The organism is Comamonas nitrativorans (genome assembly GCF_042654765.1).
GTDB lineage: Bacteria > Pseudomonadota > Gammaproteobacteria > Burkholderiales > Burkholderiaceae_C > Comamonas > Comamonas nitrativorans.
Genome location: NZ_JBHSEW010000010.1, coordinates 115,344 through 167,540, shown reverse-complemented (window position 1 = coordinate 167,540; position 52,197 = coordinate 115,344). Strand labels below are relative to the sequence as shown.

Sequence of the window (52,197 nt, the reverse complement as noted above, 5' to 3'; positions counted from 1 at the left end):
TGCCGCCGGTGCTGGTGTTGTCCAGGCGTTCCACGCCGGTGTCCACCAGGCCGTAGAGGGTGACGTTCTGGGCCTGGGCCGAGGCGATGGACCCGGCACACAGGAGCAAAGTGGTGGTCAGGCTTGTGGCGATGCGTTGCATGAAAAGTCTCCTAAGGTTTCAGTTTCAGAGTTGGGATGGGGTATAGAAAAAATCGACAGTGGATGCTGAGAACCTGTTCACGATCTCCACGCGGGTGCGCCGTTGCGGCCTCGGGCGGTCTGCGGCGTTGCAAATCCTCGCCATAGCGCCGCTATGGCTGCGGTTTGCGCCTAGCAGCCCATCCCGATCCGCATCCCGCACCCCTTCGCGCTGAGAGCGTGAACAGGTTCTTACATCTTGCACAGCGGCGATGCAGGGGGCACGAGGCTGGCGGGGTAGCTTTGCTCGATCACCGGGCGCAGCACGCCGTCGGCGGTCTTGACGCGGGCGATGTAGTTGGGAATCAGCAATTGGTTGTCCGCCGCCCGCACCGTGGCCTTGCCGTACAGCGTCTCCACCTCGGCACCGCGCAGGGCCTTGGTCACGTCCAGCGGCCTGGTGCTGCCGGCCAGCTTCACGCCCTGCAGCAGCACCATGGCGCCGTTGTAGGCCTGGCCTTCGGTGTCGGAGGGCAGGCGGTTGTGCTTGGCCTTGAAGGCGGCGGCGAAGGCCTGGCTCTGCGGCGTGTCGATGTCCGGCGTGTAGCCGACGTTGCCGGGCACGTTGGTCAGCGCCGTGCCTGTCGCATTCACGATGAAGTTGGACAGCAGCGCGTGACCGATCAGCGGGGTTTGCGGGATCAGGCCGAAGTCGGCGGCCTGTTTGGTGAAGGCGATGGCGCCCGACACGTCGGCCACCCAGACGGCGTCGGCGTTGGCGTTCTTGAGCTGCTGGATGTAGGGCGCGTAGTCCTTGGTGCCCAGCGGCACGAACAGCTTGGTGCCGACCTTCTTGCCCTGTGCGCCGACGGCGGCCTCGAAGGACTTGGCCGAGTCCTGGCCCCACACGTAGTCCGCGGCGAGGATGGCGAAGTTGTTGCCGGGCAGGGTCTTGGCCCACTCGTTGATCATCGCCAGGTCCATGGCGTCGGAGTGGTTGGTGCGCACGAAGCGTGGGTTGCAGGCGTCCTGCGTCAGGCGGTCGGCCTTGCTCATGGTGCCGATGAAGGCGGCGTCCCAGCGGGCCAGGTTCTGGCTGATGGCCAGCGAGATGGACGAGGTGATGGGCCCGATGATGAGGTTGTGGCCCTCGCGCGAGAGCTTCTCGGCCACGCGGCGGCCCGCGTCGGGCGTGCTTTCGTCGTCGCCCTCGGCCAGCACGATCTTGCGGCCGTCGATGCCGCCCTTGGCGTTGGCTTCCTCGACGGCAAACTTGATGCCGTTGGCCACGTCCGCGCCCATGGTGGCGAAGGCGCCGGACTTGGACGTGACCAGGGCGATCTTCACCGGCTCCTTGTCCTGCGCCAGCGCCGCCAGGGGCAGCGCGGCGGCCAGCGCAACGCCGGTCAGCAAAGTGGTGGTTTTTTTCATGGATGTCTCCTTGTGGTTGGGGGGAAAAAGTGTCAGACTGCGACGTGTTCGGCCAGCGCCTGCATGCCTTCGGGCGAAGCATCGACGGGGCCGTCGGCCACCACCGCGCCCTTGGCCATGGCCAGGTAGCGGTGCGCCACGCGGGCCACCAGGCTCAGGTTCTGCTCGATGAGCAGCAGGGCGGTGCCCTGGTCCGCCACGCGGTTGAAGATGTCGGCGAGCTGGTCGACGATCACCGGCGCCAGCCCTTCGGTCGGTTCGTCGAGCAGCACCAGGCCGGGGTTGGACATGAGCGCGCGGCCCACGGCCAGCATCTGCTGCTGCCCGCCCGACAGCGCCGTGCCGGGGGTGTGCGCCCGCTCTTGCAGGATGGGGAACAGCTTGTAGATTTCGGGCGCCGTCCATGGCCCCTTGCGGCCGGTGGCGCCGCCCAGCAGCAGGTTCTCCTCCACCGTCAGGTTGGCCACGATGCGCCGCCCCTGCGGCACCACCACCACGCCGCGCTGCGCAGCGATGTAGGGGCGCGGGCGGGCGATGGCCTCGCCGCCGATGCGCACCGTGCCGCCGCGCAGTTGCGCCAGGCCCAGGATGGTGTTGACCACCGTGGTCTTGCCCACGCCGTTGCGCCCGATCAGCGCCACGCGCTCGCCCGCGTCCACGTGCAGGCTCAGGCGGTGCAGGATGTGGGCCGCGCCGTAGAAGGCTTCCACCTCGTTCAATGTCAGCAAGGCGCTCATGCGGCACTCCCCAGGTAGGCTTCGCGCACGCGGGCATCGGAGCGCACGCTGGCCGGGTCGCCGCTGGCGATCACCCGGCCCAGTTCAAAGACGGTGATGGCGTCCGAGATGCCGAACACCACGTCCATGTCGTGTTCGACCAGCAGCACCGACACCTCCCAGCGCGAGGTCAGCGCCTGCAGGTGCCGCGCCAGGTCGTGTGACTCCTTGACCGACAGGCCGGCCATCGGCTCGTCCAGCATCAGCAGCTTGGGGCGGCCCACCAGGGCCAGCGCCAGGTCCAGGCGGCGCTGCTCGCCGTAGCCCAGGTCCTCGGCCACCATGCAGCTCAGGCGGGCCAGGTCGAGTTCTTCCAGCACGGCGTCGGCATCGGCGCCGCTGTCGGCCATGCCCATCTGGTGCGAGGCCAGCTCCACCTGGCGGCGCACGGTCATGCCGCTGAAGATGCTGGTGCGCTGAAAGCTGCGCGACAGGCCGCGCTGGCGGCGCTCGACCGCGCCCAGGGCGCTCACGTCCTCGCCGTCCAGCAGCACGCGCCCGCGCGTCAGGCGCCGCCGTCCGGTAATGGCGTCGATCACGGTGGATTTGCCCGCGCCGTTGGGGCCGATCAGGCCGCGAATCTGGCCCTTTTTGAGCGTCAGCTCCACGCCGTCCAGCGCCTTCACGCCGCCGTAGTGGATGGCCACGTCCTCGGCCTGAAGCACATATGCAGTGGTCATGGCTGGCTGCCTTTCTTTGTCTGGGGGCCGTAGCGCAGGCGGCGGCGCAGCATGCGCATGGCGCCGACGATGCCGTCGGGCGAGAACACGATGACGGCGATCAATGCCGCACCGAAAATGGCCATCGAGTGCGTGGCCCATTCGCCCAGCAGGTCTTTGAACAGGAAATAGACGATGGCGCCCACGATGGGGCCGATGGGGTGCCTGAAGCCCCCCACCACGACCATCAGCAAGGTGATGGCCGAGACGCTCCAGTGCAGGCTTTCGGGCGAGACGAAGCCTGTGTTCAGCGCCGACAGCAGCCCGGCAAGCCCCGTGACTACCGCCGACAGCGCGTACACCAGGGCACGCGGCACCGTGGTGCGGATGCCGATGAAGCGGGCCCGCTCCTCGTTGTCGCGGATGGCCTCGGTCACGGCGCCGAAGCGCGTGCCCAGCAGCCACAGCAGCACGCAGGTCACGGCCACCATCAGCGCCCAGGCCAGCATGAACAGCGTGGCCGGTTGCAGCAGCACGGACTGCGGCACGCCGAACAGCGTGTCCGGCCAGGCGATGCCCATGCCGTCTGCGCCGCCGGTCATGCCGCGTGCCCGCGAGGCCAGCAGGTAGGCCATCTGGCCGATGGCCAGCGTCAGCATGCCGAAGGCGATGCCCGGCACGCGCACGATGACCAGCCCGATCAGGAAGGCGCCGATGGCAATGGCCGCCAGCACGGCCAGCAGCGCCAGCTCGGCCGGCATCCAGCGCAGCTCCAGCAGCACGCCCATGCCATAGCCGGCGGCGCCGAAGAACAGGGCGTGGCCGAAGCTGACCAGCCCGTTCTGCTTGAGCAGCAGGCCCACGCCCAGCGCGAAGATGGCGTAGATCACCGCCTGGGTGAACATGCCCAGCAGGCTGGCCGAGGTGGTCAGCCACACGATGGCAGCGCCGCCTGCCAGCGCCAGCAGCGCCCCCAGGGCCATGCGGGAAAGACTCAAAGGCATCTTGTCTCTCCTCGCGTCAGGTGCGGCTGCCGGCCAGGCCCGAGGGCTTCCAGACCAGCACGGCGATCATGAACAGAAAGGGCAGCAGCACCGACATCTGCGGCAGGTACACCGCGCCGATGGCCTGCATCATCCCCAGCAGCAGCGCGGCGATGAACGCGCCCGCCAGCGACCCCAGCCCGCCGATGACCACGACGACGAAGGAGTCGATCAGCACGTCCGAACTCATGTGCGGCGACAGCGACAGGAACGGCGCCGCCACCACGCCCGCCAGCCCGGCCAGGGCCGCGCCCAGGCCGACCACGGCGGCGCTCAGGGTGTCGGTGTTTACGCCCTGCATGGAGGTGGTCACCGGGTCGGTGCTGGCTGCCCGCACGAACAGGCCGATGCGCGAGTAGCGCAGCCACAGCGTCAGCCCCAGCGCCACGGCAGCGCCGACCACGATGACGCCGATGCGGTAGGCCGGCAGGCTTTCGCCGAACAGGCTGACGGAAAAATTCAGCAGCTCGGGCGTGAACAGCGAGTGGTTGCCCTTGCCCCAGACGAAGGCCACCAGGTCTTCCAGGATGAGCAGCAGGCCGAAGGTGACCAGCATCACGTTGAGCGGCTCGCGATCCTGCAGCAGGCGAAAGCCGTAGCGGTCGAGCAGCACGCCGACCACCGCCATGACCAGCGGGGCCACGACCAGCGCCACCCAGAAGTTGCTGTGCGTGGCCACCGTGAAGGCGATGTACGCCCCCAGCATGTAGAGCGCTCCGTGGGCGAAGTTCACCACCCGCCGCAGGCCGTAGATCAGTGCCAGGCCCGAACTCATGATGATGAGCAGGGCGCCGTACACCAACCCGTTGAACAGATTGATCGTCAACATTGCGTTGTGTCTCCTTGCGCCGCCCGGGGGCGTGCGCTGTGGTGTTTTTTTGTAGTGGGGATGCCGTCGGGTGTCAGCGGTGGGTGAAGCCGGGCGGGCGCTTTTCCAGGAAGGCGTGCATGCCTTCGTGCGCGTCGACGCTGGCAAAGCGGGCATACAGCGCCTGGCGCTCGAAGGCGATGCCTTCGGTCAGGGACCCCTCCCAGGCGCGATTGACCGACGCCTTGACGGCCATCAGCGCAGGCAGCGAGTAGTCCGCGATCTGCGCGGCCAGCGCCTGCGTGCGTTCCAGCAATTCGGCATCGGGCACCACGCGCGACACCAGGCCGTAGCGGTCGGCCTCCTGCGCGTCCAGCATCCGGGCCGACAGGCACATGTCCATCGCCTTGGCCTTGCCGATGGCCCGGGGCAGGCGCTGCGTGCCGCCGGCGCCGGGCAGCATGGCCAGCTTGATCTCGGGCAGGGCAAAGCGGGCCGATTCGGCGGCGACGACGATGTCGCAGGCCAGCGCCAGCTCGCAGCCGCCGCCCATGGCGTAGCCTGCCACGGCGGCCAGCACGGGCTTGCGCACCTGGCGGATGGTTTCCCAGTTGCGCGTGATGAAGTCGCGCTGCACCACGTCCATGTACGACCAGTCGGCCATGGCGTCGATGTCGGCCCCGGCGGCAAAGGCTTTCGCGCTGCCGGTGATGGCGATGGCGCCGATGGCATCGTCGGCATCGAAGGCCTTGAGGGCCGCGCCCAGCGCGTCCATCACGGCGTCGTTGAGTGCGTTGAGCTGGCGCGGGCGGTGCAGGGTGATCCAGCCCACCCGGCCTTGCACCCGGGTCTGCACGGGGGTGTCGTTGTCGCTGTGCATGGCCGTCACTCCGGGGTGTTGCGGATCAGCTCGCGGATGGCTTCGCGCAGCTTGAACTTCTGAATCTTGCCCGACGGGGTGGCGGGCATGGCCTCCTGCACGATCAGGCGTTCGGGCACGTACTGGATGGCGACCTTGTGTTCCTTCATGAAGCGCTGGATCTCCGGCAGGTCGATGCTCTGGCCCGCCTTGGGCACCACCACGGCGCAGGCGCGTTCGCCCAGGCGCTCGTCGGGGAAGGAGACGACGGCGGCCAGCGCCACGGCGGGGTGCTTGTAGAGCAGCGATTCGATCTCGACGACGGGGATGTTTTCGCCGCCCCGGATGATCACGTCCTTGCTGCGCCCGGTGATGCGCAGGTAGCCGCGCTCGTCGATGCGGGCCAGGTCGCCGGTGTCGAACCAGTCGTCGGCATCCGTGCCGTTGAGCTGCGGGCGCTTCAGGTAGCCGCCGAAGTTGGAGCAGGAGCGCAGCAGCAGCCGGCCCGCTTCGCCCGCCGGCAGGGGCTGGTCGCTGGCGTCCACGACCTTGATCTCCACGCCGGGCAGGGGGTGGCCATCGGTGTTCACGGCGCGTTCGTCGTCGTCGCTCAGTTCGGTGGTGGTGACGGCACCGTTTTCCGTCATGCCCCAGGCCGAGACGATCTTGGCGCCCAGCGCGGCACGCGCCTGTTCCACCAGCGGGCCGGGAATCGGGGCGCCCGCGCACAGGAAGGTGCGCAGCGTCGGCACGCCGGGGCCGCCGGCCTGGCGCTGCTCGTCCACGGTGCGGGCCAGATCGGTCAGGAAGGGGGTCGAGGCCATGGTGAAGGTGACCTGCTCCTGCTGGATCAGCGCGGTGGCCTGCTTCGGTTCCCACACGTCCTGCAGCACCGCGCTGGCCTTGAGCATGATGGGCATCATGAGGCCATACATAAAGCCGGTCTGGTGCGCCATGGGCGAGGCCATCAGCACCACGGCCTCGGCATCCAAGTGCATCCGCTCGGCGTAGGGCACGATGTTGGACATCAGCGTGTTGGCAGTCTGCATCACCCCCTTGGGTTCGCCGGTGGTGCCCGATGTGTAGATGAGCTGCGTCACGTCGTCCGGGCCGGGGCGGCTGCGCGTGAGGATGTCCTGCGCGTCGGCCTCCTTTTCCCACTCGGGGCCGGACAGCAGCGCCTCGAAGCTACTGGCGCCCTGGCCGCCGACGGCGATGACGTGCTGCAGCGTGGGCAGACTGGGTTGCAGGCCGGTGAGCATCTGCTCGAAGTCGAAGCCGCGAAAGTGCTTGGGCACGATCATGACCTTGGCCTCGCCGTGCTGGAGCATGAACGACAGCTCGCGCTCGCGGAAGATGTGCATCAGCGGATTCATCACCGCGCCGATGCGCGAGCACGCCAGGTACACCAGCGTGAACTGCCACCAGTTGGGCAACTGGCACGCGACCACGTCGTCCTTGCCCACGCCCAGGCGCGACAGGCCCACGGCGATGCGGTCGGCCATCTGCGCCAGCGTGCGGTAGGTGAAGCGGCGCACGTCGCCCGTTTCCACCTGCACGGCCGTCAGTGCCAGCTTGTCGGGGCAGGCGGCCACGCAGGCATCCAGGTAGTCGTTGATGGTGCGCTCATGCCACAGGCCCTGTTCAAGCATGCGGGTGCGGCGGGGCGGCAGTAGTACGGTGTCGAATTGCATGGGTGGTGTCTCCGCGGTGTGTTATAAAAATTGAGAGCTGTTTCCGCTTTAAAACAAACGATTTCAATATGATTCGTCATTGAAATCGTTGTTTTACAAGCGGTAGAAGCTATGGCTTTATGCCGGTACGAACTGGCGCCCCGCCCGCGTGCGGGCGATGATGGTTTTCATGATCTGGGCCGTGCCGTCGCCGATCTGGAAGCCCAGCACGTCGCGCAGGCGCTGCTCCATCGGGCCACGGTCATAGCCGCCGTGGCCGAAGCACAGCAGGCACTGGTGGACCACGTCGTAGGCCAGCTTCGGCCCCCACCACTTGGCCATGCCGGCTTCGGCGCTGTGCGGCAGCCCCTGGTCTTTCAGCCACAGCCCTTGCAGGCACAGCAGGCGTGCACCCTCGACCTCGGTATCGAAACTGGACAGCGGGTGCGTCACGCCCTGGAAGGCCGACAGCGGCTGGCCGAAGGCCTCGCGCTGGGTGATGTAGGCCCAGGTTTCCTCCAGCGCCACCCGCGCCACGGCCAGGCATTGCAGGCCGATGAGCGAGCGCGAGAAGTCAAAGCCGTGCATCACCTGTACGAAGCCCTTGTTCTCGTCGCCCAGGCGGTGGCTGACGGGGATGCGCACGTTCTCGAAAAAGATCGAGCCGCGCCCGATCGCCCGCTGGCCGTGGCAGTCGAAGCGGCTGGTGGTCACGCCCGGCGTGTCCATCGGCACCAGCAGGGCGGTGACGCCGTGGGCGCCGGATTCGGGCGTGCCGGTGCGGCCAAAGACCACGCTGATGTCGGCCTGGTCGGCAGCAGAGATCGAGGTCTTTTCGCCGTTGACGATGTATTCGTCGCCCACGCGCTCGATCTTCAGGCGCAGGTTGGCGGCGTCCGAGCCGCCGCGCGGCTCGGTCAGCGCAATGGCGCAGATGCTCTCGCCGGCGACGATTTTTTCCAGCCACGGCGTGACCACTTCGGGCTGGCCGTAGCGCGACAGAATCTGGCTGTTCAGCGAGGCCAGCAGGTTCACGTAGGAAAAGCCCAGGTCGGCACGGGCGATTTCCTCGTGGATCACGCCGGCGGCCAGGCAGCCCATGCCCAGGCCGCCGAACTGCTCGGGCAGCTCGGGGGCGATAAAGCCCAGCTTGCCCATTTCGCGCATCAGCCCCCGGTCGAAAACGCGGCTCTGGTCGCGCTCCAGAAAGCCCGGCGCCACGCGCTCCTGGGCAAAGCGGCGGGCCGTGTCGGCCAGCGCCTGCAGGTCTTCGGTGATGTAAGGATTGGCTTGCATGGGGCGGCTCCTTACTGGGCGAACTTGCGGAAGTCAGGACTCAGGCGCAGGCAGGCGGCCCCGCCGATGCCGCCACCGCCGCCGGTGACGATCACTGTTTTGTCTTCAAAGCGTTTCATTGCATGTCCTATGGTTTGCCAGGTTGGGAAGCTTGGCCGATGATGCGGGGTAGCAACAGCCAAATAAGTAAATATGTTTACAGAAATTCTAGGGAAGGTGGCTTCCGGGCGCAAGCGCGAAAATCAGGAGAAATATCATGGATAACCCTGGTAATTCCGATGAAGTTGCCAAGATGGAATTGGCCAATAGATTGTTCTTCAGGCTTTATCAATGTGCAAATATGTTGCACAAAACCGGCACCAGGGCAGTGGAGGAAGAAGGGCTGACGACGCAGCAGTGGGCCGTGCTTGGTGCGCTGTCGCGGGCGCGGGCCGAGGGCGGCATGAGCATTGGCGACCTGGCGAAGTACCTGATGGTCAGCCGCCAGAACCTGTCCGGCCTGATCGGCCGGATGGAGCGTGACGGCCATGTCGCCGTCGTGCCGGATGCACGCGACCGCCGCTCGCGGCTGGTGACCATGACGCCCTCGGGCCAGCACGTCTGGCACGAGCTGGCCCGTCCGAAAATCCTGGCCTACTACCAGGAAATCCTGGGCGACTTCTCGATCAACGACGTCACGCACACGCTGCACTACCTGCTGAAAATCCTGGGCAACATGCAGCGCATCGACGATGACTGGATCAACGCCAGCCAGGAGGACGAGGGGGACGAGGCAGCGCAGCCATAGATTGCAATAAAAAACGGCGCCATCCCTGGCAGGGAAAGCGCCGAAAGCTATCTTTGGGATAGCGGCTTGGAGTATTACATGCCTGCGTGATTGGGCCCGCCGCCGACGATGACGACGTCGTACTCCATGGCTTCGCGCGGCCCGCAGGTGTGGAGGAGGTCTGCGTCGGTCATGTCACACCCGCTCCAGAATCAATGCAATACCCTGGCCCACGCCGATGCACATGGTGCATAGCGCATACCGTCCGCCCGTGGCGTGCAGGCGGTTCACCGCCGTGGTGGCCAGGCGTGCGCCGCTGGCGCCCAGCGGGTGGCCCAGGGCGATGGCGCCGCCCCAGGCGTTGACGCGCTCGTCGTCGTCCGCCAGGCCCAGCTGGCGCAGCACGGCCAGGCCCTGGGCGGCAAAGGCTTCGTTCAGTTCGATCACATCCAGTTGCGCCAGCGTCAGGCCGGTTTGCGCCAGCACCTTCTGCGTGGCGGGCACCGGGCCGATGCCCATGATGCGCGGGGCCACGCCGGCCACGGCCATGCCGACGACGCGGGCACGCGGCGTCAGGCCGTATTGCCGGGCGCTGGCTTCGTCGGCCAGCAGCAGGGCGCAGGCGCCGTCGTTCACACCGCTGGCGTTGCCAGCGGTGACGGTGCCGTCCGGGCGCACCACGCCCTTGAGTTTGGCCAGCGCTTCCAGGCTGGTTTCGCGCGGATGTTCGTCCTGGGTGACGGTGAGCGGCTCGCCTTTGCGCTGGGGAATCTGCACCGGCACGATCTCGCGGGCCAGATGGCCTGCCTGCTGCGCGGCCACGGCCTTGCACTGGCTGGCCAGGGCCATGCGGTCCTGCGCGGCGCGTTCGATGCCGAAGTCCTGCGCCACGTTTTCCGCTGTTTCGGGCATGGAGTCCACGCCGTATTGCGCCTTCATCAGCGTGTTGATGAAGCGCCAGCCGATGGTGGTGTCGTACACCGCATTGGCACGGCCAAAGGCGGCTTCCATCTTGGGCATGACGAAGGGGGCGCGGCTCATGCTCTCCACGCCGCCGGCAATCATCAGCCGCGCCTCGCCCGCCTTGATGGCGCGGGCGGCGCTGCCCACGGCATCCAGCCCCGAGCCGCACAGGCGGTTCAGGGTGGCGCCGGGCACCTCTAGCGGCAAGCCGGCCAGCAGACCGGCCATGTGGGCCACGTTGCGGTTGTCTTCCCCGGCCTGGTTGGCGCAGCCGTACAGCACGTCGGTCACGGCAGCCCAGTCCACGTTGGGGTTGCGCTGCATCAGCGCCCGGATGGGCAGGGCGGCCAGATCGTCGGTGCGGACGCTGGACAGGGCGCCGCCGTAGCGGCCAAAGGGGGTGCGGATGGCGTCGCAGATGAACGCCTGGGGCGCAGTGGTCGTGGTCATGGTGAAGATTTCCGGGAGTTCAGGGTTGCAACAGGATGGACAGGTCGCCCGCAACAAAGCCGTGGCCGCAGATGTGGGCCAGGGCATCGAGTTCGTGGCGCAGGGTGGCGGGGTCTTGCTGGCGTGCCCAGAACACCGGGCCGCCTTCCCAGCGCGGGAAGCCGTAGCCGTGCGCCAGCACCACGTCGATGTCGCCCGCCCGCAGGGCCACGCCCTGGGCCAGCAGCAATGCCGCTTCGTTGGCCATGGCCAGCAGGGCGCGGCGCTGGATGGTTTCCGGCGGCAGTGCCTGGCGGGTGATGCCGCGCCGCGCCGAGGCATCGGCAATCAGGGCGCGGACGGTGTCGTCGCTGGCCGGGTTTTGGCGACCATCGGCGTAGGTGTAATAGCCCGCGCCGCTCTTGCGGCCCAGGCGGCCCTGCTCGCACAGCCGGTCGAGGATGTCCACGTAGCGCTCGCGCGGGTCGCGCGTGGCGGCCTGCGCCTTGCGCATCCGCCAGGCAATGTCCAGGCCGGAAAGGTCGGCCACGGCAAACGGCCCCATCGCCATGCCGAAGTCCTGCAGGGCGCGGTCCACGTCCTCGGGCCAGGCGCCGTCTTCCAGCATGAACTCGCACTGGCGGCGGTAGGCGTTGTAGATGCGGTTGCCGATAAAGCCGAAGGCATTGCGGCACAGCACGGGCAGCTTGCCCAGGCGGCGGCCCAGTTGCAGGCCGGTGGCCAGCACGTCGGTGGCGCTGTCGGCGCCTTGCACCACTTCCAGCAGCTTCATCACCTGCGCGGGGCTGAAGAAATGCAGGCCCAGCACGTCCTGCGGGCGGGCGGTGGTGCGGGCGATGGCATCCACGTCCAGGTACGAGGTATTGGTGGCCAGCACCGCGCCGGGGCGGGCGTGCCGGTCGATGTGCGCAAACACTTCCTGCTTGACGGCCAGGTCTTCAAACACCGCCTCGATCACCACGTCGGCCTGCGCAATGTCCGGCCAGTCACAGGTGCCGGTCAGCCGCTGCTGTGCGGCCGCAGCCTGTGCGGCGGAGAGCTTGCCGGCTTCCACCCGGCCCTGGTAGTGGCTGGCGATGCGTTGCCGCCCGGCATCGAGTGCGGCGGCGTTGTGTTCCAGCAGCACCACGTTCAACCCGGCGCCCAGCGCTGCGATGGCAATGCCGGTGCCCATGGTGCCTGCGCCGATCACGGCCAGGGTATGCAGCGGGTGGGGCGTGACCTGGCCCGATTGCGCCCACTGCGCGGGCGGGCGGGTGGCCTCGCGCTCGGCAAAGAACAGGTGGCGCAGCGCCAGCGCCTGGGGCGAGAGGCGCAGCGTCTCGAAAGCCGCCCGTTCTCGGGCCTGGGCTTCGTCAAAGGGCAGGCGTGCGCTGTCGTGCAGGGCCGAGAGCGCGGCCACCACGGCGGGCTGGTGCTTGCCCGCACGCAGCGCGGCATCTTCGGCGGCGGCGATCAGCGCGGCATCTTCGGCAGGCACGGCTTCGTCGCGGATGCGTTGCTTGCGCCCTTGCAGGCTGAGTGCGTGGGCCACGGCCTGGGCGCACAGGTCGGCCTCTTTTTCGACCACGGCATCCACCAGACGCAGCTTGAGCGCCTGGGCGGCAGGGAAGCGTTCGCCCCGGCAAACCAGAGGGATGGCTTGCAGCAGTCCGGTGCGCCGGGGCAGGCGCTGGGTGCCGCCTGCGCCGGGGATGATGCCCAGCGTCACTTCCGGCAGGCCCAGCAGGGTGCCTGCCTGGGCGATGCGGGCATCGCAGCCCAGCGCCAGTTCCAGCCCGCCGCCCAGTGCCGCGCCGTGCAGTGCGGCCACCACGGGCTTGCGGCATTGCTCGATGGCGGCGATGACGGCGGGCAGTAGCGGCGGCTGGGGTGGCTGGCCAAATTCGCGCAGGTCGGAACCGGCGACAAAGGTGCTGCCCGCGCCGATCAGCACGGCGGCCTGGAGCTGCGGGTCGGCCTCCAGCGTTTGCAGCGCGGCCATCAGGCCCTGGCGTACCGCTGCCGAGGCGGCGTTCACCGGCGGGTTGCGTATCTCGATGACCAGCACGCCGTCGGTGCTGCGGGTGTGGACGGCGGTGTGTTCGTGGGCGGTGTTCATGGCAAACGAGTCCCCTGGTATTTTTATTGGATAGCTGCTACCGCTGATAAAAAAACGATTTCAGATATAAAAGTATCTGAATTTGTTGATTTACCAGCGGTAGAAGCTTCTTTAATAATAGCGACCTAGAACGCCGCAATGCCCGTCTGCGCCCGGCCCAGAATCAGCGCATGGATGTCGTGCGTGCCCTCGTAGGTGTTCACCACTTCCAGGTTCACCAGATGGCGGGCCACGCCGAACTCGTCGCTGATGCCGTTGCCGCCCAGCATGTCGCGGGCCATGCGGGCAATGTCCAGCGCCTTGCCGCAGTTGTTGCGCTTGATGAGGGAAGTGATCTCCACCACGTTCTGCCCCTCGTCCTTCATGCGGCCCACGCGCAGGGCCGCTTGCAGGCCCAGGGTGATTTCGGTCTGCATGTCGGCCAGTTTTTTCTGGATGAGCTGGTTGGCCGCCAGCGGCTTGCCGAACTGCTGGCGGTCCAGCGTGTACTGGCGGGCCGTGTGCCAGCAGGCTTCGGCCGCACCCATGGCCCCCCAGGCGATGCCGAAGCGGGCGCTGTTCAAACAGGTGAACGGGCCTTTCAAGCCACGCACCTCGGGGAAGGCGTTTTCTTCAGGCACGAACACCTCGTCCATGACGATCTCGCCGGTGATGCTGGCCCGCAGGCCCACCTTGCCGTGGATGGCCGGGGCAGATAAACCTTTCATGCCCTTGTCCAGAATAAAACCGCGAATCGGGCCGACGTTGCCGCCCTCGCTCACCTCCTTGGCCCAGACCACGAACACATCGGCTACTGGACTGTTGGTAATCCACATCTTGCTGCCGGTGAGCTTGTAACCGCCGTCCACCTTGTAGGCCCGCGTCGCCATGCTGCCGGGGTCGGAACCGTGGTCGGGTTCCGTCAGGCCGAAGCAGCCGATGAACGCGCCGCTGGCCAGCTTGGGCAGGTATTTCTGCTTCTGCGCCTCGGTGCCGAAGGTATTGATCGGCACCATCACCAGGGACGACTGCACCGAAGCCATCGAGCGGTAGCCGGAATCGACCCACTCGATCTCACGGGCCACCAGGCCGTAGCTGACGTAGCTCAGGCCCGCACCGCCGTACTCGGTGGGGATGGTCGGCCCCAGCAGGCCCAGCTCGCCCATCTCGCGGAAGATGGAGGTGTCGGTTTTCTCGTGGCGGAACATGTCCTGCACGCGCGGTGCCAGCTTGTCCTGGCAGTAGCTGCGGGCGGCATCGCGGATGAGGCGCTCGTCCTCGGTGAGCTGTTGGTCGAGTTGGAAGGGGTCGTTCCAGTGAAAGTTACTCATGGGGAGGCTCCAGAAAATTTAGTCCTGCCGCAGCAGTTCGCGGCCGATGATGAGTTGCTGCACCTGTGTCGTGCCTTCGTACAGGCGCAGCAGGCGGGCATCGCGGTAAAAGCGCTCCACCGGGTATTCGTTGATGTAGCCTGCGCCGCCGTGAATCTGCACGCCCCGGTCGGCCACGCGGCCCACCATTTCGGTGGCAAACAGCTTGGCGCAGGAGACGCGCATGGAAACGTCCGGGTCGGACAGGTGGGTCGGCTTGCCGTCGAAGCGCTGGGCCACCTCGCGCACCAGCGCCCAGCCGGCCAGCAGCTCGGCCTGGCTGTCGGCCAGCATGGCCTGGATGAGTTGAAACTCGCCAATCGCCTTGCCGAACTGCTTGCGCTCGCGGGCATAGCGGCGCGATTCGTCCAGGATGCGCGAGGCCAGGCCGCAGGACGTGGCCGAGATATTGAGCCGCCCGCGGTCCAGCACCTTCATCGCGGTCTTGAAGCCCTGGCCGGGCACGCCGCCGATGATGTTGGCGGCGGGTACGCGCACGTTCTCCAGAATCACGTCGCAGGTCTTGGTGCCGCGCTGACCCATCTTCTTGTCGTTCTTGCCCAGCTGGATGCCGGGGGTGTGGGCATCCACGATGAACGAGGAAACACCGCCCGCGCCCGGCCCGCCGGTGCGGGCCATGAGCGTGAAGGCACCGGCACGCGGCGCGTTGGTGATGAAGCGCTTGGTGCCGTTGAGGACGTAGTGGTCGCCATCCAGCTCGGCGCGGGTTTTCAGCGATGCGGCGTCGGTGCCGGCATCCGGCTCGGTCAGGGCAAACGACATGACCAGCTCGCCGCTGGCCACGCGGGGCAGGTACTGGGCCTTTTGCTCCGGCGTGCCGTCCATCAGGATGCCTTGCGAGCCGATGCCGATGTTGGTGCCGAACACCGAGCGGAAGGCCGGTGCCGTGCGCCCCAGCTCGTAGTTCACCAGCACCTCCTGGCTCACCGACAGACCGATGCCGCCGTATTCCTCGGGCACGGTCAGGCCGAACAGGCCCAGCTCCTTCATCTCGTCGATGAGGGCGGGAGGAACCTCGTCGTGTTCCTCCAGGTAGTTTTCTGCCGGCACCAGACGCTCGCGCACGAAGCGCTGCACCGTCGCCAGCAGGATGTCAAAGGATTCGGTGTCGAGTGCCATGCAGACGGCTCCTTACTTGGCGAACTTGCGGAACTCAGGAGCACGCTTTTCCTTGAGGGCGTTGACCCCCTCGCGCGACTCGTCGGTGTCGTAATACAGCTTCAGGGCATACATCCCCAGCCCCGCAATCCCGGCCTGGTGGGCCGTATCCATGTTGAAGCTGCGCTTGGCAATGGCCAGGGCCGTAGGGCTGCGCTGGCAAATCGTCTGCGCCCACTCCTGCACCGTCTCGTCCAGCTTGTCGTGGGGCACGCAGATATTGGCCAGGCCCATCTCCACGGCCTCCTGGCCCGAATAGCGCTTGTTCAGGTACCAGATTTCGCGGGCCTTCTTCTCGCCCACCACGCGGGCCAGGAAGGCCGTGCCGTAGCCCGGATCGACCGACCCCATCTTGGGGCCGACTTGGCCCATGATGGCCTTCTCCGAAACAATCGTCAGATCGCAAATCGTGCACAGCACATTGCCCCCGCCGATGGCAAAGCCCTGCACCCGGGCAATCACCGGCTTGGGCACATCGCGGATGGCCGTATGCAGCTCCTCCATCGGCAAACCGATCGTGCCCCGGCCATCGTAATTGCCATCGTGGGCCGACTGATCGCCGCCCGTGCAGAACGCCTTATCGCCGGCACCGGCCAACACGATGCAGCCCACATTGCGGTCATAGCCCGCCTTGTTCAGCGCCCTGATGATCTCGTCGCAGGTCGTACCGCGAAACGCATTCATCTTCTCGGGACGGTTGATCGTGATCCAGGCCACACCGTCTTTGACTTCGTACAGGATGTCTTCGAAATTCATGGTCATTACTCCTTGGTTTGCGCTTTGTTTGCGCTTGGTTTTTTCTTTGCTCTTGCCCGGCTTAGCCGTGCATCGTCAAACCGCCCGAGACACTGAGCACCTGCCCGGTCACAAAGCTGGCGTCATCGCTGGCAAAGAACGCAATGGCCGACGCCAGGTCGTCGCCTTGGCCCAGACGGCCCAGCGGAATCGCACTGCGAAACGCCTCGATCAGCTTGGCCGGATCGCGTGCCCCCTCGGCCACCCCGGCGAGCAAGGCCGTATCGGTGGGGCCAGGGCAGACCGCATTGACCGTGATCGCATGGCGGGCATGTTCCCGCGCCAGCGTCTTGGACAGCGCCAGCAGCCCGCCCTTGCAGGCCGAATACACCGCCTCGCCCGACGAACCGCCCCGGGCCGCATCGGAAGCCACATTCACCACCCGGCCATAGCCACGCTCCACCATCCCCGGCAGCACCGCATGCAGCATGTGCAGCGCCCCTGTCAGGTTGATGGCAATCAGCTTCTCCCACTCGGCAGGGGACGTCTTCAAGAACGGCTTGAACACATCCCAGCCCGCGTTGTTCACCAAGGCAGCCACCGGCCCCAGTTGCTCTTGCACGGCCGCCACGGCCGCATCTACCTGGGTGCGGTCGGTGATGTCGCAGGCAAAAGCGGCAGCCTGCCCGCCGGCGGCGCACACGGCGGCAGCCGTCTTTTGTGCTGCGGCCAGATCGCGGTCCAGCACCGCCACCTTGGCGCCCTCGGCGCCCAGGCGCAGGCAGGCGGCCCCACCGATACCGCCGCCGCCGCCGGTGACGATCACTGTTTTTTCTTCAAAGCGTTTCATTGCATGTCCTATGGTTTGCGAGGTTGGGAAGCTTGGCCGATGATGCGGGGTAGCAATAGCCAAATAAGTAAATATGTTTACAGAAATTCTAAAGGCTGGCAACAAGGCAACGCAAGCCTGAAAACGTAAAAATAGTCATGGTTAACCATGAAAAAAGCGCGACCCGAACCCTTTTTTGACTGGGTCGGTGGATGGTATTTATGGAAATATATTGATTTAAATTGGCAAATTCTGACCGCTGCTTGGCGGTGTGCAGAAGGGGCCGTGGGCAGAACGCAGGCGCAAAAAAACCCGCCAGCGGCGGGGTGGGGCAGGGGCGTGGGCAGGGGCTACAGCAGGCGTGCGATCAGCGCACCCTCCAGCGGGCCGGTCAGCGGCACGCGCACGCGTACCGGGTTGCCGGGGGCGACCTGCACGGGTTCGCCGTCCAGGTTGAACATCTGCTCTAGTTTGACGGTGCGGTTGCCGCTGGGGTGGATGACCTCGATGGTGTCGCCCACGGCAAAGCGGTTCATGGTTTCGATCTCGGCCATGCCGTCCTGGTAGCCGCGCACCTGGCCGACGAAGTGGCTGCGTTGCAGCACGCTGGTGCCGGTTTCGTAGTTCTGGTAGTCGTTGGCCGGGCGGCGTTCCAGCAGGCCGCCGGTGTAGCCCCGGTTGGCCAGTCCTTCCAGCTCGGTGATCAGGTGCGGGTTGAAGGGGCGGCCCGCCACGGCGTCGTCGATGGCGCGGCGGTAGACCTGGGCGGTGCGGGCGACGTAGTACAGGCTTTTGGTGCGTCCCTCGATCTTGAGGGAATCGACGCCGATCTTCACCAGCCGCTCGACATGCTCGACGGCCCGCAAGTCCTTGCTGTTCATGATGTAGGTGCCATGCTCGTCTTCCATGATGGGCATCAGCTCGCCGGGACGGCCTTTTTCTTCCAGCAGGTAGATTTGCTCGGCCAGCGGGTGGCGCTGCATCTGCGTGCCGGAGAACTGGCTGTCGGCATCCTCGCGCGACTTGGTGAAGCTGAAGCCCTGCTCCATCGGCGTGGCCAGGGCTTCGCCGGTGTTGGGATCGACGGCGGCGTCGTGCGTCTTGTATTCCCAGCGGCAGGCGTTGGTGCAGGTGCCCTGGTTGGGGTCGCGGTGGTTGAAATAGCCCGACAGCAGGCAGCGGCCCGAGTAGGCGATGCACAGGGCGCCGTGGACGAACACTTCGATCTCCATGTCCGGGCATTCCTGGCGGATTTTCTCGATCTCGTCCAGCGACAGCTCGCGCGACAGGATGATGCGCGAGACGCCCATCTTCTGCCAGAACTTCACCGTGGCCCAGTTGGTGGTGTTGGCCTGCACGGACAGGTGGATTTCCTGCTCGGGCCACTTTTCCTTGACCATCATGATCAGGCCCGGGTCGGCCATGATGAGGGCGTCGGGGCCGCAGTCGATCACCGGTGCGATGTCGCGCAGGTAGGTGCGCACCTTGTCGTTGTGCGCGATCAGGTTGCTGGTGACGAAGAATTTCTTGCCACGTGCGTGCGCTTCGCCGATGCCCTGGGCGATCTGCTCCAGGCGGAAGTCGTTGTTGCGGGCACGCAGCGAGTAGCGCGGCTGGCCGGCGTAGATGGCATCGGCGCCAAAATCGTAGGCGGCACGCATCTTGTCGAGCGAGCCGGCGGGCAGGAGCAGTTCAGGGGCTTTCATCGTGGGCGCGATTGTCGTGCAAAGTGGTTTTCCTGCTGGCGGCGGCTGTTTTGCCTGCGAAGCAATGGCAGCAGCAAGGTAACATCCGCGCTTTGCCCAGAACCGAGGGGGGATAGACGCCGTGCAATGCACCCACTGCCAAGCCAGCTTGAAAGAAGGCACCAAGTTTTGCCCGCATTGCGGCCAGATGACCCCTGCCGTGCCTGCCGCCGCCGCAGGGCTGCCGTGCCCGCAGTGCCAGACGCAGCTCAAGCCCGGTGCGAAGTTCTGCAACCACTGCGGCGCCACCGTGGCTGCCGTGGCGGCGGCCGGTGCCGCTCCCGCAGCGCAGGCGCCTACGCCGGATACGCCGGATACACCGAATACTACGGATTCAGTAGCTTCTTCTGCTTCTGTAGAGCAGGATTCAGATACAAAACCACCGCTACTGCCCTTGTTCCCTGCGGAACAAGCTACAAAAATGGGAAACAACCTGGTTTTGTGGATTGGCCTGGCGATTGCGCTTTTCGGCGCCATCACCATTGCGGTGTACTTCGTCATGGGCAACAGCGGCCCGGCCCCGCAGAAGATCGGCCCGATGGAGCTGCCGACCCCGCCGGTCGTGGAGCAAGCCCCGCCGCCTGCCGCCGAGAGCCTGCCCGAAGCCCAGCAGCCGCAGATGGTGCCCAGCGTGCCCCTGCCGGGCGAAGCGGCCGAGGCAGCAGCCGATGCGGCCGCAGCGCCAGCCGCCGTTGAAGCCGCCCCGGCCAAGCCCGCCCCGCAGCCCAAGCCGGTGACGCGCCCCGTGCCCAAGCCTGCGCCGGAGCCGCAGCCCCAGCCCCAGCCGCAAGCGCCCGCAGCCCCCGCGCCGGTGCTGGAGGAAGTGGCGGTCAAAACCTGCGCCCAGGCCGGTTTGCTGATGCGCCCGGTCTGCGCCTTGGAAGGGCCGCGCACGTTCTGGAAGTGCGCCCCCAACGGCAAGCATTGGGACAACACCATCCCCGGCTGCCGCCGCAGCGAGGAAAACTGAGCGGACGGGTTGGGGTCTGACGTAAAAAAGAAGGGCAGCGTCACAAGCTGCCCTTCTTTTTTTGACGTTGCGCCGCCGTGCTATCCCGCCAGCAACTGGCGCAGCACGAACGGCAGGATGCCGCCGTGGCGGTAGTAGGCCACCTCGATCGGGGTGTCGATGCGCAGCTTCACCGCGAGCTGCTGCTGCGAGCCGTCGGTGCGGTGGATGACCACCTGGGCCAGGCTTTGCGGGGCCAGGTCGGCGGGCGGGATGACATCCACGCGCTCATCGCCTTGCAGGCCGAGTTTTTCCCAGCTGTCGCCGGGCAGGAACTGCAGGGGCAGCACGCCCATGCCGACGAGGTTGGAGCGGTGGATGCGCTCGAAGCTCTTGGCAATCACGGCCTGGATGCCCAGCAGTTGCGTGCCCTTGGCCGCCCAGTCGCGGCTGGAGCCGGTGCCGTACTCCTCCCCGGCAAAAATCACCGTGGGCGTACCGGCAGCCTGGTAGAGCATGGCAGCATCGTAGATGGGCATTTTTTCGCTCTTGCTGCCGCCCTGGCCATCGCCGCTGTGGTACAGCGTCACCCCGCCTTCCTCGCGGGAGCCGTCGGCCAGCGGCGGGATCATCAGGTTCTTGATGCGCACGTTGGCAAAGGTGCCGCGCATCATCACCTCGTGGTTGCCCCGGCGCGAGCCGTAGCTGTTGAAGTCGGCCTTGGCCACGCCGTGCGCCTTCAGCCACTGTCCGGCGGGCGAGCTTTCCTTGATCGCCCCGGCGGGGGAGATGTGGTCGGTGGTGATCGAGTCGCCGAACAGCGCCATGATGCGGGCGTTGCCGATCGGCTGCGCGGGCGAGGCGGTGTCGGGCGTGAGGCTGAAATCCTCGAAGAACGGCGGCTGCGCGATGTAGGTGCTGGTCGGCCAGTCGTAGGTGTCGCCGGTGACGCCTTCGATGGCTTCCCACAGGGCGCCGGGTTCGGTCTTCACCTTGGCGTAGTTGGCGCGGAAGGCTTCGCCCTGCATGGCGCTGGCGACCAGGGCCTGCACTTCCTGGTTGCTGGGCCAGATGTCGCGCAGGTACACCGGCTGCCCGTTCTTGCCGGTGCCCAGCGGGGCGTTTTGCAGGTCGATGCGCACCGTGCCGGCAATCGCGTAGGCCACGACCAGCGGCGGACTCATGAGGAAGTTGGCCTTGATGTTGGGGTGGATCCGCGCCTCGAAATTGCGGTTGCCCGACAGCACCGAGGCGCACACCAGGTTGTTGCGGGTGATCACGTCGTTCAGCTCGGGCGTCAGGTCGCCCGCATTGCCGATACAGGTGGTGCAGCCGTAACCGGCCAGGGCAAAGCCGAGCTTTTCCAGCGCAGGCAGCAGGCCGGTATCGGTCAGATACTTTGTGACGACGCGCGAGCCGGGGGCCAGCGAGGTCTTGATGTGCGGCTGCACCGTCAAGCCCGCTGCCACCGCCTTTTGCGCCAGCAACCCGGCGGCCAGCAGCACGCTGGGGTTGCTGGTGTTGGTGCAACTGGTGATGGCGGCAATCAGCACGTCGCCATCGCCAATGCCCTGGCTGGTGGCTTGCGAGCCGTCGATTTCGCAGACCGACGGCTTGTGTTCTTCGCTATGGGCGCTGCTGAGCGTCGGGCGGTTGCCGTCCATCTCGACCACCGAGCGGGGGGCGCCCGGTGCGGTGCTGGCATTGTTGTCCGCCGGGCCGCCAGCGCCGCATTCGATGGCAAAGCGCTGGCCCAGGCGCTCGGCGGGCAGGTTGAAGCCGTTGTCGGCCATTGGGGCGGAAAAGAGCTGGTCGAACTTGCTGGCCACATGCTCCAGTGCAATGCGGTCCTGCGGGCGCTTGGGGCCGGCCACGCTGGGGCTGACGGTGGACAAATCCAGCGAGACGACGCGCGAGTAGTCCAGCTCCCCCGCCCGGGGCACGCCGAACAGCCCCTGGGCGCGGAAGTAGGCTTCGAAGTCGGCAATCGCCTGCTCGCTGCGGCCCGTGCCCCGGAAGTAGTCCAGGGTTTTGTCATCGACCGGAAAGAAACCCATGGTCGCCCCGTATTCCGGCGACATGTTGCCGATGGTGGCGCGGTCGGGGACGGACAGGCTGGCCGTGCCCTCGCCAAAAAACTCGACGAACTGGCCGACGACTTTTTCCTGGCGCAGGCGCTCGGTAATCGTCAGCACCAGGTCGGTGGCCGTCACGCCTTCGCGCAGCTGGCCGGTCAGCTCGAAGCCGACCACGTCGGGGGTGAGGAAATACACCGGCTGGCCCAGCATGGCCGCTTCGGCCTCGATGCCGCCCACGCCCCAGCCGACCACGCCGATGCCGTTGATCATGGTGGTGTGGCTGTCGGTGCCGACCAGGGAGTCGGGGTAGCAGATGCCGCCCGGGGTCTGGTGGATGCCCGGGGCCAGGTATTCCAGGTTCACCTGGTGGACGATGCCGAAGCCCGGCGGCACCACGCCAAAGGTGTCGAAGGCCTGCATCCCCCATTTCATGAACTGGTAGCGCTCGTGGTTGCGCTGGAACTCCAGCGCCATGTTCTGCCCCAGCGCCTGGGGCGTGCCGTAGTAGTCCACCATGATGGAGTGATCGACGACCAGATCGACCGGCACCAGCGGCTCCACCGCCTGGGGTGATTTGCCCAGTTGCTGCGCTGCGGCACGCATGGCGGCCAAGTCGACCAGCAGGGGCACGCCGGTGAAGTCCTGCAGCACCACGCGGGCCACGACGAAGGGGATTTCCTCGGTGCGCTCGGCCCGGGGCCGCCAGTTGGCCAGTTGGGCAACGTGTTCGGGCAGAACCTTGGCACCGTCGCAGTGGCGCAGCACGGCCTCCAGCACGATGCGCAGCGACACCGGCAGCCGTGCGATGTTGGGGAACTGTTCGGCCAGCGCGGGCAGGGAATACAACTGGCCCTGGCGGCCCTGGCCCAGGGCCAGGGGCTGAAGGGTGGAAGCAAACGGGTGGGACATGGCGAGATCCTTTCTGTAAGCCGCAACGAAAGCAGTCACCGGCCCATTGTGCCCCTGCGGGTCAAACGCCCCTGTATCGAAAAACCATTGGCCCGGTGCCAACAATAAATGGCACGCAGTTTTACTATCGGGGGTTGTTCGGGTTTACCAGGGTTTTCAAAAATACTATGCAAGCACTGTGGATGGTGGCGGGCGCCTTCTTTTTTGCCACCATGGGCGTGTTCGTCAAATACGCCAGCGCCTCGTTCACGACGGCGGAAATCGTTTTTTACCGGGGGCTGATCGGCATGGCCGTGCTGTGGTGGCTGGCCCGCCGCCAGGGCATCGGCCTGGCGACGCGCCACCCGTGGATGCACGGCTGGCGCTCGCTGGTCGGCGTCACGGCCATGTCCGGCTGGTTCTACGCCATCACCAAGATGCCCCTGGCCACGGGGATGACGTTCAACTACATGAGCAGCCTGTGGATTGCCGCCTTTCTGGTCGCCGGCGCCTTGTGGACGTGGCGGCCGGGCCATACCGGGGCGCGGCGCTCGCTGAACATTCCGCTGCTGGCAACCATCGTCATGGGCTTTGTCGGCGTGCTGCTGTTGCTGCAACCCAGCTTTGCCCAGCAGCAGGGCGTGGCGGCGCTGGCGGGGTTGTCTTCCGGCGTGCTGTCGGCCATGGCCTACATGCAGGTGTCGGCCCTGTCCCGCGCCGGGGAGCCGGAGGCGCGTACCGTGTTCTATTTCTGCCTGGGCTGCGCCGTCGGGGGCGGGGCCGTCATGCTGGGCGGGGGCGTTTCGCCCTGGCCGGGCATCGGGCCCAGCCTGTGGCTGCTGCCCGTGGGCGTGCTGGCCGCCGGCGGGCAGTTGTGCATGACGCGGGCCTATGCCACGGCGCAAACCCCCAGGGCCACGCTGGTGGTGGCCAACCTGCAATACACCGGCCTGATTTTTGCCAGCGCGTACAGCCTGGTGTGGTTCGACGACCAGATCAACCTGCTGGGCTGGCTGGGCATGGCCCTGGTGGCCGCCAGCGGCATTGCGGCCACGGTGCTGCGTGCACGCAACAAGGTTGCGCCCCCGGCAACGGCGGAGACGGAGGCGCCGATGGCGTCCCCTGCCGGACGCTAGTGCTGCCGTGACGCTGCGGGGCAGCGGCACAATAGGCGTTTTCGTCCTGGAAGATTGTCTATGAGCCGTGCCTTGTCCTTTCCCCTGCTGATTTCCGCCGCGCAACTGCAAGCTTTGCAGGCCGACGGCCAGCCGTTGATGGTGTTCGATTGCAGCTTCGACCTGGCCCAGCCCGGCGCGGGGCTGGCGCAGTACCAGGAGGCGCACATTCCCGGCGCGGTCTACGCCCACCTCGATGAGAACCTGAGCGCCGCCGCAGGCGATACAGCCGCCAGCGGTGGCCGCCATCCGCTGCCCAGCCGGGAGGCGTTTGCAGCCTGGCTGCGCAGCGTCGGCTTTTGCAGCGACATGCAGGCGGTGGTCTACGACCGCCAGGGGGTGAACTACTGCGGGCGTTTGTGGTGGATGCTCAAATGGGCCGGGCACGAGGCCGTGGCGGTACTCGATGGCGGGTTGCAAGCCTGGCAGGCCGCAGGCGGTGCCCTGGCTGGCGGGATGCCGCAGCCTGCGGCCCAGCCGGGGGATTTCGCCTTGCAGGCGCCGCTGCGCACGCTGGCGACGGTGGAAGAAGTCGCCCGGCGCCTGGACAGCGGGGCGCAGACCATCGTCGATGCCCGTGGCCCGGCGCGTTTCCGGGGCGAGGTCGAACCGCTCGACCCCGTGGCCGGGCATATCCCCGGGGCGCTGAACCGCCCGTTCACCGACAACATTGCCCTGGATGGCCGCTTCAAACCCGCCGCCCTGCTGCGGGCCGAGTTCGACGCCCTGCTGGCCGGGCGCGATCCGGCCAGCGTCGTCCACCAGTGCGGCAGCGGCGTCAGCGCCGTGCCCAATCTGGTGGCGATGGAAGTGGCCGGTTTTGCCCCGACGGTTTTGTTTGCCGGGAGCTGGAGCCAGTGGTGCAGCGACCCCGGCCGCCCCTGCGTCCAGGGCGCTTGATGCCGTGGTGGTGGCGGTAAGCCGGAGTAGGGGGCAAGCGCCTTGCTTTTCCCCCTATGCCGTTGCAGCGGCTGCGGCATGATGCCGACTTCAGGGGTGGTTCATCCCCTTTTGCGGCGCAGCGGCAAAGCCCGGGGCTGGCGGCAAAAGCCCCGGTTATTCCGGCTTTGCGGCCTTCCCTGCTAGGGTTACAGTAGCGGCACACAATAAAAGCAGCAGGTTCTGGCGGCCAGCCTGCTGTAAGAAAAAATCCTACAAGCCCCGCACCTTTGGCTGACACGCCACTCCCGCTTTTTCTGACTCCAGGTATGGGCGCACGCCGACTCAAGTTCCCCCCGGCCTTTCGCCACAATTGCTTCCAACAACAGCGCGGTACCGATCGATGACCGACACCGCAAACAAGGCAGCCCGATCTGCCGACCGACTGGAAAGGAAGCACCATGAGCAACGAACAACTTCTCGCCGAAATCCGCGAAGCCAACCTGACTTACCTGATGCTGGCGCAGAACCTGATCCGCCAGGACAAGGCCGAAGCCATCTTCCGCCTGGGTCTGAGCGAAGAAGCCTGCGACCTGCTGGTCACCCTGTCTGCCGGGCAGGTGCTGAAGCTGGCTTCGCGCAACACCTTGCTGTGCAGCTTCCGTGCCGACGATGAAATGGTCTGGAGCCTGCTGACCAACCACAGCAGCAACAAGAACACCAACGACACCCTGAACACCCTGCACGCCAACATCGTCATGGCCGGTCGGGTTTCCGAAGTGCTGTAAGCCGCCGTCCGAATATTCAATAGAGGAGTATCGCCATGACTGCTGCTACCGCTACCGCCAAAAGTGTGCTGAATGAATCGCGGCAAATCGAACGTGCCGCCATGCTGATCGAGATGGGCGCCCGGATGCAGGTGCTGGAATCGGAAACCACCCTGTCCTACGAGCGCCTGATCCGCCTCTACAAGGAGATTGCGGGCAAGTCGCCCTCGAAGGGCCAACTGCCGTTCTCCACCGACTGGTTCCTGACCTGGCAGGAAAACATCCACAGCTCGCTGTTCCTGAACATCTACGAATACCTCTCCAAAGGGGTCGATGCCGACCCGATCGAAGTGCTGACCAAAGCCTACCGCCTGTACATGGAGCAGGTGCAGACGCTGGAGCTGGAGTGCCTGCTGTCCTTCACCCGTGCCTGGCGGCTGGTCAAGTTCGTCGATGCGCAGATGCTCACCCGCACCAAGTGCAGCAAATGCACCGGCATGTTCGTCACCGAGATGTACGAAAACGCCAAGCACTACGAGTGCGGCCTGTGCAACCCGCCGGCCCGTGCCGGCAAGAGCAAGGCAGCCGGCGCACTGGCGCTGCACTGAACCGTTTTTTCCTTTCCTTCTTGATGCCCGGCAGTTTCTGCCGGGTTTTTTTATGCCCGCCGCCGGCGCGGCGGGCCGGGCTCACTTCAGCACATCGCCCAGGTTCACGTACTTCATCTCCAGGTATTCGTCCATGCCGTGGTGCGAGCCTTCGCGGCCCAGGCCGGACTGCTTGACGCCGCCGAACGGCACCTGCTCGCTGCCCAGCAGGCCGATGTTCACGCCGACCATGCCGTAGTCCAGCGCTTCGCTGACGCGGACGATGCGGCCGATGTCGCGGCTGTAGAAGTAGCTGGCCAGGCCAAATTCCGTCGCGTTGGCGGCGTCGATGGCTTCCTGCTCGGTGGTGAAGCGGAACACCGGGGCCAGGGGGCCGAAGGTTTCCTCGCGGGCCACGCGCATGTCGCGGGTGGCATTGGCGATCACGGTCGGCTCGAAGAACTGGCCTTGCAGCGGCTTGCCGCCGGTGACGATGTGGCCGCCCTTGGCGACGGCGTCCGCAATGTGTTCCTGTACCTTGTCCAGCGCGGCGGGTTCGATCAGCGGGCCTTGCGTCACGCCCGGCTCGAAGCCGTTGCCCACTTTCAGGCCCCGCACGCGCTCGGCCAGCTTGGCAACGAAGGCGTCGTAGACGCCCGCCTGCACGTACAGGCGGTTGGCGCAGACGCAGGTCTGGCCGGCGTTGCGGTACTTGCTGGTCATGGCGCCTTCCACGGCGCTGTCCAGGTCGGCGTCGTCGAACACGATGAAGGGGGCGTTGCCGCCCAGCTCCAGCGCCAGCTTCTTGATGGTGGGGGCGCACTGCGCCATCAGGATGCGGCCCACTTCGGTCGAGCCGGTAAAGCTCAGGTGGCGCACCACCGGGCTGTCGCACAGCACCTTGCCGACGGCGGCGGCGTGTTCGGTGGGCACCACGTTGATGACGCCCTGCGGAATCCCGGCGCGGTGCGCCAGTTCCGCCAGGGCCAGGGCGCACAGCGGGGTGAACTCCGCCGGCTTGACGACGACGGTGCAGCCTGCGGCAATCGCCGGGGCCACCTTGCGCGTGATCATGGCGACGGGGAAGTTCCAGGGCGTGATGGCCGCGCACACGCCGATGGGCTGGCGCAGCACCATGGCACGGCGGTCGGGTGCAAAGCTGGGCACGGTTTCGCCGTAGGTGCGCTTGGCCTCTTCGGCGTACCACTCGACAAAGCTGGCGCCGTAGACGACTTCGCCCGTGGCCTCGGCCAGCGGTTTGCCCTGTTCGGCGGTCATCAGGCGGGCCAGGTCATCGCGGTGCGCCAGAATCAGCTCGAACCATTTACGGAGCAAATGGCTGCGCTGCTTGTGCGTCAGGCCGCGCCAGGCGGGCAGGGCGGCTTCGGCAGCGTCGATGGCCTGCTGCGTGTGGGCCGCAGTGAGGTTGGCGACCTGGGCCAGCTCCAGGCCGGTGGCCGGGTCGGTCACGGCGAAGGTGTCGGTGCCCTCCACCCAGGCGCCGTCGATGTAACCGGCGGTTTTGAGCAGGGTGGGGTCGTTGAGCTGGTGCAGGGGGGCGTGGTGGGTGGTCATGTGGGTCTCGGTAATCGGGGCGGGAAGAGAAATCGCAAAAAATCTTGGTGCGGGCCAGTATAGGAAGCCGACAAGCCCGCACGCGCAGGGGTGTCAAGCAGCCGTTGCTGCTGGGGCCGTTTCGGCCTGGAGCCAGTCGCGCAGCACATCGTCGGTATGCTGGCCCAGCAGGGGCGGGGCCATGCGGTACTGCACGGGCGTGGCGCTCAGGCGCACCGGGCTGGCGACGGTGGCGACCGTGCCCAGCGGGTGCGGCAGATCGACGTGGATGCCGCGGGCCTGCACCTGCGGGTCGGCAAAGACCTGGTCCAGCCGGTTCACCGGGCCGCAGGGCACGTCGGCCTGCTCCAGGGCGCCGACCCATTCGGCGGTGGTGCGCAGCACGGTGGTCTGGCGCAGTAGCGGGATGAGTTCGGCACGGTGCTTGACGCGCTGGGGATTGGTGGCAAAGCGCTCGTCCTGCGCCCATTCGGGGCGGCCCGCCACCTGGCAGAAGCGGGCGAACTGGCCGTCGTTGCCCACGGCCAGAATCATGTCGCTGTCGGCGGTGGGAAAGCTTTGGTAGGGCACGATGCTGGGGTGGGCATTGCCCATGCGGCGCGGCACCACGCCGCCCACCAGGTAGCTGGAGGCCTGGTTGGCCAGGGCGGCCACCTGCACGTCCAGCAGGGCGGTGTCGATGTGCTGGCCCAGGCCGGAGCGGTTGCGCTCCTGCACCGCTGCCAGGATGCCGATGGTGGCGTACAGGCCGGTCAGGATGTCGGTCAGCGCCACGCCCACCTTTTGCGGGCCGGCGCCGGCTTCGCCATCGGGCACGCCGGTGATGCTCATCAGCCCGCCCATGGCCTGGATCAGAAAGTCGTAGCCGGGCCGCGCGGCGTAGGGGCCGTTCTGGCCGAAGCCGGTGATGGAGCAGTAAATCAGCCGGGGGTTGAGGGCGTTCAGGCTGGCGTAGTCCAGGCCGTATTGCGCCAGGCCCCCGGTCTTGAAGTTTTCCAGCACGATGTCGGCTTTTGCGGCCAGTTGCTGCAATTGCTGCCGGCCTTGCGGGCTGGCCATGTCGATGGCGATGGAACGCTTGTTGCGGTTGGCGCAGAGAAAGTAGGCCGATTCGCGCGTGGGCTGGCCGTCGGCATCCTGAAGATAGGGCGGCCCCCAGGCGCGGGTGTCGTCGCCGCTGCCGGGGCGCTCGACCTTGACCACGTCGGCGCCCAGGTCGCCCAGAATCTGGCTGGCCCAGGGGCCGGCCAGCACGCGCGAGAGGTCAAGCACGCGGATGCCGGCCAGGGGCTGCGGGCGGGAAGGGGGATGTGTCATGGGCAGGTATTCCATTGAAAAACAAAGGAGCTGCTACTGCTTGCATATAAAGGATTTCAAATAGAAATATATTTGAAATCGTTGAATAGTCAGCGGAAACAGCTCTTTTATCGGTAGCTTGAGCGGACTCCTCGGCTTTCTAAAACGCCGCAATGCCCGTCTGCGCCCGGCCCAGGATCAGCGCATGGATGTCGTGCGTACCCTCGTAGGTATTCACCACTTCCAGGTTCACCAGATGGCGGGCCACGCCAAACTCGTCGCTGATGCCGTTGCCGCCCAGCATGTCGCGGGCCATGCGGGCAATGTCCAGCGCCTTGCCGCAGTTGTTGCGCTTGATGAGGGAAGTGATCTCCACCACGTTCTGCCCCTCGTCCTTCATGCGGCCCACGCGCAGGGCCGCTTGCAGGCCCAGGGTGATTTCGGTCTGCATGTCGGCCAGTTTTTTCTGGATGAGCTGGTTGGCCGCCAGCGGCTTGCCGAACTGCTGGCGGTCCAGCGTGTACTGGCGGGCCGTGTGCCAGCAGGCTTCGGCCGCACCCATGGCCCCCCAGGCGATGCCGAAGCGGGCGCTGTTCAAACAGGTGAACGGGCCTTTCAAGCCACGCACCTCGGGGAAGGCGTTTTCTTCAGGCACGAACACCTCGTCCATGACGATCTCGCCGGTGATGCTGGCCCGCAGGCCCACCTTGCCGTGGATGGCCGGGGCAGATAAACCTTTCATGCCCTTGTCCAGAATAAAACCGCGAATCGGGCCGACGTTGCCGCCCTCGCTCACCTCCTTGGCCCAGACCACGAACACATCGGCTACTGGACTGTTGGTAATCCACATCTTGCTGCCGGTGAGCTTGTAACCGCCGTCCACCTTGTAGGCCCGCGTCGCCATGCTGCCGGGGTCGGAACCGTGGTCGGGTTCCGTCAGGCCGAAGCAGCCGATGAACGCGCCGCTGGCCAGCTTGGGCAGGTATTTCTGCTTCTGCGCCTCGGTGCCGAAGGTATTGATCGGCACCATCACCAGGGACGACTGCACCGAAGCCATCGAGCGGTAGCCGGAATCGACCCACTCGATCTCACGGGCCACCAGGCCGTAGCTGACGTAGCTCAGGCCCGCACCGCCGTACTCGGTGGGGATGGTCGGCCCCAGCAGGCCCAGCTCGCCCATCTCGCGGAAGATGGAGGTGTCGGTTTTCTCGTGGCGGAACATGTCCTGCACGCGCGGTGCCAGCTTGTCCTGGCAGTAGCTGCGGGCGGCATCGCGGATCAGGCGCTCGTCTTCGGTCAGTTGCTGGTCGAGGTGAAAGGGGTCGTTCCATTGAAAAGCGGTACGGGTGGTTTTCTGGAGCATGTCGGTATTTCCTTTTGGATATGAAAAAACAGGGGTATCAGGTGGCGCTGGCCTCGGCCCGCAGGCCCGTCCGGGGTGCCTGGGGGGCCGGGGTGGCCCGCTGGCCGCCGATGTTGAACTTCTGCGCAACCAGGCCCATGAGGACGATCACGGCGGCCAGGATGGAGGTGTAGACCACCTCGGTGCGGTAGGTGCCTTCCCACACCATCACCACCAGCGCGGCGGGGATGGCGAAGATCACGGCATAGGTCAGCCAGGGGAACAGCCACATTTTGAACGTGATCGGCGTGTTGGCGGCGTCCAGCTTCTGGCGCATTTTGAGCTGGGAGATGGCGATGCACAGGTACACGTACATGGCGACGGTGCCGGTGGCCGACATCAGCACGTCGTAGATGTCCATTTTCTCGGTCGCGGTCAGGTAGATGGCGACGAAGGCGAACACGCTGGACACCAGCACGCCCACCCAGGGGCTGCCGCTGTTCTTGCCGGTGATCTGCATCACGCGGTGGGCATCGCCCCGGCGCGACAGCGAATACAACATGCGCGAGCAGGTGTAGAGGGCCGAGTTGAAGCAGCTACAGACGGAAGTCAGCACCACGAAATTGACGATGTGGCGGGCTTCGGGGATGCCCAGGCGGGAGAGCGTGACGGTGTAGGTGCCGTGCGTGGCCTGTTGCAGCAGCGGGTCGTCGTAGGGCACCAGGCAGACGGCGATGAAGATGGAGCCGACGTAGAACAGGATGATGCGCCACACCACGGATTTGGTGGTCTTGACGATTTCCTTGCTGGGGTTGTCCGATTCGGCAGCGGCCACCGTGACGATTTCCGCGCCGATGAAGGCGAACATCACCCCCAGCATGGCCGTCACCACCGCGCCGAAGCCGTTGGGCATGAAGCCCTCCTTGGTCAGGTGCGTGAAGCCGACGGCATCGGGCTGGCCCCAGGGCCACAGGTGGGTCAGGGCCAGCAGGCCGATGATCAGGAAGACGACGATGGCCGTGACCTTGATGAGCGCAAACCAGAATTCGAATTCGCCGTAGTTCTTCACCTTCATCAGGTTCACCAGCACCAGCGCGACGGTGACGATCAGCATGTAGCCCCAGATCGGAATCATCGGGAACCAGTCGTGCAGGATCTTGCCCGCCACATAGGCTTCCCAGCCCATGAGCAGCGCCCAGAAGTACCAGTACAGCCAGCCGATGGTAAAGCCCGCCCAGCGGCCGATGGCCCGGTCGGCATAGGTCGAGAACGAGCCGGTATCGGGCTGCGCCACGGCCATTTCGCCCAGCATCCGCATGACCAGCACCACCACGATGCCGCCCGCGATATAGGCCAGGATGGCTGCCGGCCCGGCATTGGCAATCACCTTGCCGGAGCCGATGAACAGCGCTGCGCCGATCACGCCGGCGATCGAGATCATGGTGAGGTGGCGCGAGCGCAATCCGTTTTTCAGCGTGGTGCCGCTGCGGGCGCCACAGGCTGCTTGTGTTGTCATGGTGTCTCCTCGTTTATTTTCGTATGGGGGGGAAGCTTTGGGGCTTCGATCAACGCTGGGTGCGGGCCTGCCCGTGGGCCAATGCACGGGGCCTTTCCCATTGCCGTGTGCCTGCGCCGGGGGGCAGCGCCCCCGGCTTAGAACGTGTTCACGATCTCTGCGCGGGTGTGCAGTCGCGGCCTCGGGCGGTCTGCGTCGTTGCAAATCCTCGCCATAGCACCGCTATGGCTGCGGTTTGCGCCTAGCAGCCCATCCCGATCCGCATCCCGCACCCCTTCGCGCCGAGATCGTGAACACGTTCTTAGACCTGCTTGGCAGCGGCGATGCTGGCGGCCAGGATGTCCAGGCCTTCGTCCAGCAGCGCATCGCTGGCCGTCAGCGGCACCAGGATGCGCAGCACGTTGCCATAGGTGCCGCAGGTCAGCAGGATCAGGCCACGGCGGGCGGCTTCGGCGCTGACGGCCTTGGCCAGTTCGGGGGCCGGCTGCTGCATGTCGCCGTCCTTGCACAGCTCCACGGCCACCATCGCGCCCAGGCCACGGATGTCGGCCAGTTCGGGGTGGGTTTCGGCCATCGCTTCAAGCTTGCCGACCATGCGCTGGCCCACGCTGCGCGAGCGCTCCAGCAGGTTGTCCTGCGCAAAGGTGTCCATCACGGCCAGGGCGGCCACGCAGGCGATGGGGTTGCCCGCATAGGTGCCGCCCAGGCCGCCGGGGGCCGGGGCGTCCATGATGTCGGCGCGGCCCGTGACGGCCGAGATCGGGAAGCCCCCCGCCATCGACTTGGCCAGGGTGATCATGTCCGGCACCACGCCGCTTTGCTCGATGGCGTACCAGGTGCCGGTGCGGCCCGCGCCGGTCTGCACCTCGTCCACGATCATCACGATGCCGTGCTGGTCGCACACCGCGCGGATGTGTTCCAGCAGCGCACGCGGCGCGGGGTTGAAGCCGCCTTCGCCCTGCACCGGCTCGATGATGATGGCCGCCACGCGGCTGGGTTCGATGTCGTTCTTGAAGATCTGCTCGATGGATTCGATGGCGTCTTCCACCGTCACCCCGCGCCTGGGGTTGGGGAAGCGGGCGTGGAAGATTTCGCCGGGGAAGGGGCCGAACCCGGCCTTGTAGGGCACGACCTTGCCGGTCAGCGCCATCGTCAGCGAAGTGCGGCCGTGGTAGGCGCCGGTAAAAGCAATCACGCCGCCGCGCCGGGTGTGGCAGCGGGCGATCTTGACGGCGTTTTCCACCGCTTCGGCGCCGGTCGAGAGAAACACGGTCTTCTTGGCGAAGTTGCCGGGCGCCTTGTCGTTCAGCCGCTCGGCCAGCTCCACGTAGCTTTCGTAGGCCAGCACCTGAAAGCAGGTGTGGGTGAAGCGCTGCATCTGCGCCTGCACCGCTTCCATGATCTGCGGATGGCGGTGGCCGGTGTTCAGCACGGCAATGCCACCGGCAAAATCGATGTAGCGCTTGCCTTCCACATCCCAGATTTCGGCATTGTCGCCCCGATCGATAAAAATTTGGTGGGTGTGGCCCACGCCGCGCGGAATGGCCGCTTCACGGCGGGCGTACAGGCTGGCGTTGGTGGTCTTGGTGGTGTCGAGCATGGCTTCCTTCCAGGTTGGAGAACAGTGAAGTGCCACTCTATCGACCACCCCCAAGGGCTAACATACACAGCTGCTGCCCGGGGGGGCAGGTACTGTGCAGGCCGTGGGTGCAGTACAAACAAACCCGACCCGTAGTAACCCCTAGATGCCATGTTCGTGCTTGATTCTTCCTCCTCCGTGTCCCTGGTCCAGCAGATCGTGGACGGCTTCAGCCGCCTTGTCGAAGAGGGGGCGCTGCGCTCCGGCGCCAAGCTGCCGTCCATCCGGCAATTTGCCCATGCGCACGGGGTGAGCGTCTACACCGTGGTGGATGCCTACGACCGGCTGGTGGCGCAGGGCTATTTCGTCTCGCGCCCGCACCTGGGCTTTTTCGTGCGCCGGCGCAGGCCGGACGATGGCCTGGTGCCCGCCGCCGGGGGCCGCTACGACTTCGACTCCATGTACTACATGCGGCGCATCTTCGAGCATCGGGGCCTTAGCCGCAAACCCGGCTGTGGCTGGCTGCCGGAGGACTGGCTGTTCGGCGACGGCGTGCGCCGTGCGCTGCGCACCCTCGCCTCGGGCGAGATCAGCATCAGCGGCTATGGCGAGCCGAAAGGCTTTGCGCCGCTGCGCCAACTGGTGCGCGACCTGCTGGCCGAACACGAGGTGGCGCTGACCACCGAGCAGATCCTGCTCACGTCCGGCTCCAGCCACGCGCTGGATCTGATCGCCCGTCGGCTGGTACATGCAGGCGACCCGGTGCTGATCGACGACCCCAGTTACGCCAACCTGTGCTTCGGCCTGCGCCTGCTGGGCGGCGAACTGCTGGGCGTTACGCGCACGCAAGAGGGCTACGATCTGGCCCTGCTGGAGCGCCTGCTGGACGAACACCGCCCCAAGGTGTTCTTCACCCAGCCACGGCTGCACTGCCCGACGGGCGCATCGGCCACGCTGGCGCACATGTACCGCGTGCTGCAACTGGCCGAGAAGTACGACGTGACGCTGGTCGAGAACGACATCTACAGCGACCTGGACCCGCGCCCCTACCCATCGTTTGCCAGCCTGGACCAGCTCAACCGCGTGGTCTACATCAGCAGCTTTTCCAAGACCATCTCGCCCAACCTGCGCGTGGGCTATATGGCGGGCAACCCGGAGCTGATCGAGGACCTGGCCCAACTCAAGATGATTGCGGGCCTGACCTCTGCCGAGCTGTCCGAGCGCATCGTCTACGGCGCCCTGATCGACGGACGCTGGCGCAAGCACGCCAAGACGCTGCGCGAACGCCTGACGGCCGCGCACGAAAAAGTGGCAGCACGCTTTCTCGCCCTGGGCTTCGAGCTGTTTACCGAACCCAAGGCCGGCATGTTCCTGTGGGTGCGCCATCCGCAGATTGCCGATGCCAATGCCGTGGCGCTGCGGGCCACGGAGCACGACATCCTGCTCGGGCCGGGGCATTTGTTCTCGCCCGGGCTGGAACCCAGCCCGTGGCTGCGCTTCAACGTGGCATTCTGCGCGGACGAGGCCGTGTTCGATTTTCTGCAACAGGAACTGGAGCGGGCGCAGGAGCCGGTGCAGGGCTGAACCTGTTTTTTGCGGAAGGTCGTTCTCATGTATTCACTGCCCTGGCTGCGCCGCATGAGTGTTTTTCTGGCGCTGTGCATTCTTTGTGCAGCGGCTGCGGCCCGCGCCGACACGCTGACCCTGGCCAACAGCTACCGGCCCGGGCTGGACGTGCAGGCGTACTGGGTCAGCGAGAAATACGACGGCATCCGCGCCCATTGGGATGGGCGGCAGTTGCGCAGCCGCCAGGGGCTGCCCATCGATGCGCCCGCGTGGTTCACCCGGGGCTGGCCTGCACAGGCGCTGGATGGCGAACTGTGGGCGGGCCGTGGGCAGTTCGCCGCCGTGCAGGCCACGGTGGCGCAGGGCCGCAAGGATGAGGACGGCTGGCGCACGCTGCGCTACATGGTGTTCGACCTGCCGCAGCATCCCGGCCCGTTCGGGCAGCGCCAGCAGGCCTTGCAGCGCGTGGCGCAGGGCATCGGCCAGCCCTGGGTGCAGGCAGCGGCGCAGTGGCAGGTGCCCAGCCATGCGGCCCTGATGGAGCAACTGCACGCTGTCAGCAAGGCGGGTGCGGAAGGTTTGATGCTGCGCCGCGCCGACAGCCCCTACCGCCCGGGCCGCAGCGACGATCTGGTCAAGCTGAAACTGTTTGACGATGCCGAAGCCGTGGTCGTGGCCCACCTGCCCGGCAAAGGCAAATACCAGGGCATGACCGGGGCGCTGCTGGTGCAGATGCCCGGCGGCCAGCGTTTCAAAATCGGCAGCGGCCTGACTGATGCCGACCGCGCCCGGCCTCCGGCCATCGGCAGCACCATCACCTACCGCTTCAACGGCACCCACGCCAGCGGGCTGCCGCGCTTTGCCCGCTACTGGCGGGTGCGGGAAGATGGGGCGCAGGGTCAATAAAAAAATAGCTGCTTCCGCTGGTATTCATTGATTTTTAGATAGTTTCATATCTGAAAACCATTTATATCCATCGGAAGAAGCTCTCTTTTTAACGATGTTTGTGGATTCGGAATTTGCAAGACAATCGCTGCCGTGTCGATTCCTGCCTCTTTTATCCAAGACCTGCTCCAGCGCGTCGATATCGTCGACGTCGTGGGGCGCTACGTGCCGCTGAAAAAAAGCGGGGCCAACTTCATGGGGCTGTGCCCTTTTCATGGGGAAAAATCGCCCTCGTTCAGCGTCAGCCCGGTCAAGCAGTTTTTCCACTGCTTCGGCTGCGGCAAGGGCGGCGATGCCATCGCCTTCCTGCGCGAACATACCGGCATGGAGTTCATGGAAGCCGTGCAGTCCCTGGCCCAGGAGGTCGGGATGCAGGTGCCGCAGGAAGACATCTCCCCCCAGCAACGCGCCCAGCGCCAGGCGGCCAAGCAGCAGCAGGACAGCCTGGTGGACACGATGGAGCGGGCCGCCCAGGCGTATTGCGAACAGCTCAAAAGCACTCCCCACGCCATCGACTACCTGAAACGCCGGGGCGTCTCCGGGGCGGTCAGCAGCCGCTACGGCCTGGGCTATGCCCCGGCGGGGTGGAACTACCTGGCCAGCGTTTTCCCCGACTACACCAGCCGTTTGCTGGAGGAGGGCGGTCTCGTCATCCACGGCGCCGAGGACGACAAGCGCTACGATCGCTTCCGCGACCGCATCATGTTCCCCATCCGGGACGTGAAAGGCCAGTGCATCGGCTTTGGCGGACGCGTGCTGGGCGACGAGAAGCCCAAATACCTCAACTCGCCGGAAACCCCGCTGTTCCACAAGGGGCGCGAGCTGTACGGCCTGTACGAAGCCCGCACCGACCTGCGCGAAGCCGGCTACGCCCTGGTCTGCGAAGGCTATATGGACGTGGTGGCGCTGGCGCAACTGGGGTTTCCCAACGCCGTGGCCACCCTGGGCACCGCCTGCACCGGCGACCACATCCACAAGCTGTTTCGCTTTACCGAGGCGGTGGTGTTCAGCTTCGACGGCGATGCTGCCGGGCAGCGGGCCGCCCGCAAGGCGCTGGAGGCGGTGCTGCCGCTGGTCAATGACACGCGCAGCGTGAAATTCCTCTTTCTGCCGCCCGAGCATGACCCGGACAGCTTCATCCGCACCCACGGTGCCGATGCCTTCACCCGCATGGTGCATGCTGCCATGCCGTTCAACCAGTTCCTGCTGCAAGTGGCCAGCGAGGGCTGCGACCTGGGCACCGCCCCGGGCCGGGCGCGGCTGTCCAACCAGGCGCAGCCGCTGTGGAATCTGCTGCCCCCCAGCACCTTGAAGCGGCTGGTGCTGGACGAACTGGCCCAGCACATCGCCCTGCCCGCGCAGGAGCTGGAGGGCATCTGGCAGCGCACCAATGCCCCGGCCAGCAGCGGCCACCCCGCGCCGGATGGCCGCCAGGGGCATGGCAGCCGCTGGGGCGAACGCCCGCCGCGCCAACCGTGGGCCGGGCCGGGCCGTGGGCGCCCTGCCGCGCCGCCGCCTGCCAGCCGCCGGGTGGAAATCACCACCGGGCCGGACCAGGCCGTGCGCCTGCTGCTGGGGCATATGGCCCTGCTGGAACGGCTGGACAACGACGACTGGGATGCGCTGGTTCACCTGCCCACGCCCCACGGCCCTTTGTTTGCCTGGGTCGAGGCGTTTCATCAGGCGCACGGCACCCAAAGCTGGGCGGCAGTGCAGCAGCAACTGGATGCCACCGGGCACCGGGACTGGGTGCAGCAACTGATGAGCGGCCCCCTGGGGCACCCCGAGGACGACCCCCAGGCCCAGCACCAGGAGCTGCGCAGCATCCTCAAACCGCTCCTGACCCAGCGCATCCGCCAGTTGCAGACCCAGCTGGCCCAGGCCTACGCCAGCGACCCGGGCAACCAGGAACTGCGCCAGCGTTACCAGGCGTTGCTGGAGCGCAGTAAAAATTTATAGACAGGGCTTGACATTTTTCCGAAGTTTGGTCTTGAGTTTGCGGCGAACGCCTATAATTGCGCCCTTATCGGCAAGAGCGACAGCAGCACCTCCGACCCGGGTCGCGTGAAAGCGCATTCACGTTGAGCATCAGGCTCTGACCCATTCCCGCAAGGACTGCACACCAAATGATCGCCCACCATCTTGCCCGGGAGGCTTGACTCCCCACGCCCTGGCCCCAGGTGCGTGCAATGCAGACTCAATGGAATGGATGTGCCCGCCAGTGGCAGTGCTCCCCTCGGCGTGCTGGTGGATATTGCGAAAAGGAACCCAAGTGGCAACCAAAGCTGAATTGAAAGCCATGGCGGATGCGCTGTTGGCAGAAGCGACCCCCAAACGTAGCCGTAAGCAGGCCGATGCCGACGCAGAGCAGCCCGCGCCGAAAAAGGCCGCTGCCAAGAAAACCCCGGCCAAGCAAGCTGTAGCGGCCGACAGCACGGCCACCCAGGAAGTGCCGGCAGAACCCGCCAAAAAACCGGCTGCCAAGAAGGCCCCCGCCAAAAAAGCCGCCGAGAAAAAAGCCACCGAGGCCGCAACCGTAGCGGCCCCGGTCGAGGCCGAGGAAGCCGCCGCCGACAAGCCCGCAGCGAAAAAAGCCGCAGCCAAGAAAGCCCCTGCTGCCAAGAAAGCCGCCAAGGAAGAGGCCGACAAACCGGCCGCCAAGCGGGGCCGCAAGCCCAAGGCCAAGGAAGAGGGCCTGGACGACGATGCCGACCTGAGCGACATCGAAGCCGACCTGGAGCTGGAAGCCGAGCCGGAGGCCGAAGCCGCTGCCCCCGCCGAAGGCGTGGAAAAAGCCAAGCCCCTGCGCATGAAGATCAGCAAGGCCAAGGAACGCGCCTTGATGAAGGAATTCGGCCTGGACGAAACCGTCCTGACCGAAGAGGAAATGAACACCCGCCGCCAGCGCCTGAAACTGCTCATCAAGCTCGGCAAGACGCGCGGCTACCTGACCCACGCCGAAATCAACGACCACCTGCCCGACAAGCTGGTCGATGCCGAAACGCTGGAAGTGGTCATCGCCATGCTCAGCGACATGGGCGTGGCCGTGTACGAGCAGACGCCGGACGCCGAAACCCTGCTGCTGAACAACACCGGCCAGTCCGCCACCACCGAGGAAGAGGCCGAGGAAGAAGCCGAAGCGGCCCTGTCCACCGTCGATTCGGAATTTGGCCGCACCACCGACCCCGTGCGCATGTACATGCGCGAAATGGGCACGGTCGAGCTGCTCACGCGCGAAGGCGAAATCGAAATCGCCAAGCGCATCGAAGGCGGCCTGATGGACATGATGGAGGCCATCTCTACCTCGCCCGCCACCATTGCCGAAGTGCTGCAAATGGCCGAGGACATCCGCGAAGGCAAGGTGGTGATCTCCACCATCGTCGATGGCTTCGTCAATGCCGATGAAAATGACGACTACGTGGCCGAGGAAGACTTCGACGAGTACGACGAAGAGGACGACGACGACGGCAAGGGCGGCTCCAAGGCCATGACGCGCCTGCTGGAAAAGCTCAAGACCGACGCGCTGGAGCGCTTCGACCGGATGCGCGAACTGTTCGACAAGCTGCGCAAGGCCTACGACAAGGACGGCTGGGGTTCGCCTACCTACGTCAAGGTGCAGAAATCGATCACCCAGGAGCTGATGACCATCCGCTTCACCGCCAAGACCATCGAAAAACTGTGCGACATGGCCCGCGCCCAGGTCGACGACGTGCGCAAGAAAGAGCGCGAGCTGCGCAAGATCATCGTGGACAAGTGCGGCATGACGCAGGAGCAGTTCATCAAGGACTTCCCGCCCAACCTGCTGAACCTGCAATGGGTGGAAAAGCACGCCGCCGCCGGCAAGCCCTACAGCGCCATCCTGGGCCGCAACATCCCCGATGTGCAGGAATTGCAGCAGGCCCTGATCGACCTGCAGAACCGCGTGGTGGTGCCGCTGGAAGAACTCAAGCGCATCAACAAGCGCATGAACGACGGCGAACGCGCCAGCCGTTTTGCCAAGAAGGAAATGATCGAGGCCAACCTGCGCTTGGTGATCTCCATCGCCAAGAAGTACACCAATCGCGGTTTGCAGTTCCTCGACCTGATTCAAGAGGGCAACATCGGCCTGATGAAGGCGGTGGACAAGTTCGAATACCGCCGGGGCTACAAATTCTCGACCTACGCGACGTGGTGGATTCGTCAGGCCATCACCCGCTCGATTGCCGACCAGGCCCGCACCATCCGTATCCCGGTGCATATGATCGAGACGATCAACAAGATGAACCGCCTATCGCGCCAGCACCTGCAGGAGTTCGGCTTCGAGCCGGACGCCGCCCTGCTGGCCGAGAAGATGGAAATGGCCGAGGACAAGATCCGCAAGATCATGAAAATCGCCAAGGAGCCGATCTCGATGGAAACCCCCATCGGCGACGACGACGACAGCCACCTGGGCGACTTCATCGAGGACACCAACAACACCGCGCCGATGGACGCGGCCATGCAGGCCGGCCTGCGTGATGTGGTGAAAGACATCCTCGACGGCCTCACCCCGCGCGAAGCCAAGGTGCTGCGCATGCGCTTCGGCATCGAAATGTCCACCGACCACACGCTGGAAGAAGTGGGCAAGCAGTTCGACGTGACGCGCGAACGCATCCGCCAGATCGAGGCCAAGGCGCTGCGTAAGCTGAAACACCCCAGCCGCAGCGACAAGCTGCGCAGCTTCATCGACTCGCTGTAAGCCTGCTCCCAAGCCAGAAACGCCCCGCCAGGGGCGTTTTTTATGCGCCTTGTATGCATGCCGTATGCGCGTAAAGCCGTATGGCGCAACACCGGATCACATTCAATAATTTTTTATTGAATGTCGAATCTCAGGAGATGCCATGCAAAAGATTGCTGTTGTCGGGGCTGGCCGTATCGGCGTGACCATTGCCAGTCTGCTGGCCCATAGCGGGGACTACCGGGTGCAGGTACTCGACCCCAATGCCCAGGCGCTGGCGGCGCTGCCGCAGCATCCGGCCATCGTCCCCGCGTTGCTGGCGCCGGATGATGACGTGCGCCCCCTGCTGGAAGGGGCGTTTGCCCTGCTTGGCGCCGTGCCGTTTCACCAGATGGCGCGGCTGGCGCAGGCGGCGGTGGCCGTGGGGGCGCACTACCTGGATTTGACCGAGGACGTGGCCAGCACCCAGGCCATCCAGGCGCTGGCGGCGGATGCCAGAACGGCGCTGATCCCGCAATGCGGGCTGGCGCCGGGCTTTGTCTCGATTGCCGCAGCGCATTTGTGCCAGGGGTTCGACAGCCTGGATACGGTGCATTTGCGCGTCGGGGCGCTGCCGCGCTTTCCCGACAACGCCCTGGGCTACCAGTTGTCGTGGAGTACCGAGGGCGTCATCAACGAGTATTGCCAGCCGTGCGAAGCCATTGCCGAAGGGCGTTTGCAGACCGTGCCCGCCCTGCAGGGGCTGGAGCAACTGCGCGTGCTGGGGCAGGACTACGAGGCGTTCAACACCTCCGGCGGCCTGGGTAGCCTGGCGCACAGCCTGCAGGGACGGGTGCGCGAACTCAACTACAAAACCTTGCGTTACCCGGGCCATGCGCGGCTGATGCGCTTTTTGCTCGATGAACTGCGTTTGCGCGACGACCGAGCCCTGCTGCGGCAGGTGCTGGAGGGGGCGCTACCCGCCACCGAGCAGGACGTGGTGGTGGTTTTCATCAGCGTCAGTGGCCGACAGGGCGGGCGTTTGTTGCAGCGCAACTATGCCCAGGAGATTTTCGGCACCACCCTGCATGGCCGCAGGATCAGCGCCATCCAGAACAGCACCGCCTCCAGCATCTGCGCCGTGCTGGACTTGCTCGCCCAGAGGCAATTGCCGAATGCCGGTCTGGTGCGGCAGGAGGCGGTGGCGCTGCCCGCTTTCCTGGCCAACCGGTTCGGGGCGGTGTACGCCAACAGCGCTTGCGTTTGAAGAGGAAAGGAGACAGCCATGCCATCGACCAAACCATCGACTGAATACGCCGCCACGGCGGCCCGGATTTTGCAGACCCTGGGTGTCGTGCTGCCCGCCCCGGCCGGGCACGATGCGCCCCTGTTCGTCCACAGTCCCATCGACGGGAGCCGTCTGGCGGCGCTGGCCTGCACCACCGTGCCCCGGCTGCAGGCCCAACTGGCCCAGGCCCAGTGCGTGCAGGCCGACTGGCAACAGGTGCCCGCGCCGCAGCGGGGCGCGGTGGTGCGTTCCTTCGGGGCGCTGGTGCGCCAGCACAAGGCGGCGCTGGCCGAGCTGATCAGCCTGGAGGTCGGGAAAATCCGCAGCGAAAGCCTGGGCGAGGTGCAGGAAGTCATCGACATGTGCGACTTTGCCCAGGGCCTGTCGCGCCAGTTGTACGGGCTGACCATGCCCAGCGAGCGGCCCGAACACCACTTGCGCGAAACCTGGCACCCGCTGGGGGTGGTGGGCATCGTCACGGCGTTCAACTTTCCGATGGCGGTGTGGGCCTGGAATGCCGCGCTGGCGCTGGTGTGCGGCAATGCGCTGGTGTGGAAGCCGTCGGAAAAAGCGCCGCTATCCGCCCTGGCATTGCACCGGCTGCTGCAACAGGCGTTGCAGGAGGCGGGCCACGCTGCGGCGATCTCCAGCGTCGTCCTGGGCCACGGTGCGCTGGGGCAGGCATTGGTCGAAGCGCCCGAAGTGCGCCTGGTCAGCGCCACCGGCTCCAGCCGCATGGGCCGGGCGGTGGGCCAGGCCTGCGCCCGGCACTTCAAGCGCAGCCTGCTGGAGCTGGGGGGCAACAACGCCGCCGTGGTCTGCCCCAGCGCCGATCTGGCGTTGGCCTTGCGGGCCATCGTGTTTGCTGCCGCTGGCACGGCCGGGCAGCGCTGCACCACGCTGCGGCGGCTGTTCATCCACCAGTCGCTGTATGCCGATCTGGTGCAGCGGCTGCAAACGGTGTATGCGCGGCTGCCGGTGGGCAATCCGCTGGCGGCAGACACCCTGGTCGGGCCGCTGGTGGACAACCTGGCGCTGGAGGCCATGCAGGTGGCGCTGCTGGAGGCCCAGGCGCTGGGTGCCACGGTGCATGGCGGGCAGGTGGTGGCCAGTGGTGGCGGCAGCTACGTGCGCCCGGCGCTGGTGGAAATGCCCGGCCACAGCGGCCCCATGCTGCGCGAGACGTTTGCGCCGGTGCTGTACCTGCTGCCGTTTGCCGATCTGCACGAGGCCATCGCCCTGGTCAATGCCAGCGAGCATGGGCTGTCGGCGTCCATCTTCACCAACGACCTGCGCGAAGCCGAGCTTTTCTGCAGCGCCCGGGGTGCGGACTGCGGCATCGTGAACGTGAACATCGGCACCTCGGGCGCGGAAATCGGCGGCGCCTTTGGCGGCGAAAAAGCCACCGGCGGCGGGCGCGAGGCCGGCTCGGACGCCTGGAAAGGCTATATGCGCCGCGCCACCAACACCGTCAATTACGGCCACAGCCTGCCGCTGGCGCAGGGGGTGCAGTTCGATGTTTGATTAAAAGATAGCTGCTTCCGCTTTCTATAAAAGGATTTCAGGTATTTTTAATGCTGAAATCCTTTATTTTTATGCGGAAAAAGCTCCTTTTTTAAATATGCTGGGCCAGCGCCTGGCTTTCCAGGCTGGTGCCGGCCGCCTCGACCAGATGGGCGAGCAATTGCGGGATGTCCTCGCCGCTATGCACCAGATCCATCTGCCAGTCGCCCAGGAAGCCGTTGGTCACCGTCGAGTGCAGGAATTGCAGCAGGCTGTCGTAATACCCGGCCACGTTCAGCAGGCCGATGGGCTTGTCGTGGTAGCCCAGTTGCCGCCACGTCCAGACCTCGAACAGCTCCTCGAAGGTGCCGATGCCGCCGGGCAGGGCCAGGAAGGCATGGCTGCGCTCGGCCATCATGGCCTTGCGCTGGTGCATGTTGGCCACGATGTGCAGCTCGTCGCACAGGGCGTTGGCGACCTCCCGATCGACCAGCGCCTGCGGAATGATGCCCACCACGCGCCCGCCGGCCTGGCGGGTGGCCTCGGCCACCTGGCCCATCAGGCCGGTGCGCCCGCCGCCGTAGACCAGCTGGCCGCCGTGCCGGCCGATCCACTGGCCGACAGCGGTGGCCGCTTCCAGATAGGCGGCATCGCTGCCGGGGCGCGAACCGCAGTACACGCACAGGGAGAAGGTGGGTTCGGCAACGGTGGTAGTCGTCGTGGTGGTTGTCATGGCAGAAATCTTTCCAGTAAGGCGCAGCCCCAGGTGAGGCCGACCAGCAGCAGGCTCAGGAGGACGGCGGCGCTGCCCAGGTCCTTGGCTTTTTTCGACAAAGGGTGCAGCTCCGGGCCGATGCGGTCGATGGCCGCCTCGATGCCGCTGTTGAGCAGCTCGACGATCAGCACCAGCAGCACGCTGCCCGCCAGCAGGATGCGCTCGACCCAGGTCTGGCCCAGGAAGAAGGCGGCAGGCAGCAGCACGATGGCCAGTTGCGCCTCCAGCCGGAAGGCTTTTTCCTGCCAGCCCGCCTGCAGTCCTTGCAGCGAATACCCCGTGGCATGCCACAGGCGCGAGAAGCCCCGGCGGGCCTTGTGGGGGTGGGGTGCGTTCATGCGGCCTGCACCAGCTGGGTGCCGGCCCAGGCGTCGTGCCAGAACTGGCCCTGCGGGTGCAGGCGGCTGGCCGCCATCCACAGCACCACCCAGGCGGCCAGGGCAGTGGCCAGCGCCTGCACCGTCAAATGCCAGGGGGTGAGCTGTACCAGCAGCGGCAGCCCCCAGACCCAGCCAAAAGCGTAGCGCGTGAGCGCCCGGGCGCGGCTCAAGGGCCGGCCTTGCGCATCCAGCACCGTGATGCGCCAGGTTTTCATCGGCAGGGTCTGGCCGCGTTGCCAGAAGTAGATGAAATACGCCCCCCACAGCGCCAGGGTGGTTGCCTGCAGCAGGGCCGGGTGGTTGAGCGCCGGCAGCAGCAGGGCCAGGGCGCTTTGCAGCAGCACGGCCACCATCATCAGGGCGAACAGCACGATGCCTTCGTACAGCCAGCAGGCCATGCGCCGGGTCAGGCCGGCCGGGGCCAGGGTGCGGGAAGCGGGGGAAGAAGCAGACATGCCGAAGAACGATGGTGGAGTGGGGTCGGGGCGGAAAATGGATGCAACCGGAACGTCGTCGCCGCCTTCACGGCTGCGGCTGCGGGGCGGTGGCCGGGGCTGCCGCCTCGGGGACGGGGGGACTCAGGGGCGGCAGCTCCATGGTGTACATCTGCTGGGGCACCTGCACCGGGGCCGGGGCGGCTTCGATCAGGGGCGGCAGGGCGGTGGCCTGCACCGGGGCGGCGGTGGTGACGGCCGAGGTGACGGGGGCTGCCTGGGATTCGGCAGGCAGCACCTGGGTTGGTTCAGGCAGCGGCGCAGGGCTGACCGGCGGCTTGGGGCGGAGTTTGCGCAGGGTGTTTTTGGCCTTGCGCTCTTTTTCGGCCTTGATGCCTTCGGCCTTGAGGCGCTCTTTTTCCGCCTCGGTCAGGGCCTGGTATTCCTGCCATTTGGCCAGCAGTTCGGCGGGGGTGAGGCGCTTGACGTTGGAGAAGTTGAACCGCGCCTGGTTGCGCTGCTGGGCGCTCAGGGTGGCCCAGGAGAGCATCCGCTCGTGCAGCTTGGCCTGTTCCTTCTCATCCATTTGCGGGTAGCGGTCGGCCAGCACCAGCCAGCGGCGTTTGGTCAGCGCCCCCATTGCGGGCCATTGCAGGTGCAGCGGCTCCAGCACCTTGCGCTGGGCGGCGGTGATGTCCTGCCACTCCGGCCCGGCGTTGCTCAGGCGCAGCTTGCTGGGGGTGTCGGTGGTCAGGCGCGTGCTGCCCTCGCTCTCGTGCACGGCCAGCGCAGGCGGCAGGGCGCTGGGGGCCATGGCCATGTACGGCAGCAGCCACACGCCGATGCACGCCAGCACAGCCAGTACCGCCCCGGCCAGGGCCAGGGGAAGGCGGGAAGTGGAGGATGGCAAAGGCTGTGGAGGAGAGCTGGGCGACATGCCGTGCAGGGGAGATGAACCTTATGAAGCGATTCAGGGGGTTGCGGTCTGGCTGGTCTGCAGGAAGTGCAGGAAGCCGGGGTCGGTGTAGGCGTCCGGCGGCAGGGCGCTGGTGAGCAGCTCGGCATCGAGTTCGGCCACGCCGACGGTGGCCCGCTGGTCCTGCTGCACGCTGATGGTGACCAGGCCGATGGCCAGGGCCAGCAGGGGCAGCAGCGTCAGCGCCCGGCGCAGCCAGACGGGGGTGTTGTCATGCAGGCTGCCACCGGCGCCCGCTGTTTGCAACTGGCTTGCCGGGGCGTGCTGGTGCAGGGGCGTGCCGGCGCGTTTGCGCTGGGCCACGGCCTGCTCGCGGGCGGCCCGCAGGCGTTCGGTGACGACGTAGGGCAATGCCTCCTGCGAGTGGTTCAGGTGCGCCACCAGGGTACGGGCAAAGCGCTCCTGGGCCTGCTCGTCCAGGGGCGTGAAGGAGGGGGATGGGGTCGTCATAGTTCGATTCCTTGTGCTTTCAAAGCCTTGCTCAAGGCTTGCACGGCCCGAAAGCAATGGGTTTTGACGCTGCCTTCCGAGCAGCCCATGGTGGCTGCCGTTTCGGCAACGTCCAGCTCTTCCCAGTAACGCAATAAAAAGGCTTCACGTTGACGTGCGGGCAACATCTGGATTTCTTTTTCAATACTTTGCAGCAGTTGTTTGCGTTCGGTCAGTGTCTCGGCGCTGTTGTCGGTACTGTCCTGGGCGTTGCTGGCATAGGTCTGCATCCAGTCGAAGTCTTCGTGATCAGCACCGGCAGCATGCTCCAGATCGGACAGGTTGGTGAACAGGGCATTGCGGGTTTTTTGCCGCCGAAACCAGTCCAGGGTGCCGTTGGCCAGGATGCGGTGAAACAGCATGGGCAGCTCCTGCACCGGCTTGTCGCCGTAGTGCTGGCTGAGCTTGAGCATACTATCCTGCACGATGTCCAGGGCGGCCTCCTCGTCACGCACCTGGTAGAAGGTGCGTTTGAAAGCGCGTTTATCGACGCTTTGCAGGAAATTGTTGAGCTCTTGTGCGGTGGCCAAGGGGCAGCGGACGTGAAGGAAGGAGGGTGTGCAGGCGCTCTCGCCTACGGGAAAAGGTGGATTATCGCATTGCGTGGGCTTGCGCCGTAAAAGGGACGGGGGCCGCGATGTTGCAGTGCCATAATGAAGCCTCGCATTGCAGCATGTATTGCAGTGCGCAAAGGCAAACGGGTCACGGTTCGGCGGTTACGTAGCAACGCCCATGATTGTGGCCCTAAGTCCCAAGCCGGTCCCACAAGGGCTGCGTGCAAGGGGCACCGAAGGTTTTTCGTCAGAGAAATTCACAAAGGTTGAATCACACATATGGAACTCTCCAAATCCCAGGCAGCGCAGGCTGCCGATGCTTCTTCTTCCCCCGCCAATCCCGCGCCTGAACTGATGGGTTCGGAAATCGTCGTCAAGGCCTTGCAGGCCGAAGGCGTGCAGTACCTGTGGGGCTACCCCGGCGGTGCGGTGCTTTATATCTACGACGCGCTCTATAAGCAGGACACCATCCAGCACGTGCTGGTGCGCCACGAGCAGGCTGCCGTCCATGCCGCCGACGGCTTTGCCCGCGCCACGGGCGAAGTGGGCGTGGCCCTGGTCACCTCCGGCCCCGGCCTGACCAATGCCGTGACCGGCATCGCCACGGCGTATACCGATTCGATTCCGATGGTCATCATCGCGGGCCAGGTGCCTACGGGGGCCATTGGCCAGGATGCTTTCCAGGAATGCGACACCGTGGGCATTACCCGCCCGGTGGTCAAGCACAACTTCCTCGTCAAGGATGTGCGCGATCTGGCCGTGACGCTGAAAAAAGCCTTTCACGTTGCCCGTTCGGGCCGCCCCGGCCCGGTGGTGGTGGATATTCCCAAGGACGTGTCGTTCAAGAAAACCCCCTTTGCCGGTTACCCGCGCGAGGTGGAGATGCGCTCCTACAACCCGGTGCGCAAGGGCCACTCCGGCCAGATCCGCAAGGCCCTGCAACTGCTGCTGGCAGCCAAGCGCCCCTACATCTATACCGGTGGCGGCGTGCTGCTGGGCAATGCCTGCGCCGAGTTGCGCACCCTGGTGGACATGCTGGGCTACCCCATCACCCACACCCTGATGGGCCTGGGCGCCTACCCGGCCAGCGACAAGAAATACCTGGGCATGCTGGGCATGCACGGCACCATGGAAGCCAACAACGCCATGCAGCACTGCGACGTGCTGCTGGCCCTGGGCGCCCGCTTCGACGACCGCGTGATCGGCAACCCCAAGCACTTCCAGGCGGCAGACCGCAAGATCATCCATGTCGATGTCGATCCCTCCGTCATTGCCAAGCGCGTGAAGGTGGACATCCCCATCGTCGGCGACGTCAAGGAAGTGCTGACCGAGCTGATCGCCATGATCCAGGAAACCGAGCAGCGCCCCGACGCGGGCGCCCTGGTCGCATGGTGGGACCAGATCGAAGCCTGGCGCGGCCGCAACTGCCTGCACTACAGCAAGGGCAAGGGCGACGTCATCAAGCCCCAGCACGTGGTCGAAACCCTGTGGAACCTGACCAAGGACACCGAGGCGTACATCACCTCCGACGTGGGCCAGCACCAGATGTGGGCCGCGCAGTACTACCGTTTCGACGAGCCGCGCCGCTGGATCAACTCCGGCGGGCTGGGCACCATGGGCGTGGGCCTGCCGTATGCCATGGGCATCAAGATGGCCAAGCCCGATGCCGAGGTGTTCTGCATCACCGGCGAAGGCTCCATCCAGATGAACATCCAGGAGCTGGCCACCTGCTTCCAGTACAGCACGCCGGTGGTGATCTGCGCCCTGAACAACCGCTTCCTGGGCATGGTGCGCCAGTGGCAGGAGATCGAATACGCCGGGCGCTACAGCCACAGCTACATGGATTCGCTGCCCGACTTCGTCAAGCTGGCCGAGGCCTATGGCCACGCCGGCATCAAGATCGAAGACCCGGCCAAGATCGAATGGGCCTTGCAGGAGGCACGGCGCATCGTGCGCGAGGAAGGCAAAACCGTCTTCCTCGACTTCCGCACCGACCCGACGGAAAACGTCTTCCCCATGGTGCAGGCCGGCAAGGGCATTACCGAAATGCTGCTGGGCAAGGACGATCTGTAATCCATTAAAACCATAGCTTTTACCGCTGGCATTCATTGGTTTTCAGGTATAAAACTATCTGAAAATCAATAATGACAAGCGGAAAAAGCTCCTTATTTTGAAGAATCTATTGCCTGCCAAGCCTGGCGCTTACCGGCGCCAGGGGAGGGCAGCAAAAAGAGGAAGCACCCCATGAAACACATCATTGCCGTTCTGATCGAAAACGAAGCCGGTGCGCTGTCGCGCGTGGTCGGCCTGTTCTCGGCGCGTGGCTACAACATCGAATCGCTCACCGTCGCGCCCACCGAGGACGCCTCGCTGTCGCGCATGACCATCCAGACCACCGGCTCGGACGACGTGATCGAGCAGATCACCAAGCACCTGAACCGCCTGATCGAAGTGGTCAAGGTGGTCGACCTGACCGAAGGCGCCTACACCGAGCGCGAGCTGATGATGGTCAAGGTACGCGCCGTCGGCAAGGAGCGCGAGGAGATGAAGCGCATGGCCGACATCTTCCGGGGCCGCATCATCGACGTGACCGACAAGAGCTACACCATTGAGGTGACCGGCGACGCCACCAAGAACGACGCCTTCCTGCAGGCCATCGACCGCAGCGCCATCCTGGAGACGGTGCGCACCGGTGCCTGCGGCATTGGCCGGGGCGAGCGCATTTTGCGGGTGTAATTGCGGGTTTAATAGCGCCCGGACTTCTGTTCCCCTGCTTCCCCTGTTTCCTGTTCATTTCAACAACCCAACGAATTTTTCTGGAGTCAAACATGAAAGTTTTCTACGACAAGGACTGTGACCTGTCCCTCATCAAGGGCAAGACCGTTGCCATCATCGGCTACGGCAGCCAGGGCCACGCCCATGCGCAGAACCTGAACGACAGCGGCGTGAAAGTCGTGGTCGGCCTGCGCAAGGGCGGCGCATCCTGGGACAAGGTCGGCAAGGCCGGCCTGACCGTGATGGAAGTGGACGAGGCCGTCAAGGCTGCCGACGTGGTCATGATCCTGCTGCCCGACGAAAACATTCCCGACGTGTACAAGAACAACGTCGAACCCAACATCAAGCAAGGCGGCACGCTGGCCTTCGCCCACGGCTTCAACGTGCATTACAACCAGGTCGTGCCCCGCGCCGATCTGGACGTGATCATGGTCGCCCCCAAAGGCCCCGGCCACACCGTGCGCTCCGAATACCTCAAGGGCGGCGGCGTGCCTTCGCTCATCGCCATCTACCAGGACAAGTCCGGCAAGGCGCGTGACGTGGCCCTGTCCTACGCCATGGCCAACGGCGGCGGCAAGGGCGGCATCATCGAAACCAACTTCAAGGAAGAAACCGAAACCGACCTGTTCGGCGAACAGGCCGTGCTGTGCGGCGGTGCGGTGGAACTGGTGAAGATGGGCTTCGAAACCCTGACCGAAGCCGGCTACGCCCCCGAAATGGCCTACTTCGAGTGCCTGCACGAGCTGAAACTGATCGTCGACCTGATGTACGAAGGCGGCATCGCCAACATGAACTACTCCATCTCCAACAACGCGGAGTATGGCGAGTACGTGACCGGCCCCGAAGTCATCAACGAAGAATCACGCAAGGCCATGCGCAATGCCCTGAAGCGCATCCAGAACGGCGAATACGCCAAGATGTTCATCCAGGAAGGCAAGACCAACTACCCGAGCATGACGGCCCGCCGCCGCCAGAACGCCGAACACGCCATCGAGCAGGTGGGCGGCCAGCTGCGTGCCATGATGCCCTGGATCGCCAAGAACAAGCTGGTCGACCAGACCCGCAACTAAGCAGCGCTTGCTTCTGCCCAAGGCCACTTCGGTGGCCTTTTTCGTGGGCGTCCGGCAGCTGCGGCCCTGCGTAGAATAGGGAAGTTTTAACGGCTGCCCCTGGCAGGGCAGTTTTCAAGAGAGAAACATTTCATGCAAGACAGTGACAGCGCCGCTGGCGTCAGCGTGCGCAAGCGCCGCAAGGGCATCTACATCCTGCCCAACCTGTTCACCCTGGCGGCCCTGTTCGGCGGCTTCTATTCCATCGTCATGGCCATGAACGGCAGCTTTACCCTGGCCGCCTACGGCGTGCTGTTCGCCATGCTCTTCGACAGCCTCGATGGCCGTGTGGCCCGCATGACCAACACCCAAAGCGCCTTTGGCGAGCAGATGGATTCGCTCTCGGACATGGTGTCCTTCGGCGTGGCCCCGGCGCTGATCTCCTATGTCTGGGCGCTCAAGGGACTGGGGCGCTGGGGCTGGATTGCGGCTTTCGTCTATTGCTCCTGCGCCGCACTGCGCCTGGCGCGGTTCAACGTCAATACCGGGGTGGTCGATAAACGCTGGTTCCAGGGCCTGCCCTCGCCCGCCGCTGCGGCCCTGGTCGTGGGCTTCATCTGGCTGATGGACGATTACGGCGTCGTGCGCGGCAGCGACGACGGGCTGCTTACCTGGCAGCAAATGTCCTGGGTGATGTTCGGCCTGACGCTGTACGCCGGTTTGACGATGGTCACCAACGCCCCGTTCTACAGCTTCAAGGACATCAACTTCAAGCGCAGCGTGCCCTTTGCCGCCATCGTGCTGATTCCCCTGGTGATTGCGCTGGTCAACATCCATGCCCCCTCCGTGCTGTTTGCGGTGTTTGCCATTTATGGCTTCAGCGGCTACGGGGTTTACCTGTGGCGCAAGGCCAAGGGCCAGCCCACCAGCGTCATCAGCACATCGAAAGACGAGCCGGACGAACGCGGCCTGCACCAGTAGCGGTTTGTCGGTGTCTTGAAATGCGTGTGCTGTCTGCGCCAACCGCGCTGGGTGCATTGCAGCAAGAATGTGCTAGAGTGCCAAGCATGTTCACGCAGCAAATTACCCTACTACTACGCATGTCCTCCGGGCAGAGCTAGTAGCGCACGCGTTTTCACACCACTACTTTCTTGCGGCCCGTAGCTTTCAGCCACGGGCCGTTTTTGTTTTTCCGGGCCACAAGCCCTTTTTTCACCAGAGAGACACCACCATGTTGCACAACCCTTCCAGCAAATACCGCCCCTTTGCCCCCGTGAACTTGCGCGACCGCACCTGGCCGGACGCGCAGATCACCCACCCGCCCATCTGGTGCAGTGTCGATTTGCGTGACGGCAACCAGGCGCTGATCGAGCCG

General features: G+C 65.6%; 44 protein-coding genes (1 of these 44 cut by a window edge). 17 read left to right on the top strand and 27 right to left on the bottom strand.

Annotation, left to right across the window (positions count from 1 at the left end; all coding sequences use genetic code 11):
- Window positions 1–372 precede the first annotated feature (372 nt).
- The 8 genes from ACFO3A_RS12335 to aliB all read right to left on the bottom strand — a co-directional run bounded on the left by ACFO3A_RS12335 (window position 373) and on the right by aliB (window position 8,665).
- Window positions 373–1,551: an ABC transporter substrate-binding protein gene (locus ACFO3A_RS12335; RefSeq protein WP_377726749.1), complete on the bottom strand. Its 1,179-nt coding sequence runs from the start codon at window positions 1,549–1,551 to the stop codon at window positions 373–375.
- Between the two features lie 32 nt (window positions 1,552–1,583).
- Window positions 1,584–2,288, bottom strand: coding sequence for an ABC transporter ATP-binding protein (locus tag ACFO3A_RS12330; protein ID WP_377726746.1), 705 nt, complete (start codon window positions 2,286–2,288; stop codon window positions 1,584–1,586).
- The gene (locus tag ACFO3A_RS12325; RefSeq protein WP_377726744.1) at window positions 2,285–3,007 is read right to left on the bottom strand and encodes an ABC transporter ATP-binding protein; all 723 of its coding nucleotides are present in this window, start codon (window positions 3,005–3,007) and stop codon (window positions 2,285–2,287) included. The genes ACFO3A_RS12330 and ACFO3A_RS12325 overlap by 4 nt, the downstream gene beginning before the upstream one ends.
- A complete protein-coding gene (locus ACFO3A_RS12320) occupies window positions 3,004–3,990 on the bottom strand; it encodes a branched-chain amino acid ABC transporter permease (protein ID WP_377726742.1) in 987 nt (328 codons plus the stop codon). Before ACFO3A_RS12320 ends, ACFO3A_RS12325 begins: the two co-directional genes overlap by 4 nt.
- A gap of 16 nt (window positions 3,991–4,006) precedes the next feature.
- Entirely contained in the window at window positions 4,007–4,858 is an 852-nt protein-coding gene (locus ACFO3A_RS12315) for a branched-chain amino acid ABC transporter permease (RefSeq protein ID WP_377726739.1), read from the bottom strand.
- Window positions 4,859–4,931: 73 nt separating this feature from the next.
- Complete coding sequence (locus ACFO3A_RS12310; RefSeq protein ID WP_377726736.1) at window positions 4,932–5,717, bottom strand: enoyl-CoA hydratase-related protein; 786 nt, start codon at window positions 5,715–5,717, stop codon at window positions 4,932–4,934.
- A gap of 5 nt (window positions 5,718–5,722) precedes the next feature.
- Window positions 5,723–7,390 carry a cyclohexanecarboxylate-CoA ligase gene (gene aliA, locus ACFO3A_RS12305; RefSeq protein WP_377726734.1) on the bottom strand — a complete coding sequence of 556 codons (1,668 nt, stop codon included), beginning with the start codon at window positions 7,388–7,390 and terminating at the stop codon, window positions 5,723–5,725.
- Window positions 7,391–7,507: 117 nt separating this feature from the next.
- Window positions 7,508–8,665, bottom strand: a complete 1,158-nt coding sequence (gene aliB / locus ACFO3A_RS12300) for a cyclohexanecarboxyl-CoA dehydrogenase (protein WP_377726731.1) — start codon at window positions 8,663–8,665, stop codon at window positions 7,508–7,510.
- Between the two features lie 256 nt (window positions 8,666–8,921).
- On the opposite strand from aliB, the gene ACFO3A_RS12295 reads away from it, so the two are divergent.
- Complete coding sequence (locus ACFO3A_RS12295) at window positions 8,922–9,452, top strand: MarR family winged helix-turn-helix transcriptional regulator (protein ID WP_377726729.1); 531 nt, start codon at window positions 8,922–8,924, stop codon at window positions 9,450–9,452.
- 174 nt (window positions 9,453–9,626) lie between these two features.
- Here ACFO3A_RS12295 and pcaF read toward each other — a convergent pair whose 3' ends face one another.
- The 7 genes from pcaF to trhP form a co-directional block, all read right to left on the bottom strand.
- A complete protein-coding gene (gene pcaF, locus ACFO3A_RS12290; protein ID WP_377726727.1) occupies window positions 9,627–10,844 on the bottom strand; it encodes a 3-oxoadipyl-CoA thiolase in 1,218 nt (405 codons plus the stop codon).
- 19 nt (window positions 10,845–10,863) lie between these two features.
- Window positions 10,864–12,945 carry a 3-hydroxyacyl-CoA dehydrogenase NAD-binding domain-containing protein gene (locus ACFO3A_RS12285; protein ID WP_377726725.1) on the bottom strand — a complete coding sequence of 694 codons (2,082 nt, stop codon included), beginning with the start codon at window positions 12,943–12,945 and terminating at the stop codon, window positions 10,864–10,866.
- 125 nt (window positions 12,946–13,070) lie between these two features.
- The gene (locus tag ACFO3A_RS12280; RefSeq protein WP_377726723.1) at window positions 13,071–14,255 is read right to left on the bottom strand and encodes an acyl-CoA dehydrogenase; all 1,185 of its coding nucleotides are present in this window, start codon (window positions 14,253–14,255) and stop codon (window positions 13,071–13,073) included.
- 18 nt (window positions 14,256–14,273) lie between these two features.
- Entirely contained in the window at window positions 14,274–15,434 is a 1,161-nt protein-coding gene (locus tag ACFO3A_RS12275) for an acyl-CoA dehydrogenase family protein (RefSeq protein WP_377726721.1), read from the bottom strand.
- Between the two features lie 12 nt (window positions 15,435–15,446).
- Entirely contained in the window at window positions 15,447–16,229 is a 783-nt protein-coding gene (badI, locus tag ACFO3A_RS12270; RefSeq protein ID WP_377726719.1) for a 2-ketocyclohexanecarboxyl-CoA hydrolase, read from the bottom strand.
- Window positions 16,230–16,290: 61 nt separating this feature from the next.
- Window positions 16,291–17,058: a glucose 1-dehydrogenase gene (locus tag ACFO3A_RS12265; RefSeq protein ID WP_377726717.1), complete on the bottom strand. Its 768-nt coding sequence runs from the start codon at window positions 17,056–17,058 to the stop codon at window positions 16,291–16,293.
- Between the two features lie 329 nt (window positions 17,059–17,387).
- Window positions 17,388–18,743: a prephenate-dependent tRNA uridine(34) hydroxylase TrhP gene (gene trhP / locus ACFO3A_RS12260; protein ID WP_377726715.1), complete on the bottom strand. Its 1,356-nt coding sequence runs from the start codon at window positions 18,741–18,743 to the stop codon at window positions 17,388–17,390.
- Window positions 18,744–18,864: 121 nt separating this feature from the next.
- Here trhP and ACFO3A_RS12255 point away from each other — a divergent pair, with 121 nt between their 5' ends.
- Window positions 18,865–19,752, top strand: a complete 888-nt coding sequence (locus ACFO3A_RS12255) for a zinc ribbon domain-containing protein (protein WP_377726713.1) — start codon at window positions 18,865–18,867, stop codon at window positions 19,750–19,752.
- A gap of 80 nt (window positions 19,753–19,832) precedes the next feature.
- On the opposite strand, the gene ACFO3A_RS12250 is transcribed toward ACFO3A_RS12255, so the two are convergent.
- Window positions 19,833–22,718, bottom strand: coding sequence for an aconitate hydratase (locus ACFO3A_RS12250; RefSeq protein ID WP_377726711.1), 2,886 nt, complete (start codon window positions 22,716–22,718; stop codon window positions 19,833–19,835).
- A 167-nt stretch (window positions 22,719–22,885) separates the two neighbouring features.
- Here ACFO3A_RS12250 and ACFO3A_RS12245 point away from each other — a divergent pair, with 167 nt between their 5' ends.
- The 4 genes from ACFO3A_RS12245 to flhC all read left to right on the top strand — a co-directional run bounded on the left by ACFO3A_RS12245 (window position 22,886) and on the right by flhC (window position 26,126).
- Window positions 22,886–23,833, top strand: coding sequence for a DMT family transporter (locus ACFO3A_RS12245; RefSeq protein WP_377726709.1), 948 nt, complete (start codon window positions 22,886–22,888; stop codon window positions 23,831–23,833).
- A gap of 60 nt (window positions 23,834–23,893) precedes the next feature.
- A complete protein-coding gene (locus ACFO3A_RS12240) occupies window positions 23,894–24,772 on the top strand; it encodes a sulfurtransferase (RefSeq protein ID WP_377726707.1) in 879 nt (292 codons plus the stop codon).
- Between the two features lie 440 nt (window positions 24,773–25,212).
- Window positions 25,213–25,539 carry a flagellar transcriptional regulator FlhD gene (gene flhD / locus ACFO3A_RS12235; protein ID WP_377726705.1) on the top strand — a complete coding sequence of 109 codons (327 nt, stop codon included), beginning with the start codon at window positions 25,213–25,215 and terminating at the stop codon, window positions 25,537–25,539.
- A 35-nt stretch (window positions 25,540–25,574) separates the two neighbouring features.
- The gene (gene flhC / locus ACFO3A_RS12230) at window positions 25,575–26,126 is read left to right on the top strand and encodes a flagellar transcriptional regulator FlhC (protein WP_377726703.1); all 552 of its coding nucleotides are present in this window, start codon (window positions 25,575–25,577) and stop codon (window positions 26,124–26,126) included.
- A gap of 81 nt (window positions 26,127–26,207) precedes the next feature.
- Here flhC and ACFO3A_RS12225 read toward each other — a convergent pair whose 3' ends face one another.
- The 5 genes from ACFO3A_RS12225 to gabT all read right to left on the bottom strand — a co-directional run bounded on the left by ACFO3A_RS12225 (window position 26,208) and on the right by gabT (window position 33,434).
- Entirely contained in the window at window positions 26,208–27,680 is a 1,473-nt protein-coding gene (locus ACFO3A_RS12225; RefSeq protein WP_377726701.1) for an NAD-dependent succinate-semialdehyde dehydrogenase, read from the bottom strand.
- 93 nt (window positions 27,681–27,773) lie between these two features.
- Complete coding sequence (locus ACFO3A_RS12220; RefSeq protein WP_377726699.1) at window positions 27,774–28,997, bottom strand: CaiB/BaiF CoA transferase family protein; 1,224 nt, start codon at window positions 28,995–28,997, stop codon at window positions 27,774–27,776.
- Window positions 28,998–29,136: 139 nt separating this feature from the next.
- On the bottom strand, window positions 29,137–30,339 hold the full coding sequence (locus ACFO3A_RS12215) for an acyl-CoA dehydrogenase (protein ID WP_377726697.1): 1,203 nt from the start codon (window positions 30,337–30,339) through the stop codon (window positions 29,137–29,139).
- A gap of 37 nt (window positions 30,340–30,376) precedes the next feature.
- Complete coding sequence (locus ACFO3A_RS12210; protein ID WP_377726695.1) at window positions 30,377–31,834, bottom strand: amino acid permease; 1,458 nt, start codon at window positions 31,832–31,834, stop codon at window positions 30,377–30,379.
- 301 nt (window positions 31,835–32,135) lie between these two features.
- A complete protein-coding gene (gabT, locus tag ACFO3A_RS12205) occupies window positions 32,136–33,434 on the bottom strand; it encodes a 4-aminobutyrate--2-oxoglutarate transaminase (RefSeq protein WP_377726693.1) in 1,299 nt (432 codons plus the stop codon).
- A 150-nt stretch (window positions 33,435–33,584) separates the two neighbouring features.
- Here gabT and ACFO3A_RS12200 point away from each other — a divergent pair, with 150 nt between their 5' ends.
- From ACFO3A_RS12200 to ACFO3A_RS12175, 6 genes are all read left to right on the top strand, one after another.
- Window positions 33,585–34,997: an aminotransferase-like domain-containing protein gene (locus tag ACFO3A_RS12200; protein WP_377726691.1), complete on the top strand. Its 1,413-nt coding sequence runs from the start codon at window positions 33,585–33,587 to the stop codon at window positions 34,995–34,997.
- A gap of 27 nt (window positions 34,998–35,024) precedes the next feature.
- Window positions 35,025–35,885, top strand: a complete 861-nt coding sequence (locus ACFO3A_RS12195) for a DNA ligase (protein ID WP_377726689.1) — start codon at window positions 35,025–35,027, stop codon at window positions 35,883–35,885.
- Between the two features lie 132 nt (window positions 35,886–36,017).
- Entirely contained in the window at window positions 36,018–37,883 is a 1,866-nt protein-coding gene (gene dnaG / locus ACFO3A_RS12190) for a DNA primase (protein ID WP_377726687.1), read from the top strand.
- 340 nt (window positions 37,884–38,223) lie between these two features.
- Complete coding sequence (gene rpoD / locus ACFO3A_RS12185; RefSeq protein WP_377726767.1) at window positions 38,224–40,641, top strand: RNA polymerase sigma factor RpoD; 2,418 nt, start codon at window positions 38,224–38,226, stop codon at window positions 40,639–40,641.
- A gap of 142 nt (window positions 40,642–40,783) precedes the next feature.
- Window positions 40,784–41,866 (top strand): saccharopine dehydrogenase family protein, encoded by a 1,083-nt coding sequence (locus tag ACFO3A_RS12180; protein ID WP_377726684.1) that lies wholly within the window; start codon window positions 40,784–40,786, stop codon window positions 41,864–41,866.
- An 18-nt stretch (window positions 41,867–41,884) separates the two neighbouring features.
- Window positions 41,885–43,411 carry an aldehyde dehydrogenase family protein gene (locus tag ACFO3A_RS12175; RefSeq protein WP_377726682.1) on the top strand — a complete coding sequence of 509 codons (1,527 nt, stop codon included), beginning with the start codon at window positions 41,885–41,887 and terminating at the stop codon, window positions 43,409–43,411.
- A gap of 91 nt (window positions 43,412–43,502) precedes the next feature.
- Here ACFO3A_RS12175 and ACFO3A_RS12170 read toward each other — a convergent pair whose 3' ends face one another.
- From ACFO3A_RS12170 to ACFO3A_RS12145, 6 genes are all read right to left on the bottom strand, one after another.
- Complete coding sequence (locus ACFO3A_RS12170) at window positions 43,503–44,123, bottom strand: LOG family protein (protein ID WP_377726680.1); 621 nt, start codon at window positions 44,121–44,123, stop codon at window positions 43,503–43,505.
- Window positions 44,120–44,503, bottom strand: a complete 384-nt coding sequence (locus ACFO3A_RS12165; RefSeq protein ID WP_377726676.1) for a diacylglycerol kinase — start codon at window positions 44,501–44,503, stop codon at window positions 44,120–44,122. Before ACFO3A_RS12165 ends, ACFO3A_RS12170 begins: the two co-directional genes overlap by 4 nt.
- Window positions 44,500–45,000, bottom strand: coding sequence for an RDD family protein (locus ACFO3A_RS12160; RefSeq protein ID WP_377726672.1), 501 nt, complete (start codon window positions 44,998–45,000; stop codon window positions 44,500–44,502). Before ACFO3A_RS12160 ends, ACFO3A_RS12165 begins: the two co-directional genes overlap by 4 nt.
- Window positions 45,001–45,067: 67 nt before the next feature.
- The gene (locus ACFO3A_RS12155; RefSeq protein ID WP_377726671.1) at window positions 45,068–45,889 is read right to left on the bottom strand and encodes a DUF3106 domain-containing protein; all 822 of its coding nucleotides are present in this window, start codon (window positions 45,887–45,889) and stop codon (window positions 45,068–45,070) included.
- Window positions 45,890–45,949: 60 nt separating this feature from the next.
- On the bottom strand, window positions 45,950–46,405 hold the full coding sequence (locus ACFO3A_RS12150) for a DUF3619 family protein (RefSeq protein ID WP_377726669.1): 456 nt from the start codon (window positions 46,403–46,405) through the stop codon (window positions 45,950–45,952).
- Window positions 46,402–46,974: an RNA polymerase sigma factor gene (locus ACFO3A_RS12145; protein ID WP_377726666.1), complete on the bottom strand. Its 573-nt coding sequence runs from the start codon at window positions 46,972–46,974 to the stop codon at window positions 46,402–46,404. Before ACFO3A_RS12145 ends, ACFO3A_RS12150 begins: the two co-directional genes overlap by 4 nt.
- Window positions 46,975–47,277: 303 nt before the next feature.
- Between ACFO3A_RS12145 and ACFO3A_RS12140 the strand changes: the two genes are divergently transcribed.
- The 5 genes from ACFO3A_RS12140 to leuA all read left to right on the top strand — a co-directional run.
- A complete protein-coding gene (locus tag ACFO3A_RS12140) occupies window positions 47,278–49,071 on the top strand; it encodes an acetolactate synthase 3 catalytic subunit (protein ID WP_377726664.1) in 1,794 nt (597 codons plus the stop codon).
- Window positions 49,072–49,242: 171 nt separating this feature from the next.
- The gene (ilvN, locus tag ACFO3A_RS12135) at window positions 49,243–49,734 is read left to right on the top strand and encodes an acetolactate synthase small subunit (RefSeq protein ID WP_377726661.1); all 492 of its coding nucleotides are present in this window, start codon (window positions 49,243–49,245) and stop codon (window positions 49,732–49,734) included.
- Window positions 49,735–49,826: 92 nt separating this feature from the next.
- Window positions 49,827–50,843, top strand: coding sequence for a ketol-acid reductoisomerase (gene ilvC, locus ACFO3A_RS12130; RefSeq protein WP_377726658.1), 1,017 nt, complete (start codon window positions 49,827–49,829; stop codon window positions 50,841–50,843).
- A gap of 132 nt (window positions 50,844–50,975) precedes the next feature.
- Window positions 50,976–51,803, top strand: a complete 828-nt coding sequence (gene pssA, locus ACFO3A_RS12125) for a CDP-diacylglycerol--serine O-phosphatidyltransferase (protein ID WP_377726656.1) — start codon at window positions 50,976–50,978, stop codon at window positions 51,801–51,803.
- Window positions 51,804–52,053: 250 nt separating this feature from the next.
- Window positions 52,054–52,197, top strand: the beginning of a protein-coding gene (gene leuA / locus ACFO3A_RS12120) for a 2-isopropylmalate synthase (RefSeq protein ID WP_377726654.1). 1,524 nt of this gene lie beyond the right edge of the window; 144 of the gene's 1,668 nt are visible here — the first part of the coding sequence; the start codon lies at window positions 52,054–52,056; its stop codon lies beyond the right edge, outside the window.

What these genes read in the sequence shown, in the direction of transcription:
- ACFO3A_RS12335 (WP_377726749.1), bottom strand. Translation starts at nt 1,551, where the DNA reads ATGAAAAAAACCACCACTTTGCTGACCGGCGTTGCGCTGGCCGCCGCG.
- ACFO3A_RS12330 (WP_377726746.1), bottom strand. Translation starts at nt 2,288, where the DNA reads ATGAGCGCCTTGCTGACATTGAACGAGGTGGAAGCCTTCTACGGCGCG.
- ACFO3A_RS12325 (WP_377726744.1), bottom strand. Translation starts at nt 3,007, where the DNA reads ATGACCACTGCATATGTGCTTCAGGCCGAGGACGTGGCCATCCACTAC.
- ACFO3A_RS12320 (WP_377726742.1), bottom strand. Translation starts at nt 3,990, where the DNA reads ATGCCTTTGAGTCTTTCCCGCATGGCCCTGGGGGCGCTGCTGGCGCTG.
- ACFO3A_RS12315 (WP_377726739.1), bottom strand. Translation starts at nt 4,858, where the DNA reads ATGTTGACGATCAATCTGTTCAACGGGTTGGTGTACGGCGCCCTGCTC.
- ACFO3A_RS12310 (WP_377726736.1), bottom strand. Translation starts at nt 5,717, where the DNA reads ATGCACAGCGACAACGACACCCCCGTGCAGACCCGGGTGCAAGGCCGG.
- aliA (WP_377726734.1), bottom strand. Translation starts at nt 7,390, where the DNA reads ATGCAATTCGACACCGTACTACTGCCGCCCCGCCGCACCCGCATGCTT.
- aliB (WP_377726731.1), bottom strand. Translation starts at nt 8,665, where the DNA reads ATGCAAGCCAATCCTTACATCACCGAAGACCTGCAGGCGCTGGCCGAC.
- ACFO3A_RS12295 (WP_377726729.1), top strand. Translation starts at nt 8,922, where the DNA reads ATGGATAACCCTGGTAATTCCGATGAAGTTGCCAAGATGGAATTGGCC.
- pcaF (WP_377726727.1), bottom strand. Translation starts at nt 10,844, where the DNA reads ATGACCACGACCACTGCGCCCCAGGCGTTCATCTGCGACGCCATCCGC.
- ACFO3A_RS12285 (WP_377726725.1), bottom strand. Translation starts at nt 12,945, where the DNA reads ATGAACACCGCCCACGAACACACCGCCGTCCACACCCGCAGCACCGAC.
- ACFO3A_RS12280 (WP_377726723.1), bottom strand. Translation starts at nt 14,255, where the DNA reads ATGAGTAACTTTCACTGGAACGACCCCTTCCAACTCGACCAACAGCTC.
- ACFO3A_RS12275 (WP_377726721.1), bottom strand. Translation starts at nt 15,434, where the DNA reads ATGGCACTCGACACCGAATCCTTTGACATCCTGCTGGCGACGGTGCAG.
- badI (WP_377726719.1), bottom strand. Translation starts at nt 16,229, where the DNA reads ATGAATTTCGAAGACATCCTGTACGAAGTCAAAGACGGTGTGGCCTGG.
- ACFO3A_RS12265 (WP_377726717.1), bottom strand. Translation starts at nt 17,058, where the DNA reads ATGAAACGCTTTGAAGAAAAAACAGTGATCGTCACCGGCGGCGGCGGC.
- trhP (WP_377726715.1), bottom strand. Translation starts at nt 18,743, where the DNA reads ATGAAAGCCCCTGAACTGCTCCTGCCCGCCGGCTCGCTCGACAAGATG.
- ACFO3A_RS12250 (WP_377726711.1), bottom strand. Translation starts at nt 22,718, where the DNA reads ATGTCCCACCCGTTTGCTTCCACCCTTCAGCCCCTGGCCCTGGGCCAG.
- ACFO3A_RS12245 (WP_377726709.1), top strand. Translation starts at nt 22,886, where the DNA reads ATGCAAGCACTGTGGATGGTGGCGGGCGCCTTCTTTTTTGCCACCATG.
- ACFO3A_RS12240 (WP_377726707.1), top strand. Translation starts at nt 23,894, where the DNA reads ATGAGCCGTGCCTTGTCCTTTCCCCTGCTGATTTCCGCCGCGCAACTG.
- flhD (WP_377726705.1), top strand. Translation starts at nt 25,213, where the DNA reads ATGAGCAACGAACAACTTCTCGCCGAAATCCGCGAAGCCAACCTGACT.
- flhC (WP_377726703.1), top strand. Translation starts at nt 25,575, where the DNA reads ATGACTGCTGCTACCGCTACCGCCAAAAGTGTGCTGAATGAATCGCGG.
- ACFO3A_RS12225 (WP_377726701.1), bottom strand. Translation starts at nt 27,680, where the DNA reads ATGACCACCCACCACGCCCCCCTGCACCAGCTCAACGACCCCACCCTG.
- ACFO3A_RS12220 (WP_377726699.1), bottom strand. Translation starts at nt 28,997, where the DNA reads ATGACACATCCCCCTTCCCGCCCGCAGCCCCTGGCCGGCATCCGCGTG.
- ACFO3A_RS12215 (WP_377726697.1), bottom strand. Translation starts at nt 30,339, where the DNA reads ATGCTCCAGAAAACCACCCGTACCGCTTTTCAATGGAACGACCCCTTT.
- ACFO3A_RS12210 (WP_377726695.1), bottom strand. Translation starts at nt 31,834, where the DNA reads ATGACAACACAAGCAGCCTGTGGCGCCCGCAGCGGCACCACGCTGAAA.
- gabT (WP_377726693.1), bottom strand. Translation starts at nt 33,434, where the DNA reads ATGCTCGACACCACCAAGACCACCAACGCCAGCCTGTACGCCCGCCGT.
- ACFO3A_RS12200 (WP_377726691.1), top strand. Translation starts at nt 33,585, where the DNA reads ATGTTCGTGCTTGATTCTTCCTCCTCCGTGTCCCTGGTCCAGCAGATC.
- ACFO3A_RS12195 (WP_377726689.1), top strand. Translation starts at nt 35,025, where the DNA reads ATGTATTCACTGCCCTGGCTGCGCCGCATGAGTGTTTTTCTGGCGCTG.
- rpoD (WP_377726767.1), top strand. Translation starts at nt 38,224, where the DNA reads ATGGCGGATGCGCTGTTGGCAGAAGCGACCCCCAAACGTAGCCGTAAG.
- ACFO3A_RS12180 (WP_377726684.1), top strand. Translation starts at nt 40,784, where the DNA reads ATGCAAAAGATTGCTGTTGTCGGGGCTGGCCGTATCGGCGTGACCATT.
- ACFO3A_RS12175 (WP_377726682.1), top strand. Translation starts at nt 41,885, where the DNA reads ATGCCATCGACCAAACCATCGACTGAATACGCCGCCACGGCGGCCCGG.
- ACFO3A_RS12170 (WP_377726680.1), bottom strand. Translation starts at nt 44,123, where the DNA reads ATGACAACCACCACGACGACTACCACCGTTGCCGAACCCACCTTCTCC.
- ACFO3A_RS12165 (WP_377726676.1), bottom strand. Translation starts at nt 44,503, where the DNA reads ATGAACGCACCCCACCCCCACAAGGCCCGCCGGGGCTTCTCGCGCCTG.
- ACFO3A_RS12160 (WP_377726672.1), bottom strand. Translation starts at nt 45,000, where the DNA reads ATGTCTGCTTCTTCCCCCGCTTCCCGCACCCTGGCCCCGGCCGGCCTG.
- ACFO3A_RS12150 (WP_377726669.1), bottom strand. Translation starts at nt 46,405, where the DNA reads ATGACGACCCCATCCCCCTCCTTCACGCCCCTGGACGAGCAGGCCCAG.
- ACFO3A_RS12140 (WP_377726664.1), top strand. Translation starts at nt 47,278, where the DNA reads ATGGAACTCTCCAAATCCCAGGCAGCGCAGGCTGCCGATGCTTCTTCT.
- ilvN (WP_377726661.1), top strand. Translation starts at nt 49,243, where the DNA reads ATGAAACACATCATTGCCGTTCTGATCGAAAACGAAGCCGGTGCGCTG.
- ilvC (WP_377726658.1), top strand. Translation starts at nt 49,827, where the DNA reads ATGAAAGTTTTCTACGACAAGGACTGTGACCTGTCCCTCATCAAGGGC.
- pssA (WP_377726656.1), top strand. Translation starts at nt 50,976, where the DNA reads ATGCAAGACAGTGACAGCGCCGCTGGCGTCAGCGTGCGCAAGCGCCGC.